Origin of the sequence: Paenibacillus taihuensis (assembly GCF_003386535.1) — a bacterium.
Lineage (GTDB): Bacteria > Bacillota > Bacilli > Paenibacillales > Paenibacillaceae > Paenibacillus_Z > Paenibacillus_Z taihuensis.
Window position 1 is genome coordinate 171573 of the sequence record NZ_QTTN01000001.1, and the last position, 57671, is coordinate 229243.

The 57671-nt window shown below is 49.6% G+C and carries 61 protein-coding genes (2 of these 61 cut by a window edge); 59 read left to right on the forward strand and 2 right to left on the reverse strand.

Going from position 1 to position 57671, the window contains the following annotated elements:
- A protein-coding gene (locus A8990_RS00915) for a sugar phosphate isomerase/epimerase family protein (RefSeq protein WP_220376772.1) crosses the window boundary here: on the forward strand, positions 1 to 506 show its 3' portion. The gene continues 304 nt to the left of window position 1, outside the view; only the last 506 of its 810 coding nucleotides appear in the window; its start codon lies off the left edge, out of view; the stop codon is at positions 504 to 506.
- Positions 503 to 640, forward strand: coding sequence for a hypothetical protein (locus A8990_RS31770; RefSeq protein WP_220376773.1), 138 nt, complete (start codon positions 503 to 505; stop codon positions 638 to 640). Before A8990_RS00915 ends, A8990_RS31770 begins: the two co-directional genes overlap by 4 nt.
- Positions 641 to 684: 44 nt before the next feature.
- On the opposite strand, the gene A8990_RS00920 is transcribed toward A8990_RS31770, so the two are convergent.
- Positions 685 to 1155 carry a DinB family protein gene (locus tag A8990_RS00920; protein WP_181909343.1) on the reverse strand — a complete coding sequence of 157 codons (471 nt, stop codon included), beginning with the start codon at positions 1153 to 1155 and terminating at the stop codon, positions 685 to 687.
- 319 nt (positions 1156 to 1474) lie between these two features.
- On the opposite strand from A8990_RS00920, the gene sucC reads away from it, so the two are divergent.
- The 55 genes from sucC (at position 1475) to A8990_RS01195 (ending at position 56187) form a co-directional block, all read left to right on the forward strand.
- Positions 1475 to 2635 carry an ADP-forming succinate--CoA ligase subunit beta gene (gene sucC / locus A8990_RS00925; RefSeq protein ID WP_116187130.1) on the forward strand — a complete coding sequence of 387 codons (1161 nt, stop codon included), beginning with the start codon at positions 1475 to 1477 and terminating at the stop codon, positions 2633 to 2635.
- 58 nt (positions 2636 to 2693) lie between these two features.
- Positions 2694 to 3623: a succinate--CoA ligase subunit alpha gene (gene sucD / locus A8990_RS00930; RefSeq protein ID WP_116187131.1), complete on the forward strand. Its 930-nt coding sequence runs from the start codon at positions 2694 to 2696 to the stop codon at positions 3621 to 3623.
- A gap of 172 nt (positions 3624 to 3795) precedes the next feature.
- Positions 3796 to 4923 (forward strand): DNA-processing protein DprA, encoded by a 1128-nt coding sequence (gene dprA / locus A8990_RS00935; protein WP_245995788.1) that lies wholly within the window; start codon positions 3796 to 3798, stop codon positions 4921 to 4923.
- Between the two features lie 26 nt (positions 4924 to 4949).
- Positions 4950 to 7055, forward strand: a complete 2106-nt coding sequence (gene topA, locus A8990_RS00940; protein ID WP_116187132.1) for a type I DNA topoisomerase — start codon at positions 4950 to 4952, stop codon at positions 7053 to 7055.
- 78 nt (positions 7056 to 7133) lie between these two features.
- Positions 7134 to 8480 (forward strand): FADH(2)-oxidizing methylenetetrahydrofolate--tRNA-(uracil(54)-C(5))-methyltransferase TrmFO, encoded by a 1347-nt coding sequence (gene trmFO, locus A8990_RS00945; RefSeq protein WP_116187133.1) that lies wholly within the window; start codon positions 7134 to 7136, stop codon positions 8478 to 8480.
- Between the two features lie 161 nt (positions 8481 to 8641).
- A complete protein-coding gene (gene hslV / locus A8990_RS00950; RefSeq protein WP_116187134.1) occupies positions 8642 to 9187 on the forward strand; it encodes an ATP-dependent protease subunit HslV in 546 nt (181 codons plus the stop codon).
- Positions 9188 to 9229: 42 nt separating this feature from the next.
- The gene (hslU, locus tag A8990_RS00955) at positions 9230 to 10636 is read left to right on the forward strand and encodes an ATP-dependent protease ATPase subunit HslU (protein ID WP_116187135.1); all 1407 of its coding nucleotides are present in this window, start codon (positions 9230 to 9232) and stop codon (positions 10634 to 10636) included.
- A 33-nt stretch (positions 10637 to 10669) separates the two neighbouring features.
- Positions 10670 to 11443, forward strand: a complete 774-nt coding sequence (gene codY / locus A8990_RS00960) for a GTP-sensing pleiotropic transcriptional regulator CodY (RefSeq protein WP_116187136.1) — start codon at positions 10670 to 10672, stop codon at positions 11441 to 11443.
- Between the two features lie 249 nt (positions 11444 to 11692).
- A complete protein-coding gene (gene flgB / locus A8990_RS00965) occupies positions 11693 to 12103 on the forward strand; it encodes a flagellar basal body rod protein FlgB (protein ID WP_116187137.1) in 411 nt (136 codons plus the stop codon).
- A gap of 3 nt (positions 12104 to 12106) precedes the next feature.
- Positions 12107 to 12559, forward strand: a complete 453-nt coding sequence (gene flgC / locus A8990_RS00970; RefSeq protein WP_116187138.1) for a flagellar basal body rod protein FlgC — start codon at positions 12107 to 12109, stop codon at positions 12557 to 12559.
- A gap of 24 nt (positions 12560 to 12583) precedes the next feature.
- On the forward strand, positions 12584 to 12898 hold the full coding sequence (gene fliE / locus A8990_RS00975; protein WP_245995789.1) for a flagellar hook-basal body complex protein FliE: 315 nt from the start codon (positions 12584 to 12586) through the stop codon (positions 12896 to 12898).
- Between the two features lie 37 nt (positions 12899 to 12935).
- Entirely contained in the window at positions 12936 to 14504 is a 1569-nt protein-coding gene (gene fliF / locus A8990_RS00980) for a flagellar basal-body MS-ring/collar protein FliF (protein WP_116187139.1), read from the forward strand.
- An 11-nt stretch (positions 14505 to 14515) separates the two neighbouring features.
- A complete protein-coding gene (gene fliG, locus A8990_RS00985) occupies positions 14516 to 15529 on the forward strand; it encodes a flagellar motor switch protein FliG (protein ID WP_116187140.1) in 1014 nt (337 codons plus the stop codon).
- Positions 15522 to 16346 carry a FliH/SctL family protein gene (locus A8990_RS00990; RefSeq protein WP_116187141.1) on the forward strand — a complete coding sequence of 275 codons (825 nt, stop codon included), beginning with the start codon at positions 15522 to 15524 and terminating at the stop codon, positions 16344 to 16346. The genes fliG and A8990_RS00990 overlap by 8 nt, the downstream gene beginning before the upstream one ends.
- On the forward strand, positions 16336 to 17661 hold the full coding sequence (gene fliI, locus A8990_RS00995) for a flagellar protein export ATPase FliI (RefSeq protein WP_116187142.1): 1326 nt from the start codon (positions 16336 to 16338) through the stop codon (positions 17659 to 17661). Before A8990_RS00990 ends, fliI begins: the two co-directional genes overlap by 11 nt.
- Positions 17662 to 17678: 17 nt before the next feature.
- A complete protein-coding gene (gene fliJ, locus A8990_RS01000; RefSeq protein ID WP_116187143.1) occupies positions 17679 to 18125 on the forward strand; it encodes a flagellar export protein FliJ in 447 nt (148 codons plus the stop codon).
- Positions 18126 to 18185: 60 nt separating this feature from the next.
- On the forward strand, positions 18186 to 19082 hold the full coding sequence (locus A8990_RS01005; RefSeq protein ID WP_245995808.1) for a MotE family protein: 897 nt from the start codon (positions 18186 to 18188) through the stop codon (positions 19080 to 19082).
- 49 nt (positions 19083 to 19131) lie between these two features.
- Entirely contained in the window at positions 19132 to 20631 is a 1500-nt protein-coding gene (locus A8990_RS01010; protein ID WP_116187145.1) for a flagellar hook-length control protein FliK, read from the forward strand.
- A 63-nt stretch (positions 20632 to 20694) separates the two neighbouring features.
- Positions 20695 to 21147 carry a flagellar hook capping FlgD N-terminal domain-containing protein gene (locus tag A8990_RS01015; RefSeq protein ID WP_116187146.1) on the forward strand — a complete coding sequence of 151 codons (453 nt, stop codon included), beginning with the start codon at positions 20695 to 20697 and terminating at the stop codon, positions 21145 to 21147.
- Positions 21144 to 21521 (forward strand): TIGR02530 family flagellar biosynthesis protein, encoded by a 378-nt coding sequence (locus A8990_RS01020; RefSeq protein WP_245995790.1) that lies wholly within the window; start codon positions 21144 to 21146, stop codon positions 21519 to 21521. Before A8990_RS01015 ends, A8990_RS01020 begins: the two co-directional genes overlap by 4 nt.
- 94 nt (positions 21522 to 21615) lie before the next feature.
- A complete protein-coding gene (gene flgG / locus A8990_RS01025) occupies positions 21616 to 22443 on the forward strand; it encodes a flagellar basal body rod protein FlgG (protein WP_116187147.1) in 828 nt (275 codons plus the stop codon).
- Between the two features lie 56 nt (positions 22444 to 22499).
- Positions 22500 to 22727, forward strand: a complete 228-nt coding sequence (locus A8990_RS01030; RefSeq protein WP_116187148.1) for a flagellar FlbD family protein — start codon at positions 22500 to 22502, stop codon at positions 22725 to 22727.
- Positions 22724 to 23206, forward strand: coding sequence for a flagellar basal body-associated FliL family protein (locus A8990_RS01035; RefSeq protein WP_116187149.1), 483 nt, complete (start codon positions 22724 to 22726; stop codon positions 23204 to 23206). Before A8990_RS01030 ends, A8990_RS01035 begins: the two co-directional genes overlap by 4 nt.
- A gap of 42 nt (positions 23207 to 23248) precedes the next feature.
- A complete protein-coding gene (gene fliM / locus A8990_RS01040; protein WP_116187150.1) occupies positions 23249 to 24250 on the forward strand; it encodes a flagellar motor switch protein FliM in 1002 nt (333 codons plus the stop codon).
- Positions 24240 to 25502, forward strand: coding sequence for a flagellar motor switch phosphatase FliY (fliY, locus tag A8990_RS01045; protein ID WP_116187151.1), 1263 nt, complete (start codon positions 24240 to 24242; stop codon positions 25500 to 25502). Before fliM ends, fliY begins: the two co-directional genes overlap by 11 nt.
- A 21-nt stretch (positions 25503 to 25523) precedes the next feature.
- Entirely contained in the window at positions 25524 to 25886 is a 363-nt protein-coding gene (locus A8990_RS01050; RefSeq protein WP_116187152.1) for a response regulator, read from the forward strand.
- Between the two features lie 73 nt (positions 25887 to 25959).
- A complete protein-coding gene (locus A8990_RS01055; protein WP_181909344.1) occupies positions 25960 to 26502 on the forward strand; it encodes a FliO/MopB family protein in 543 nt (180 codons plus the stop codon).
- Positions 26499 to 27260, forward strand: coding sequence for a flagellar type III secretion system pore protein FliP (gene fliP / locus A8990_RS01060; RefSeq protein ID WP_116187154.1), 762 nt, complete (start codon positions 26499 to 26501; stop codon positions 27258 to 27260). Before A8990_RS01055 ends, fliP begins: the two co-directional genes overlap by 4 nt.
- Positions 27261 to 27283: 23 nt before the next feature.
- Positions 27284 to 27553 carry a flagellar biosynthesis protein FliQ gene (fliQ, locus tag A8990_RS01065; RefSeq protein WP_116187155.1) on the forward strand — a complete coding sequence of 90 codons (270 nt, stop codon included), beginning with the start codon at positions 27284 to 27286 and terminating at the stop codon, positions 27551 to 27553.
- Positions 27554 to 27564: 11 nt separating this feature from the next.
- A complete protein-coding gene (fliR, locus tag A8990_RS01070; RefSeq protein WP_116187156.1) occupies positions 27565 to 28353 on the forward strand; it encodes a flagellar biosynthetic protein FliR in 789 nt (262 codons plus the stop codon).
- Positions 28354 to 28369: 16 nt separating this feature from the next.
- Positions 28370 to 29461 carry a flagellar biosynthesis protein FlhB gene (gene flhB, locus A8990_RS01075; RefSeq protein ID WP_116187157.1) on the forward strand — a complete coding sequence of 364 codons (1092 nt, stop codon included), beginning with the start codon at positions 28370 to 28372 and terminating at the stop codon, positions 29459 to 29461.
- A 35-nt stretch (positions 29462 to 29496) separates the two neighbouring features.
- Positions 29497 to 31530, forward strand: a complete 2034-nt coding sequence (flhA, locus tag A8990_RS01080; protein WP_116187158.1) for a flagellar biosynthesis protein FlhA — start codon at positions 29497 to 29499, stop codon at positions 31528 to 31530.
- Positions 31527 to 32948, forward strand: coding sequence for a flagellar biosynthesis GTPase FlhF (gene flhF, locus A8990_RS01085; protein WP_116187159.1), 1422 nt, complete (start codon positions 31527 to 31529; stop codon positions 32946 to 32948). Before flhA ends, flhF begins: the two co-directional genes overlap by 4 nt.
- Positions 32938 to 33819: a MinD/ParA family protein gene (locus A8990_RS01090; RefSeq protein WP_116187160.1), complete on the forward strand. Its 882-nt coding sequence runs from the start codon at positions 32938 to 32940 to the stop codon at positions 33817 to 33819. The genes flhF and A8990_RS01090 overlap by 11 nt, the downstream gene beginning before the upstream one ends.
- 25 nt (positions 33820 to 33844) lie before the next feature.
- Positions 33845 to 35176: a protein-glutamate methylesterase/protein-glutamine glutaminase gene (locus tag A8990_RS01095; protein ID WP_116187161.1), complete on the forward strand. Its 1332-nt coding sequence runs from the start codon at positions 33845 to 33847 to the stop codon at positions 35174 to 35176.
- Positions 35177 to 35221: 45 nt separating this feature from the next.
- Complete coding sequence (locus A8990_RS01100; protein WP_116187162.1) at positions 35222 to 37297, forward strand: chemotaxis protein CheA; 2076 nt, start codon at positions 35222 to 35224, stop codon at positions 37295 to 37297.
- Positions 37298 to 37311: 14 nt separating this feature from the next.
- Positions 37312 to 37773, forward strand: coding sequence for a chemotaxis protein CheW (locus tag A8990_RS01105; protein WP_116187163.1), 462 nt, complete (start codon positions 37312 to 37314; stop codon positions 37771 to 37773).
- Between the two features lie 3 nt (positions 37774 to 37776).
- Entirely contained in the window at positions 37777 to 38397 is a 621-nt protein-coding gene (locus tag A8990_RS01110; RefSeq protein ID WP_116187164.1) for a chemotaxis protein CheC, read from the forward strand.
- Positions 38394 to 38888, forward strand: coding sequence for a chemotaxis protein CheD (locus A8990_RS01115; protein WP_116187165.1), 495 nt, complete (start codon positions 38394 to 38396; stop codon positions 38886 to 38888). The genes A8990_RS01110 and A8990_RS01115 overlap by 4 nt, the downstream gene beginning before the upstream one ends.
- Before the next feature lie 4 nt (positions 38889 to 38892).
- Positions 38893 to 39327: a hypothetical protein gene (locus A8990_RS01120; protein ID WP_116187166.1), complete on the forward strand. Its 435-nt coding sequence runs from the start codon at positions 38893 to 38895 to the stop codon at positions 39325 to 39327.
- A gap of 4 nt (positions 39328 to 39331) precedes the next feature.
- A complete protein-coding gene (locus A8990_RS01125) occupies positions 39332 to 40117 on the forward strand; it encodes a FliA/WhiG family RNA polymerase sigma factor (protein ID WP_116187167.1) in 786 nt (261 codons plus the stop codon).
- A gap of 19 nt (positions 40118 to 40136) precedes the next feature.
- Positions 40137 to 41543, forward strand: coding sequence for a flagellar assembly protein A (locus A8990_RS01130; RefSeq protein ID WP_116187168.1), 1407 nt, complete (start codon positions 40137 to 40139; stop codon positions 41541 to 41543).
- A 47-nt stretch (positions 41544 to 41590) separates the two neighbouring features.
- Positions 41591 to 41917, forward strand: a complete 327-nt coding sequence (locus tag A8990_RS01135; RefSeq protein WP_116187169.1) for a hypothetical protein — start codon at positions 41591 to 41593, stop codon at positions 41915 to 41917.
- A 29-nt stretch (positions 41918 to 41946) separates the two neighbouring features.
- Positions 41947 to 42531, forward strand: a complete 585-nt coding sequence (locus A8990_RS01140; protein WP_116187170.1) for a DUF6115 domain-containing protein — start codon at positions 41947 to 41949, stop codon at positions 42529 to 42531.
- Positions 42524 to 43123, forward strand: coding sequence for a hypothetical protein (locus tag A8990_RS01145; protein ID WP_116187171.1), 600 nt, complete (start codon positions 42524 to 42526; stop codon positions 43121 to 43123). Before A8990_RS01140 ends, A8990_RS01145 begins: the two co-directional genes overlap by 8 nt.
- Positions 43124 to 43321: 198 nt before the next feature.
- Positions 43322 to 44020, forward strand: a complete 699-nt coding sequence (gene rpsB / locus A8990_RS01150; RefSeq protein ID WP_090976482.1) for a 30S ribosomal protein S2 — start codon at positions 43322 to 43324, stop codon at positions 44018 to 44020.
- Between the two features lie 105 nt (positions 44021 to 44125).
- The gene (gene tsf / locus A8990_RS01155) at positions 44126 to 44776 is read left to right on the forward strand and encodes a translation elongation factor Ts (protein ID WP_116187172.1); all 651 of its coding nucleotides are present in this window, start codon (positions 44126 to 44128) and stop codon (positions 44774 to 44776) included.
- A 111-nt stretch (positions 44777 to 44887) separates the two neighbouring features.
- The gene (gene pyrH / locus A8990_RS01160; protein ID WP_116187173.1) at positions 44888 to 45619 is read left to right on the forward strand and encodes a UMP kinase; all 732 of its coding nucleotides are present in this window, start codon (positions 44888 to 44890) and stop codon (positions 45617 to 45619) included.
- The gene (frr, locus tag A8990_RS01165) at positions 45619 to 46173 is read left to right on the forward strand and encodes a ribosome recycling factor (protein ID WP_116187174.1); all 555 of its coding nucleotides are present in this window, start codon (positions 45619 to 45621) and stop codon (positions 46171 to 46173) included. The genes pyrH and frr overlap by 1 nt, the downstream gene beginning before the upstream one ends.
- A gap of 128 nt (positions 46174 to 46301) precedes the next feature.
- Entirely contained in the window at positions 46302 to 47012 is a 711-nt protein-coding gene (locus A8990_RS01170) for an undecaprenyl pyrophosphate synthase (protein WP_245995809.1), read from the forward strand.
- Between the two features lie 28 nt (positions 47013 to 47040).
- Positions 47041 to 47835 carry a phosphatidate cytidylyltransferase gene (locus A8990_RS01175; RefSeq protein WP_116187176.1) on the forward strand — a complete coding sequence of 265 codons (795 nt, stop codon included), beginning with the start codon at positions 47041 to 47043 and terminating at the stop codon, positions 47833 to 47835.
- 23 nt (positions 47836 to 47858) lie between these two features.
- Positions 47859 to 48998 (forward strand): 1-deoxy-D-xylulose-5-phosphate reductoisomerase, encoded by a 1140-nt coding sequence (locus tag A8990_RS01180; protein ID WP_116187177.1) that lies wholly within the window; start codon positions 47859 to 47861, stop codon positions 48996 to 48998.
- 82 nt (positions 48999 to 49080) lie between these two features.
- On the forward strand, positions 49081 to 50361 hold the full coding sequence (gene rseP, locus A8990_RS01185; protein WP_116187178.1) for an RIP metalloprotease RseP: 1281 nt from the start codon (positions 49081 to 49083) through the stop codon (positions 50359 to 50361).
- Between the two features lie 7 nt (positions 50362 to 50368).
- The gene (proS, locus tag A8990_RS01190; protein WP_116187179.1) at positions 50369 to 51820 is read left to right on the forward strand and encodes a proline--tRNA ligase; all 1452 of its coding nucleotides are present in this window, start codon (positions 50369 to 50371) and stop codon (positions 51818 to 51820) included.
- A gap of 59 nt (positions 51821 to 51879) precedes the next feature.
- The gene (locus A8990_RS01195; RefSeq protein ID WP_116187180.1) at positions 51880 to 56187 is read left to right on the forward strand and encodes a PolC-type DNA polymerase III; all 4308 of its coding nucleotides are present in this window, start codon (positions 51880 to 51882) and stop codon (positions 56185 to 56187) included.
- A 175-nt stretch (positions 56188 to 56362) separates the two neighbouring features.
- Here A8990_RS01195 and A8990_RS31345 read toward each other — a convergent pair whose 3' ends face one another.
- A complete protein-coding gene (locus tag A8990_RS31345; RefSeq protein ID WP_181909345.1) occupies positions 56363 to 56521 on the reverse strand; it encodes a hypothetical protein in 159 nt (52 codons plus the stop codon).
- A 278-nt stretch (positions 56522 to 56799) separates the two neighbouring features.
- On the opposite strand from A8990_RS31345, the gene rimP reads away from it, so the two are divergent.
- Both rimP and nusA read left to right on the forward strand, forming a co-directional pair.
- Complete coding sequence (gene rimP / locus A8990_RS01200; RefSeq protein ID WP_116187181.1) at positions 56800 to 57264, forward strand: ribosome maturation factor RimP; 465 nt, start codon at positions 56800 to 56802, stop codon at positions 57262 to 57264.
- 62 nt (positions 57265 to 57326) lie between these two features.
- On the forward strand, positions 57327 to 57671 hold the 5' end (the start) of the coding sequence (gene nusA / locus A8990_RS01205) for a transcription termination factor NusA (RefSeq protein WP_116187182.1). It continues 753 nt past the right edge of the window; only the first 345 of its 1098 coding nucleotides appear in the window; its start codon is at positions 57327 to 57329; its stop codon lies beyond the right edge, outside the window.

Genomic DNA, 57671 nt, shown 5'->3' on the forward strand with positions numbered 1-57671 from the left:
ATATGGCCAGCAATCGGGCCGTCCATCGTCAAGCTGCCATCGATTATATGAAGCGTACGACAGAATTTACGGCTGCAGTCGGTGGTTCCTACATGCTTATTGTCCCTGCAGCGGTTGGCAGGCCACAGAAATACGACGATATGGAATTCGATCGCAGCGTCGAGACATTGCGCCTCGTCGCGGATCTGTTCATACAACATAATATTAAAGCGGCTATCGAACCGATTCGCTCAGCTGAAACGACGATCGTCCATTCGGTTGCCGAAGCGAAAGCCTATATTGAAGCAGTAAACCATCCGGGGATTCAGCACATTAACGCGGATGTGTACCATATGCAAGTGGAAGAATCGCATATTGGCGAAGCGCTTCTAGCGTGTGGTGAACAGCTGGTAAATGTGCATATGGCGGATAGCAATCGTTGTGCGCTCGGAGAAGGCTCACTTGATCTGGATACTGTGATCATGTCGCTATACCTGCTCGGATTTACCGTGATGGCAGATATGTGACGCCAGAGCCGCTGGGCCCGGGCGGTGACCCGTATCCTGCCATGTTCGGCAAGCCGAATAAAGCGCAGCTGGATCGACTGGTGCTGCAGACTGCAAAGTACTTCAGAGAGAGGGAAGCAGTACTGCTGGAGTGATAGCAAGATGAGGAGGCGGTGCAGAGTTACTCTGCACCGCCTCTTTATTTGAGACCAAAGAATTGTACTATTTGTCCCCGGTGATGCGCATCATGCTCTACAAAATCCTCCAAGTAAAACAGTATCGTGAACGGATTCCCGTTCCCGTCACGGTATTCTTCTTCCTTCTGCGCATCATTCAACGACTTCAGCAACGTAACTAACTCTTCACGCACAGCGATACATCCGTTAATCAGCTCTTCACGGCTAATGGTCTTGGAATATGCAGCAGCATTACCATTAAACAGATTAAAATCTGATTGTTTGTAGGTGAGCGGTTTGCCTTCTGCAATTGGAGCTATCGCTTCATTCATGAAGTGGCGATCCCACAGCATCATGTGAGCCATTATTTCTCGGGTCGACCACTTGCCAGGTGCGAGCGGAGTAACCCATTCGTCATCTGATAATTGGCGGAGTGACGCCGCGAAAGGAATGTAGGATTCGAAAGCGATCATTAGAGATGGAATCGTATGCATGAGAATGAACAACTCCTTGGAAGAGAATGGTACACTTATCATAAAACGAACTTATGTTCGTGTCAATAATTTGAAAAAGTTCGGCAATACTAGTCGTGAACTGCCAACCGTCATGAGGGCTAAAGAAGGGCTGCAGCGGAGAAATGTTATCAATTTGTTTAATTTCATCGCTTTTCATATCGATTTGAGATGAAACATATATCAAAAAAGATAGCATCTTGTGCTAAAAAAATAGGAAAGCCATGACGAAACGTGTTACAATACTTATGGTTTTGTGTACATACGTAGGAGTTAACTGCGGATAGGAGGATTTTCGTAAATGAATATCCATGAGTATCAAGGAAAACAATTGCTGAAACAATACGGAGTTGCGGTGCCGGAAGGTAAAGTTGCATTCTCCGTTGATGAAGCGGTAGAAGCAGCGAAATCGCTCGGTACGCCGGTCGTCGTTGTTAAAGCGCAGATTCATGCTGGCGGCCGCGGTAAAGCGGGCGGCGTAAAGGTTGCCAAAAATTTGGACGAGGTTCGCGAATACGCTAACCAAATCCTTGGTAAGGTTCTCGTTACGCACCAAACTGGCCCTGAAGGTAAAGAGGTTAAGCGCCTCTTGATCGAACAAGGCTGCGACATTAAGAAAGAATACTACATTGGTCTCGTTGTAGACCGTGTAACTGGACGCATCGTAATGATGGCTTCCGAAGAGGGCGGCACTGAGATTGAAGAAGTTGCTGAGCACACGCCCGAGAAGATCTTCAAAGAAGTAATCGACCCAGCGGTTGGACTTCAAGTGTTCCAAGCGCGTAAGCTCGCTTACTCGATCAACATTCCTAATGAGCTGGTGAACAAAGCGGCTAAATTCATGATGTCGCTGTACACGGCTTTCGTTGATAAGGACTGCTCCATCGCAGAGATCAACCCGCTCGTCGTTACTGGCGACGGCAATGTAATGGCGCTTGACGCGAAGCTGAACTTCGATTCCAACGCGCTGTACCGTCACAAAGACATCCTTGAGCTTCGTGACCTTGACGAAGAAGATGAGAAGGAAATTCAAGCGTCCAAGTTCGACCTCAGCTACATCGCACTCGATGGCAACATCGGTTGTATGGTTAACGGCGCTGGTCTTGCTATGGCGACAATGGATATTATCAAGTACTACGGCGGCGACCCTGCGAACTTCCTGGACGTAGGCGGCGGTGCTACAAAAGAAAAAGTAACGGAAGCGTTCAAGATCATTCTCTCCGATGAGAAGGTTAAAGGCATTTTCGTTAACATTTTCGGCGGCATTATGAAATGCGATATTATCGCAGACGGTGTTATTTCTGCAGCGAAAGAGCTCGGTCTTGACCGTCCGCTCGTCGTTCGTCTGGAAGGCACTAACGTAGAGCTTGGCAAGAAAATGTTGAATGAGTCCGGACTGAACATCGTGGCTGCGGATTCGATGGCCGACGGTGCACAAAAAATCGTTGCGCTTGTGAAGTAAGACATCTGAAGTCGCACTTTCCGCGGCATACGAATTCATTTAGGGGATGTGAGTTTCGATGAGCATTTTGGTAGACAAAAATACAAAAGTCATTACGCAAGGTATTACCGGTGCAACAGGTCTTTTCCATGCGAAAGGCGCTTTGGAATACGGTACTCAAATGGTTGGCGGCGTTACACCTGGCAAAGGCGACACGAACGTTGACATTACGCTTGAGAACGGCACTGTAGTATCCCTTCCAGTATTCAATACAGTAGCTGATGCAGTAGCTAAGACTGGCGCAACTGCTTCGGTTATTTACGTACCGCCGGCATTCGCTGCAGACTCCATCTTGGAAGCTGTTGATGCTGAGCTGGATCTCGTTATCTGTATTACTGAAGGTATTCCGGTCATCGATATGATCAAAGTAAAACGGTACATGGAAGGCCGTAAAACGCGCCTGATCGGACCGAACTGCCCAGGCGTTATTACGCCAGGCGAATGCAAAATCGGCATCATGCCGGGCTACATCCATACAAAAGGCCACGTAGGCGTTGTTTCCCGTAGCGGAACGCTCACTTACGAGGCAGTTCACCAGCTGACTACTCGCGGCATTGGTCAATCCTCTGCTGTAGGTATCGGCGGCGACCCTGTTAAAGGCTCCGAGTTCATCGACATCTTGAACATGTTCAATGAAGATCCGGACACTTACGCAGTTATCATGATCGGTGAGATCGGCGGCTCCGCTGAAGAAGAAGCAGCGGAGTGGGTCAAAGCGAACATGAAGAAGCCGGTTGTCGGCTTCATCGGCGGCGCAACAGCGCCTCCAGGCAAACGTATGGGTCATGCTGGCGCAATCATTTCCGGCGGAAAAGGTACTGCAGCTGAGAAAATTGCAACGCTTGAGAAATGCGGTATCCGCGTAGCTCCAACGCCTTCCGAAATGGGCTCCACACTTGTGGCTGTTCTGGAAGAGCGCGGCATGCTTGACAAGTGCAAAACGCACTAAGCTACGCTTAGCAATTGCATAGAACGAAAAGGTAAGCAACCTTTCGAATGGCCCTTCATGGGCTTTCGGAGGTTGCTTTTTTTCATTATTTACCATAATCGGCTTGCATTCTCGTTCCTTCAAAGGCACAATAAAGAAGAATGCGAGCCTTCTAACGAGAGGGCTGAGCAGAATGAATATGGAATTAATGAAGCGCAGAGAGCTGTTAATCACATTGCACGAAACGCCAGGCATCGGCTGGCAATCGATTCGGAAGGCTGTAGACAGCGGCGAATGGCAATCCTTCGAGCGATTTGCCCCGGAAGCATGGGTGACGTCAGTGGGACTGAAGCTTGATCAGGCGCGGGCATTATCGAATGCGTTTACAAACTTGGATGTTGGGGCAAGAGAAGAACGAATGAAGCAGCTGGGCATTAAAGTCATTACCTGCTTGGACGAGGACTATCCGGAATTGCTCAAGGAATCTCCACAGCCGCCATGGGTTTTATACGCTATCGGCAAGGATACACTGCTGAATAGGCACTCCATTTCAATTGTAGGAACGAGAGGGCCGACGACATATGGGCGAAGAACGGCTTCTGAGCTTGCTAGAAAGCTCTCTGAGCGGGGTTTGACCGTTGTTAGCGGGATGGCGAGGGGAATTGACGCTTTAGCGCATGAGGGCGCTTTACAGGGCGCAGGGAGCACGATTGCCGTACTTGGTACTCCCGTGACGCAGATCTATCCGCCAGACAATCGCCAGCTGTATGCTGATATTGCGAAGAACGGGCTAGTTATATCCGAGGTTCCGATCGGTACACCATTTCATCCTGGATTGTTTCCGCTTCGTAATCGAATAATAGCAGCTTTGTCTCTCGGCACAGTTGTGGTCGAGGCGGCGGAGCGCAGCGGTTCACTTATTACAGCGGATCAGGCGCTCGAGATGTCGCGAGACGTGTTCGCTGTACCTGGGCCGATATCTTCGCCGAAGAGTGCAGGCACGAATGGTTTAATCCGCCAAGGAGCAAAACTGGTGACTTCTTACGAAGATATTTTAGAAGAATACACCGGGTTGCCGATATATGATCAAGCAGTGCGAGATGCAAGAGGACGAGCCGAATCTTGGGCGAGTAATACTGAGGTAGATCTAAGTGAAAATGAAGCGATTATCTATCGTTTCTTGTGCGAAGAGCCTCGTTCTGTAGACCAGCTTCATGAGCTTTCATCGTTCCCTTTTGGACTTTTGCATTCAGTTCTGATAAATTTAACTTTAAAACGTAAGATTGAACAGCATTCAGGTTCCATATATAGTGTAATGTAGCGTGAAGCGGAGAGGAGGGCGCAGCAGTGGCAGATTCCCTTGTCATTGTCGAGTCACCGGCAAAAGCGAAGACAATCGGCAAATACCTCGGCAGCAAATACATCGTAAAAGCATCGATGGGTCATATTCGTGATTTGCCGAAGAGCCAAATCGGTGTTGAAGTCGAAAACGATTTTAACCCCAAATATATAACGATTCGTGGCAAAGGCAGCGTCCTGAAGGAATTGAAGGATGCCAGCAAAAAAGTAAAAAAAGTATATCTCGCAGCTGACCCTGATCGCGAGGGGGAAGCTATCGCATGGCACTTGGCGCATTATCTCGAAATTAACGAGAGTGATTCGTGCCGGGTTGTATTCAACGAGATTACGAAGCAGGCCGTGAAGGATGCGTTCAAAGCGCCGCGTCCGATCAATATGGACCTGGTGAACGCGCAGCAAGCGCGTCGTATTCTTGACCGGCTTGTTGGTTACAAGATTAGTCCGCTTCTATGGAAGAAAGTGAAGAAGGGGCTATCTGCCGGACGTGTTCAATCCGTTGCGGTGAAGCTCATTATCGATCGCGAGAACGAGATTGAAGCTTTCGTACCGGAAGAGTATTGGACGATTACCGCGCAGCTGAAGCAAGGCAACGCAACCTTCGAAGCGAAGTATCATTCGTTGAATGGCGAGAAGCGCGAGCTTGGCAATGAAGCTGACGTTCAAGAAGTAATGAAGGCGATGGGCGCTTCGGCGTTCACGGTTGTCGAAGTGAAAGAGAAGGAACGGCTGCGTAATCCGGCAGCACCGTTCATTACGAGCTCCTTGCAGCAGGAAGCGGCTCGTAAGCTAGGCTACCGCGCGTCCAAGACGATGTCGGTCGCACAGCAGCTTTATGAGGGCGTTGATCTCGGTAAAGAAGGGACAGTCGGTCTCATCACCTATATGAGAACAGACTCGACTCGCATCTCACCTGTCGCGCAAGAAGAAGCGAAGACTTATATTGAAGAGAAATATGGCGCGAATTACTTTCCTGAGCAGCCGCGTGTCAATACGAAGAAGAACAGCAACGCGCAGGACGCGCACGAAGCTGTTCGTCCGACTTCCATATTCCGCGATCCAGAGTCGGTAAAAGAGTTCTTGAGTCGTGATCAGTTCAGGCTGTATAAGCTCGTATGGGACCGTTTCGTCTCGAGCCAGATGTCGTCAGCGATTCTGGATACGATGACGGTAGATTTAACTGTTGGCTCCGGGGCCGTATTTAGAGCTGTTGGCTCGAAAGTAAAGTTCCCAGGCTTTATGAAAATCTACGTTGAAGGCAATGATGACGGCACGACAACGGACGATGAGAAATTCCTGCCGCCGCTTGCAGTCGGTGACGTTGTAGGCACGGAGTCGATCGAGCCGAAGCAGCACTTTACGCAGCCGCCGCCGCGTTACTCCGAAGCCCGTCTCGTACGGATGATGGAGGAAGTCGGCATCGGACGTCCGAGTACTTACGCACCGACGCTGGAGACAATTCAGAAGCGCGGTTATGTCGCGATTGAAGAGAAGAAGTTCATCCCGACAGAACTAGGTGAGCTCGTCATTCAGATGATGGAAGAGTTCTTCCCGGAAATTCTCGACGCTGAATTTACTGCGCATATGGAAGATGATCTCGACCATGTTGAAGATGGTAAGGAAGATTGGGTAAAGGTACTCGCGAACTTCTATACCTCTTTCGAGAAGCGGCTTGAAGTAGCTGAGGAAGAGATGAAGGAAGTTGAGCTTCAAGACGAAATTTCCGATGAAATCTGCGAGAAATGCGGCCGTCATCTAGTCTACAAGATGGGGCGCTTCGGTAAGTTTCTGGCTTGCTCCGGGTTCCCGGATTGCCGGAATACGAAACCGATTGTTAAGGACATTGGCGTCACTTGTCCGAAATGTCATGAAGGCAAGATCATCGAGCGGCGCAGCAAGAAAGGCCGTTTCTTCTATGGCTGTGATCACTACCCGGGCTGCGATTATGTCTCATGGGATAAACCCGTGAGCAAGCCTTGTCCGCAGTGTAACGGTGTTATGGTGGAGAAGCGCAATAAGAGCGGAGCGAAGCTGATCTGCACGCAGTGCGATTATAATGAAGAAGCTATTGAGGATCAGGAGCCGGCGGAGCTATAACGCCGGCTGACCTCATGTCTTGAACTATAGATTTCGATTGAAACGTGATTGGCGTATTTTGAAAGGATGGTAAGTGCATTGACAGAATTACAGCGTGTAACAGTCATAGGAGCGGGGCTTGCAGGCAGCGAAGCTGCTTGGCAGATTGCCTCGCAAGGCGTACCTGTTACGCTTTATGAGATGAGACCGGAGAGACAGACGCCGGCTCACCATACGAAGAACTTCGCGGAGCTCGTGTGCAGCAACAGCTTGCGCGCGAATGGCCTTGCGAATGCGGTAGGCGTATTGAAAGAAGAGATGCGCAGAATGAATTCACTCATACTCGATTGCGCAGACCGGAATGCTGTCCCGGCGGGCGGCGCGCTTGCTGTGGACCGTGACGGCTTCTCAGGCGACGTCACGCGTATTTTGAAAGAACATCCTCTGATTGATGTCCGTACGGAAGAAGTAACAGAGATTCCGAAGGATGGCATCGTGCTTATAGCGACAGGTCCATTGACGGCGCCGAGCCTGTCGGCAAAAATTCAGGAGCTGCTCGGCCAGGAGTATTTCTATTTCTACGATGCGGCTGCGCCGATCGTGGAGAAGGACTCCATCGACATGTCGAAGGTATATCTTGCTTCCCGTTATGATAAAGGCGAAGCGGCTTATCTGAACTGTCCGATGACGGAAGAGGAGTTTGATATTTTCTACGAAGCATTAACGACAGCCGAGAAGGCAGAGCTGAAGGAGTTCGAGAAAGAGCAATACTTCGAAGGCTGTATGCCAATCGAAGTCATGGCTAGCCGCGGCAAGCAGACGGCACTTTACGGGCCGATGAAGCCGGTTGGACTAATCAATCCGCATACGGGCAAGCTTCCGCACGCCGTTGTTCAGCTTCGTCAAGATAACGCAGCAGGCACGCTGTACAACCTGGTAGGGTTCCAGACCCATCTGAAGTGGGGGGAGCAGAAGCGGGTCTTCTCGCTAATTCCTGGTCTTGAGAACGCAGAGTTTGTCCGTTTTGGCGTTATGCATCGTAACACGTTCATTAACTCGCCGAAGCTGCTTCGGCCGACGTATCAAACCATCAACCGCGATTCGCTGTTCTTCGCAGGCCAAATGACTGGCGTTGAAGGTTACGTCGAGTCCGCGGCGTCCGGCTTGATCGCAGGTCTTAACGCTGGACGTTTGGCTCGCGGTTTGGAACCGCTAGTACTCCCAGCGGATACGACGCTCGGCAGTATGGCGCAGTACATTACGACGGCCGATTTCAAGCACTTCCAGCCGATGAATGCGAATTTCGGCTTGTTCCCGCCGCTTGAGAAGCGGATGCGCAGCAAAAAGGACAAGAACGATGCAATCGCTAATCGCGCGTTAGATCAGTTAGCTCGGTTTAAAGCGGAGCAGCTTGGTTACGCGGCGGAAGAAGCGGTTCACGAGTAAAAGTAAACCTATACATCTTGCAGTAGACAGCAGCGGCAGCGAGATTTCTACGCCGCTGTTTACTTTTATAGCAAAATTTTCGCAAAACTCAAGCTATTCTAACGAAGTAGAATTGTTAACGAAATTGTAGAATATATTTTTTCAAAGTGAGGTTGAGGAATATGGAAATGCAATTTCATGCGACTACAATTTGTGCGGTTCGGCACAATGGCAAAGGTGCAATTGCTGGCGATGGCCAAGTCACATTCGGCAACAGCATGGTAATGAAGCATACGGCGAAGAAGGTACGTCGATTATACCGCGGGCAAGTGATTGCGGGGTTCGCTGGCTCTGTAGCGGACGCGATTTCGCTTTTTGAGAAGTTTGAAGGCAAGCTGGAGGAGCATCACGGTAATTTGCAGCGTGCGGCAGTCGAACTGGCTAAGGACTGGCGTTCGGACCGCGTACTGCGCAAGCTGGAAGCGATGATGATCGTAATGGACGCGACAGGGCTTCTTCTCATCTCCGGCGGCGGCGAGATCATTGAACCGGATGACGGCATCCTCGCGATCGGCTCAGGCGGCAGCTTCGCACTTGCAGCAGCGCGCGCAGTGAAACAGCATGCACCTCAGCTTGAGGCGAAAGATATGGTTCGTTCGGCGCTTGAAATTGCTGCAGACATTTGTGTGTTTACGAACCGCAATATTATTGTAGAAGAAATCGGCTGACGCTGAGCGTATAATCATTGGACTCAATTGGAGGGATTATTAATGGCTAATGAAGCAATGACACCGAAGCAGATAGTTGCGGAGCTTGATAAATATATCGTCGGCCAGAAGCCGGCCAAAAGATCAGTTGCGGTAGCATTGCGGAATCGTTACCGTCGAAATCGTCTGGATGAAGCGTTGCGTGATGAGGTCGTACCTAAGAACATCCTGATGATTGGGCCAACAGGCGTAGGTAAAACGGAGATTGCAAGACGTCTCGCGAAGCTGGTTAATGCTCCTTTCGTGAAGGTTGAAGCGACCAAATTTACCGAAGTTGGTTATGTCGGCCGCGATGTAGAGTCGATGGTTCGCGATTTGGTTGAGACGGCTATCCGGATGGTGAAGATGGAGAGAACCGAGAAGGTGAAGGATAAAGCGGAAGCTCTTGCGAATGAACGCCTCGTTATATTGCTTGTCCCATCTTCGGTAAAACCAAAGTCCCAGAAAAATCCGCTTGAGATGCTCTTCGGCAATCAGTCGAATACGAAGGATTCCGATGAAGAGCCGGCCGAGAGCGCGCAGGTGCTGGAACGCCGCAAGCAGGTGAAGGAGCAGCTTGCTGCTGGTAAACTGGAAAATGAGACGATCGAGATCGAGGTAGAGGACAGCTCGCCGAACATGCTCGACATGCTCGCAGGTCAAGGTAACGAAGGCATGGGTATGGGGGCGAACATGCAGGAATTGTTCGGCCAGTTAATGCCCAAGCGCTCGAAGAAGCGGAAGCTTCCGGTGAAAGAAGCGCGCAAAGCCCTCATTCAAGAAGAAGCGAACAAGCTGATTGATATGGACGATGTCATCTCAGAATCGGTATTGCGTGCGGAGCAGTCCGGCATTATTTTTATCGATGAAATTGACAAAATTGCCAGCTCTTCCCGGGGATCGGGCCCTGATGTATCCCGTGAAGGGGTGCAGCGTGATATTCTCCCGATCGTCGAAGGCTCCACCGTTATGACCAAGTACGGCCCAGTGAAGACGGATTATGTACTGTTCATAGCAGCAGGTGCTTTTCATATGGCTAAGCCTTCGGATCTTATTCCGGAGCTGCAAGGCAGGTTCCCAATTCGTGTCGAATTGACAAACTTAAGTGTTGAAGATTTCGTAAAGATTCTAACAGAGCCGAAAAACGCGCTAACGAAACAATACACGGCGCTGCTTGAGACGGAAGGCATTACGATCACATTCTCGGATGAGGCGATTCTGGAGCTCGCTACGATCGCTACAGAAGTGAATAAGAATACGGAAAATATCGGCGCACGCCGGCTTCATACGATTTTGGAGAAACTGCTCGAGGATCTGTCCTTCGAAGCACCGGAGCTGTCGCTGGAAGAGCTTGTCATTACACCTGAATATGTACGTGAGAAGCTTGGCAATATTGCGAAAAATCGCGATCTAAGTCAATATATACTGTAAGGGATCGGATTGGAAAGTAGGAGGCATAGGGTAATGGTTTTATTAGCAAAGACAAGAACGCTGAACCGGCTGCTGCAGCGTGCGGCCGGCGGAGCGCTCAATTTCCGTGAGATGGCAGAGGTACTCTGCACGACGATACAGGCGGACGTGTTCGTTGTCAGCCGCAAAGGTAAGGTGCTCGGCTGTGCCGCCGTGGGGCCGTTTCAGCATGAGCAGCTGCGCGCTTTGCCGGTTGCTGACTTGCGTTTCTCGAATGAGAGCAATGAACGGTTCATGAGTATGCAGGAGACGGTTACGAACGTAACGCCTGATGAAGGCATTCAGGAGTCCTTCTCGATGATGGCCGGTCAAGGCATTATGACCGTTGTGCCTATCGTAGGAGGTCGTGACCGAATCGGGACGCTGATTCTGCTGCGCAGCTCGGATCCATTCGGAGACGACGAGCTCATCCTGGCCGAGTACGGTAGTACTATTGTAGGAATGGAGATTCTGCGGGAGCGTGCGGAGGAGATTGAGCAAGAAGCGCGAAGCCGTGCAGTCGTGGCTGTTGCAGTCGGATCGCTGTCGTTCAGCGAGTTGGAAGCTGTTGAGCATATCTTCGAAGAGTTGGATGGCAAAGAAGGACTTCTCGTTGCTTCCAAGATCGCAGACCGTGTCGGTATTACGCGTTCCGTTATTGTGAATGCGCTGCGCAAGCTGGAGAGTGCCGGAGTCATTGAAACTCGTTCGCTCGGCATGAAAGGGACTTACATTCGTATTCTAAATGCACAGCTTTTGACCGAGCTTGAGAAGAATAAAAATTCATAAAGTCGTAAAATTATTACAAATTCATTCAAAAAACAGTTCAATATCCCTGTTTCAAAGTCCTATCTTCGACAAAGATAGGGCTTTTTTCTTATTGTAATAATTTAGCAAGTTGAGGAATATTAATTTGACGGGTTCCCTTCGACACAAAGCCCTCATATTTTTCATAAATCTTTGTCGAACGAAGAAGGATTGAGAGTGAATCTGTTGAATTATTACACTACACAGTGATAGAAAGTGGGGGTTTTTTCAGTGAATCTGTTGAATGGCCCGGAATTCAGTCGACTACAGGGAGCTATCAATGCGGCGGAGATGCGCCAACGGGTTATTTCCAACAATATTGCCAATGTGGATACGCCGAAATTCAAGCGCTCCGAGGTCGTGTTCGAATCGTTGCTGGAGCAGAGCATGGGGAATGGGAATTCTCAATTTGTTGGCCGGCGCACGAATGCGCGGCATATTCCAATTGGGCAGTCATCCTCAATTCCTGAGGCTAGAGTGATTACGGATGAAACTAGCGTCATGAACAATGACGTAAACAATGTCGATATTGATCGTGAAATGTCGTTACTTGCAAAGAATCAATTGAATTATAACTACTACGTGCAGCAAATTAACCACGACGTTAAAATGATGCGCATCGGAATTGAAGGGAGAGCGTAGTGCATGAGACTTTCAAATGGATTTGATGCCAGCGCATCAGCTCTGACCGCTCAGCGTCTCCGAATGGACGTCATTTCGTCAAACATTGCGAACGCAGAGACAACTAGAGCGCAGCTTGTAAATGGCAAATACGAGCCTTACAAACGGAAGATGGTTGTACTCCAGCCGACTTCGCAATCATTTGCTGATATTTTGAATGGCCAGATTAATGGTTCGGGGAATTCTTCGCCAGGTGTAAAGGCAACTAAGATTATCGAGGATCAGACGCCATCCAAGCTTGTCTACGATCCAAGCCATCCTGATGCGGACGAGAACGGATATGTGAAAATGCCGAACGTCGACATGCTGAAGGAAATGGTAGATATGATCTCGGCATCGCGTTCCTATGAAGCTAACGTTACGGCGCTGAACGCGACCAAAGGCATGTTTGTGAAAGCTCTTGAAATCGGTAAATAACAGAGATAAAGCGGAGGGATTCCATTGATTAACCCAATGTCGTTTAATCCGATCCAAACACAATCGGTTAAACTGACTGACACAAGCAGCATAACGGATAAGACGACACCTTCAGATATGAGAAAGTCGTTTAGCGACTTTCTGAAGAATGCAATTGATGGCGTAAGCTCGCAAGAGCAGAACGCACAAGCGATGAATGATCAATATATTCTAGGCAATGTGGATGTGTCTCAAGTAATGATCGCTTCACAGCAAGCTGAGCTTGGCTTGCAACTCACCTCGCAAATCCGCAACAAAGTAATCGAGGCCTACCAAGAAATAATGCGGATGCAAATCTAATGACACCAGATGGTAGACACATGGGTGAGGTGAAATCGTGAACGAGAAAATAGCCCAATACCGAGCGAAGATTGCTGGGTTTTGGAATGCAATGGAGAAGAAACAGAAGATTTGGTTGGGAGCCTCATTGGGCATTCTGATCCTGGCCATCGTATTACTTACATATCTCTTTTCGAGAGTAAGCTATGAAGTAGCTTTTCAGGATTTAGGTAGTACGGATGCAGCGGCGGTTATGGAATATCTCGATACGAACAAGATTCCATACAAACTGGAAAATGCGGGACAGAACATTCTCGTTCCTGCTGCGGATGCGGCGAAGGTTAAAGTTGAAGCGGGTTCGCAAGGTCTTGTCCAGAACGGATCGATTGGTTTCGAACAATTCAATGACAGCGGTTCTATGTTTGGACCAACAGACCGCGTCATGGATATCCAATACCGCAACGCTTTGAACGGCGAGATTCAGAAGTTGCTGAACGTGATGCAAGGGGTAAAGACCTCTCACGTGCTTGTAAACTTGCCTGAAGAGTCCGTGTTCCTTACGGACCAAGAGAAAGAAGAGGCTTCAGCATCGATTACCATGTCTTTCCGCCCGGGTTATCGCCCGACGCAGAAAGAAATCGACGGTTACTTTAACCTCGTGAAAACATCGATACCGCATATTAAACCAGAGAATATTACAATCTCTAGTCCAGAAGGTGAAATGCTTCCTTCTTCTAATATCGGCACGAATGGCTCAGGAAGTGAGCTTGCTGACGAACATTATCAAATTCAGCGTAAATTTGAGAATGACTTGAAGCAAAAGATACAAAGCCAGCTCGCTCCGATGGTTGGCGCGAATAACCTGGTTGTTATGATTACAAGCTCCTTCAACTTCGATAAGAAGAAGCAAGATCAGCAAGTAGTCGCTCCACTGGAGAATAACAATAATAACGGCATCATTATTAGCGAAGAGAATAACAGCAAGACAGCGACTGGCGCTAGCAGCGGAAGCGGCGGCGTGGCGGGGACTGGCGAGACGGATGTTCCTGGTTATCAGGCAACAGATGGAAGCGGAGGCAGTTCGGAAGAGAATTCCAGTAAGGTCAATTATGAAATTAACAAGAATTTGATCTCGATTGAGTCCGCACCGTATGTCATCAAGGACATGTCCATAAGTGTCGGTGTGGAGAAGAGTGCACTAAGTGCTGAGGCGAAGACGGAAATGAACAATTTCTTGTTAACGACTGTTCGCACCCAACTCGCAGAATCCGGTCAAAATGTCAACGACGATGCATTGATTCAGAAGAAGATTTCAATCATGGCGCAAACGTTCGTGACAAACGATGGTGCAACTTCTTCCGCAATTCTATCTACAGGCTGGCTAACGGCAATCGGCGTTGCAGCACTTGCTATTATTGGCGGACTTGGTTATATGGTCGTTAGACGCCGCAGACAAGCAGCGCTTGTTCAAGAAATGGCTGAAACGCCAGGCAAAGTCGAGTATCCTACGATTGATCTTGAGAATGTTACGAATGAAAATCAAGTACGTAAACAGCTTGAAACATTGGCCAAGCGCAAACCAGAGGAATTTGTCAATTTGCTCCGGACTTGGCTTGTGGATGAATAGAGGTGGCTGGTATGGCAAAATATCAAGGTGGATTTAGTGGTCGTCAGAAAGCAGCCATTTTGTTAATATCGCTTGGTCCTGAAGTTTCTGCTCAAATCTTCAAACATTTAAGAGAAGAAGAGATTGAACAGCTGACGCTCGAAATCGCCAACGTGCGCAAAGTAGACAATATGGACAAAGAGAATATTATGAATGAGTTTCACCAAATTTGCGTTGCACAAGAGTATATCTCTCAAGGCGGCATCACTTACGCTCGCGAGATCTTGGAGAAGGCGCTCGGAGAGTCGAAGGCGATGGAAGTTATCGGCCGTTTGACTGCGACGCTGCAGGTGCGTCCTTTCGATTTTGCCCGCAAGGCAGAAGCGAGCCAAATTCTCAACTTCATTCAGAACGAGAATTCACAAACAATTGCACTCGTCCTTTCTTATTTGCAAGCCGAGCAATCTTCGCAGATTCTATCTTCGCTTCCACAAGAGAAGCAGGCTGAAGTTGCTCGTAGAATTGCGCTTATGGACAGTACGTCTCCTGAGGTTATTTCGCAGGTTGAACGTATTCTCGAACAGAAGCTGTCCGCTACCGTTACTCAAGATTACACAATGGCAGGCGGTATTGAATCAATCGTTCAAATTTTGAACGGCGTCGACCGCGGTACAGAACGTACCATTCTCGATGCGCTCGAGATTCAAGATCCAGAGCTTGCAGAAGAAATCAAGAAGAGAATGTTCGTCTTCGAAGATATCGTCAATATCGACAACCGTTCGATTCAACGCATTATTCGCGACATCGAGAACGCCGATTTGCAGCTTGCGCTTAAAGTGGCGAGCGAAGAGGTTCGCGAAGCGATCTTCCGCAACATGTCCAAGCGTATGGCAGAGACATTCAAGGAAGAAATGGAATACATGGGACCTGTTCGGCTGCGTGACGTCGAAGAAGCTCAAACTCGTATCGTAGCAACGATCCGCAGACTGGAAGAGTCTGGTGAGATCATCATCGCCCGCGGCGGAGGAGATGATATCATTGTCTAGATTGCATAAATCTTCGCATGTCATCTCGGTTGAAGATTTAAAGCGCCTTGAATGGTATAACAAGTACGTTCCGGCACCATCCCCGGATGAACTGCATGTTCCGGTTGGCCCGTCTGCGGAGACGACCTCGCTTCGAGATCAAATTCTGGAAGACGCTGAGGAGTTTGCCAAGCAGCGCATTCAAGAAACAGGCGAGCAGATCGAGGCGATGTACACAGATGCGACTGCACAAATCGACCAATGGTGGTTGGAGCGTCGTCTGCAAGATGAAGAACTGCAGGAACAAATTCGTCAGGATGGATACAGCTATGGCTACCAGGAAGGCAAAGATGCTGCCACTGCAGAGGTTTACGACCAATGGGAAGTGATGCTGACGGAAGCCAGAGCGATATTGGACTCTGCCTACGAAACGAAGGAACAGATCATTCAAGAAGCTGAGCCTTTCGTTGTAGCGCTGAGTGCTGCAATCGCTGAGAAAATTATTCACAAACAACTGACCGTTGATCCGAACTGGTCGCTGGATATTATCCGCAAGTCGTTAGAACGGCGGCGCGAGCAAGGTGTCATTACATTATGCGTCTCTCCGCAGCAGCTCACATTCGTTCAAGCTGCAAGAGAAGAATTATCGCTTGTTATCGACTCGCAAGCCGAACTTCAAATTGTACCGGATGTATCGGTGAAAGAATTCGGCTGCGTCATTCGCTCCTCATTCGGCAGCATCGATGCTCGTATCGATACACAGCTTGCTGAAATTAAACGAGAATTGGTGGCACTTGCCCTGCAAGCCGTTGAGCGAGGGATAGCCGATGAAAGCTAGTGGACTTGACGTTGATCGCTACATCGAACATCTTCGCCCGATTGACCCGGTTCGCGTGAATGGCAAGGTGACGCAAGTCATTGGTCTGACTGTTGAATCTGAAGGCCCGGATGCCAGCATCGGCGATGTTTGCCTGATCTATCCGGCGAAAGCTTCCAAACCGCTCAAAGCGGAAGTGGTCGGTTTCCGTGATAACAAAGTCATACTGATGCCGCTTGGTGAACTTACTTCCATTGGACCGGGATGTGACGTTGTCGGAACTGGTAAACCATTGACCGTTCAAGTCGGTTCTGAGTTGTTAGGCAAAGTGCTTGATGGTCTTGGTCAACCGCTTGACGGTTCTCTTCTCCCGAGCCGCTTGCTGCATCATTCGACGCATAACCAACCAAGTAATCCGCTAGCGAAACCAAGAGTGAAAAATCCACTCAGCACTGGTGTACGCGCGATTGACGGTTTGTTGACAGTAGGACAAGGACAGCGGGTTGGTATCTTCGCCGGTTCCGGCGTAGGTAAGAGTACCTTGCTCGGCATGGTTGCCAGGAACACTTCTGCTGATGTTAATGTCATCGCCCTAATCGGTGAACGCGGACGAGAAGTACTCGAGTTTGTCGAGAAAGATCTTGGCCCGGAAGGACTTGCACGATCGGTCGTTATAGTAGCGACTTCAGATCAGCCAGCACTTATTCGGATTAAAGGCGCGCTGATAGCGACAACGATAGCGGAATATTTCCGGGATCGCGGACTTAACGTCATGCTTATGATGGATTCGGTGACGCGTTACGCAATGGCGTTGCGTGAAGTCGGACTAGCCATTGGCGAGCCGCCCGCAACGCGTGGTTACACACCGTCGGTATTCGCGAATCTTCCGAAGCTGCTTGAGCGTGCAGGGACAGGCCTGCGTGGTTCGATTACAGCATTCTACACCGTTCTCGTTGACGGCGATGACATGAACGAACCGATCGCCGATGCCGTTCGGGGCATACTTGACGGGCATATCGTCCTCAGCCGTACGCTCGCGAACAAGGGACATTTTCCAGCAATCGACGTACTTGCTTCTATTAGCCGGGTTATGAAGGAAATTGTCCCGGAAGAGCAGCAGGATGCGGCGAACGAACTGAAACGACTCATGTCTATTTATAAAGATTCGGAGGACCTCATAAATATTGGGGCGTACCAGCGGGGGTCAAATGAAAAAATTGACCAATCTATCGAATTTTTCGACATTATACAATCTTTTACCAAACAAAAAACGACAGAAAAGGCTGGTTACGAGGAATCAAAAGAACGGTTAATCCGGGATTTCTACACCAACTAGGGAGATGACTCAGTTAAATGGCTCGATTTCAGTACACCTACCAGAAGATTGTCGACTTGAAGACGAGTGAGAAATCACAAGCCGAATGGCAGCTGTCCGTTGTCATCGGCAAGCTTAACAATGAAGAGCGGTCGCTGCAGCAGCTGCGCGAGGAACGAGCTACTTGGGCCAATAGGCTTGGGGCCGCATCTAATGAAGCGGTGAGCTTGTCTGAGCTAGTTGCGATGCAGCAATACATTGAGCATCTGGACATCAGAATTGTACATAAGCTTGCAGATGTCAAGAAAGCGGAAGTCGCCGTTGAGACAGGTCGTCTTGTATTGTCTGACAAGATGATGGACGAGAAGGTATGGCAGAAATCGAAGTCGAATGCACTTGAGCGCTTCCGTGCCGACATGATGGTAAGCGAACAAAATGAACTTGATGAGCTTGCAACCGTAAGGTTCATGTACGCCGCACAATAAGCGTTTTATGGCTTTACGCATCGGGAGCGACGCCCGAGGGAGGTAATATTTTTGGCAGACATGGAAATGGAAAAGCAAGGATACAGCGGATTTGAGCGGTTTATGTTCTTTGTGACGCCCATCCTTTTCACTCTTATTCTACTAGGCGTTCTCGTAACGCTGTTTAACTTCGATCTTCGCAATAGGGCGCTCGAAATCGGGAATTCGATTCCGTTCCTGAGCAAGGTGCTGCCTGACCCTGCTGCTGAAGAAGGCGCGGTTGTAGATGAAGGGAAGATCAAAGCAGAGAACACAACTGCCAAGATCGCTGAGCTGCAAGCGATGGTTCAGACCAAAGGGGCGGCGCTTACGAAAGCGACAGACGAGAAGACGCAGCTTGCTCAGCAGGTGAAATCCTTGCAGGCAGAAATCGCACAGCTGAAGCAGGCTGGGGAAGAGAAAAAGCTGGAAGATGCCGAATATCAGAGCAAGGTTAGTGAGCTCGCTCAGATGTACGGTAAAATCTCGCCAAGCAAAGCGGCTCCAATTCTGGAGAGTATGGAAATGGCAGAAACGGTACTCGTTCTTGATGCAATGAAGCCGGATGACCGTGTTCGTATTCTGGAGAAGATGACACCGTCCAAAGCAGCTGAAGCTACTGTGATGTTGAAAGACGTGAAGACAGCAAAGGATCGTGAGATCGCCGCTCTGCAGGCGAGAGTGAAGAAGCAGGAAGCAACGGCGACTCAGCCGAGCAGCGTCCTAAGCAACACTCAGCTGAACACAACATTCTCGACAATGGACCCTAAACGCGCTGCCGAGCTGCTGCTCAAAATGGCGGACGTAAGCCCAAGCAAGGTGCTTCGGATCTTGAATGCCGTAACTGACGCATCACGTGCTTCTATTATCGCAGAGATGTCCAATGCGAACAAAGATGTTACCGCACAGCTCGTCTCGAAGCTGATGGTCGGCAAATAATAGTTTCTATTCTCGCAATCTACTTTCACTATGAAAGGAGGTGAGATATATGCAAATGTCCGTTTCTAATGCACCAGCTAACGCAGCGCCAGCCGGATCATCAGCTGCATCAGCGCCTGCAAAAGGCGGGGATAACGCTGGTTTCGTCCAAACTCTCGCTCAAACGATTGCAGGTACTCCGGCAGCGAATACTGGCGGCGAGGCGAATGGCGATGCTATTGCTTTGCCGAAGACTGCAAATCTGCTAGCTTCATTGCTAGTATCCAAAGATGATTTGCTAGCCGCAATCGATGGACTGCTTAAGCAGCTCTCCGATACGGACGACAATCAGCTTGCAGCTGCAACGACCAAAGACAACTTGTCTGATGCACTTGCTCAATTGGATGACCTGATGAGCTTGCTCGCAGGCATGCCAACGATCGCTCCGCAGCTTCCGGATACACAGGGCGAATTGTCCAATGTACTTCCAGCAGATTGGGATACAGATCAAACTGGCACCGAAAGTGCAATGCTTGACTTGGTCACAGCGCTTAGCGCAACGGGGACTCAAGCAGCTGCCGCTCAAACAACTGCGGGTCAGGCAGCGACTGACGCGGACGTCAAGAGCGTGAACATCGAAGAGATCGCAGCATTGAAGTCCGGATTGCAAGATGCTCTATCGGATCTGCGCACATTGCTTCAGCAAACGAAGAACGGCGGGTCAGCTGGACGTAATCAGAACGCGCTGATTAGCAAACAACTGATTGCAACCGAGCAGCTCATTAATGGCTCGAAGCCTGATCTGCAAGAAGCGATTCAAGCTCTTAAGGAGTCGTCAGGAAGCGAACAAGTAGATTCGATTCGTTCGGTTCAAACGGCAACGGTAACGACAAGCTCGCATCTTCAACGAATGGCACATCAGCTTCTTCATGTAGGCTTGATGAAAGTGGTTCCGAAGAATGAAGAGCAGACGGCACGAACGGCTCAAACCGATTCCGAGGAGCAGCTGAACGTACTGTCCGCACCTATCGCAGGAGCGATGAATCAAGACTTGCAGCGTGCTCAGCAGGTAACACAGAAGCAAGTCATCGCACAACCGGTTCCAGTGAATCAGTTTGCTTCAACGATTCAAGGCTTGGTCGTTAAGCAATTCCAAGTTCATTCGGGCAACGGTCTCTCTCAAGCACAGCTGACCTTGTATCCGGAGCATCTGGGACAAGTGAACGTGAACATTTCGGTTCATGGCGGTATCGTAACTGCGCAGTTCTTGGCAGATACCGTAACCGCGAAGGATATGCTCGAGAACCAGATGGCACAGCTTCGTTCTACACTTCAATCCCAAGGTCTTCAAGTTGACAAGCTTGAAGTTTCGCAGACGGCAGCTCAAACGAGCCTCTTCCAAGAGCATGAACGTCAAGGTCACAGCGGCCGAGAGCAAGGCGGTTCTGGACGCGGCGGTTCAAGCAAGAAAACAGATCTTGACTTCAATGCGGACCTGGAAGAAATCGAGCTTGAACAGGCGGTCGATCGCGATTTAGGATTAGGTCGGGGAATTCATACAACTGCATAGCATTCTCGCAGTTCTCGCGGTTGCTTTGGGGTGAATAACCGGATAGAACGGAGGTGACAGTAAGTGTCCGCTGATAGTATTTCTACCCGCAACGTATGGCCATATTACAGCTCTGAGAATGTGCAGGCTGCAACGAATAAAAAGGCTGATACTTCACTTGGTAAAGATGATTTTCTGCGCATTCTTGTAACGCAGCTGCAGAATCAGGATCCGATGCAGCCGCTGCAGGATAAGGATTTTATCGCTCAAATGGCGCAGTTCTCCTCTGTCGAGCAGCTAGTCAATATGTCAGATCAATTGGCCGGCCTTCGCCAGAGCCTCGGGATCGTATCCAGCATGATCGGTAAAAACGTACAGTGGTACGATTACGCCGACAGCGGTGAGATGGTTGCACAATCAGGTACCGTGGATTCCATCATCATTAAGGACAAGGTTCAATATGCAAGAATTGGTGATCAGGATGTCAAGCTAGATGACATCGTCTCGATCTCTGACAAGGGCGGTGAAGCGCAGTGAGTGATGTCATGAAAATTGGCCATTTACGATTAACCGCTAACGCTCAAATTCACAAAGCAGCACAGAAAGAGCAAGCAGCTGGACGCACGGAATCTTTTCAAGAGGTGCTGGACCGTAATGTTCTAAAGTTCAGTCATCATGCTGAAACGAGGATGGCACAGCGCGGAATTACGTTCAAACCGGAAACATTATCGAAGATCAATAATGCGATTGATCAAGCGGCTGCTAAAGGAGCCAAAGACTCCTTGGTCGTTTATCAAGACATTGCGATGATCGTCAATGTACCGTCACGAACGGTCGTCACTGCTCTCGACGGCAATAAGCTGCAAGGCAATGTGTTCACACAGATCGATAGTGCGGTCATTGTGAATTAATCGGCTGGACCTGATGAGGAAGCCGAAGAGCCGTGGAACGACGGAAGCGGCTCAGTTCAACTGCTACATACACCATTAGGAGGTTGACCACTCGATGTTAAGATCTATGTACTCTGGCGTTTCAGGTATGCGTGGCTTCCAAACAAAGCTTGACGTCATTGGTAACAATATTGCAAACGTAAATACTGTAGGCTTCAAAGCAGGTCGTGTAATGTTTAAAGATATATTGAGCCAAACGGTTTCCGGCGTTACTCGTCCGGAAGAAGGCACAACAGGCGGCGTGAATGCGAAGCAGGTTGGTCTTGGAGTAGCGATTGCATCGATCGATACGGTTCATACACCGGGCAGTGCGATGACAACAAACGTGCCAACAGATGTGCGTCTTGATGGCGACGGATTCTTCGCGGTTTCCCCGTCTGGCGATGGCGCGGAAGCTCCATACCTGACTCGCGCAGGTAACTTCACACTAGACGCTGCAGGCCAGCTCGTGAATAGCGACGGCATGTTCGTACTGGATTCCAACGGCGGCCCTATTACACTTGATCCGGCTGAGGTGAAATCGTTCACGATTTCCCAAGACGGTTCGATCGTCGCAGTAGGCGCTGATGGTCAAGCGCAAGCAACAGGCATTCAGCTTGGCGTAGTAAAAGTTACTAACCCGAACGGTCTCGAGAAGATCGGCGGCAATCTGTACCGTATGACACCGAATGCAAACATTGACGGTGAAGTCACGATGACAACTGCGAATGACGCAGAAGCAGGAACTGGAGCAATTATCTCTGGCCAGCTCGAAATGTCGAACGTAGACCTCACTTCCGAATTTACAGAGATGATCGTGGCTCAGCGCGGCTTCCAAGCGAATTCCCGGATCATTACGACTTCCGATGAAATTTTGCAAGAGGTCGTAAACCTGAAGCACTAGGTAAATAACCGCGGGGGAGGCATTCTACGCCTCCCTACCAGGTTAGGAGGAAACTCATGATCGCTGTAACGCGACTGAATGGCAGGACCTTACATATTAATGCGCTGCTCATCGAGATCGTAGAAGAAACGCCTGACACCTTGATTACATTGACGACAGGCAAAAAGATACTGGTGTTGGAAAAAGCAACCGAAGTCATTTCCTCCATACAGTCATATCTTCGCTCCATCGGCGTCTATGCGGCGACCTTAAAGAGTGATCTAACGGAGGGACAATCACAATGAAAAAATTGCTGCCCTGGCTAATCTCGATTCTGCTAGCTATCACGCTTATCGCTATCGTGGCCGTTATCCTTCTTAACTCGATTATGGGGGATGATAAGTCGAAGGACCCAGCCGGACAAGCTGCTCATAATGCAGCAACTGTTGAAACGAAGAAACTTTCCGCAGATGACCGCGTTGAACTAACGAGCGTGATTGCGGATATCAAAACAAATCTTTCGGACCCTGACTATATCGCGGTTCTTGGGCTTGCTTTTCAATTAGATAAGAAATCGACCAAAGAAGATTTCGAGAAAATTAAAGACATTCAGATTAAACCGATCATCATTCGCACGCTGTCGGATATGAAGGAGCAAGAGATTACAGGCTCGGCCGGAAAAGATTTGCTTTGCGCGAAGCTTCTTAATCTTATAAACCCTGAGCTTCCTGACGGCAAGCTGATCAAGGTTGAAGTCACTAACTTTATCGTAACGAAGCTGTAATCATCTTAAGAATGACTGATTCCTTTGAAGGGGGTGAGAAAATTGGTTGATGTTCTGTCGCAGAACGAGATTGACGCGTTGCTTGCTGCTTTATCATCCGGAGAGATGGATGCAGAAGAACTGAAAAAGGAAGAGACGCAGAAGAAAATTCGGGTATACGAATTTAAGCGTGCGGTCCGTTTCTCGAAGGATCATATCCGTAGCTTGACTCGGATACACGAAAACTTCGCGCGATACTTGACCACCTATTTCTCAGCGCAGCTTCGCACATTTGTTCAAATCAGCGTAGTACAAGTTGAGCAATTGCCTTATGACGAATTTATCCGCTCCATTCCGAAGATGACGATCCTCAATATATTTGAGGCTGAACCGCTCGAGGGGCGAATGGTGCTGGAAGTTCATCCGAACGTCGCCTATGCGATGCTCGATCGTTTGTTGGGCGGTCAGGGACTGGCGCCTTCGAAGATCAGTGCACTGACTGAAATCGAAACCAACATTATGGAACGCATTTTCAGTCGCGCATTTGAGAGCTTGCAAGAAGCTTGGAAGACCGTGCTTGATATCTCGCCTAGACTCGAAGCGCTCGAGACGAATCCGCAGTTTATGCAGATTGTGTCGCCGAACGAAACGATTGCACTGATCTCGCTCAGTACCAAAATCGGTGATACAACGGGGATGATCAATTTATGTATCCCGCACGTTGTCATAGAACCTATCATGTCGCGCTTGTCTGTACATCATTGGTTCGTTTCACAGAAGAAGACAAGGGCGCCTGAAGAGGTGGAAATCCTGAAGCAGCGGGTGAGCAAGGCGAAGTTGCCTATCGTTGCTGAGCTTGGCCATTCCAGCATTTCGATTCGCGAATTTCTGGGGCTTTCGGTTGGAGACGTTATCTCGTTAACGAAACCAATCGATCAAGGGCTTGATATTAAAGTAGGGGATAAGCTGAAATTTATCGGCAGCCCAGGTTCGGTTAAGGATCGTATGGCCGTTCAAATCGATGAAGTTCTCACCGAAGGAGTGGAAGAAGAGTATGACGAGTAAAGATTACTTATCCCAGGAGGAAATTGATGCCTTGCTGCGTCAATCTTCCGATGAGCCGGATATGCCAGAGCCGTTCGACCGCGAGAAGGAACTAAACAGTTACCTTAGCTCAATCGAACAGGATGCTCTAGGCGAAATTGGCAACATCACGTTCGGCAGCGCAGCGACGGCACTTTCGACCCTTCTTGGTAGAAAAGTAGACATCACTACGCCTCAAGTATCGCTGATCAAGCGCAGCGAGCTGGACGATGAGTTCCCGAAGCCGCATGTTGCAGTATCGGTGAGCTATGTGGATGGTTTCCAAGGCATCAACTCCCTTGTCATTAAGACAAAGGATGCTCAAACGATTGCGGACCTGATGCTCGGCGGCGAAGGTAAACTGCTAGGTTCCGAGCTGAACGAGATTCACATCAGTGCCGTTCAGGAAGCAATGAATCAGATGATGGGTTCGTCCGCAACTTCGATGTCGACGATCTTCAACCGGTTCGTGAATATCTCACCACCAGGAATCGATATTCTTGATGTCAATAGCGGTGAAGGAATCGAGCGATTACCACAGGATGACTCGTTTATCAAAATATCGTTCCGACTGACGATCGGTGACTTGATCGATTCGACGATCATGCAGCTTCTTCCGATCTCGTTCGCGAAGGAAATGGTAGACACACTGATGGGAGGCACTTCGGAGCCTGCTCCAGCACCTACACCAGCACCGGTGAGTACACCGGCACCAGCGGCCGTTGCTCAAGCACCAGTGCATACGCCTCCGCCAGCAGCACCGCCTGCGCCGGCCTACATGCCGCCGCCAGCACCTATGGAGCATCCCGCCGCGTATATGCAGCCTGAAGCGTACATGCAGCCTCCGATGCCGCAGTATGCAGCAGCGCAGCCGCAAATGCCTCAAACATATGGCGCACCAGCTGGCCGGAACGTGAATGTACAGCCAGTACAATTCGCGAATTTTGGGGGCGCACCTTATGTGCAAGCTGATGACTCGAATTTAAATTTATTGCTCGACATACCGCTTAAGGTCACAGTAGAATTAGGTAGAACTCAGAAGCAAATCAAAGATATTCTTGAATTGTCTCAAGGTTCAATCATTGAGCTGGACAAGCTGGCAGGTGAACCGGTCGACATTCTAGTAAATAACAAGCTGATCGCGAAAGGCGAAGTAGTCGTTATTGATGAGAATTTCGGTGTGCGTGTAACCGATATTGTTAGCCAATGGGATCGTATCCAAAAATTACAATAATCCTTAGGGGGACACACAACGATGGCAAATCGCATTTTGGTTGTAGACGACGCAGCATTCATGAGAATGATGATTCGCGACATACTGACGAAAAACGGATACGAAGTAGTAGGGGAAGCGCAAGACGGCGCACAAGCAGTAGAGAAATACAAAGAGTTCAAACCTGACCTGATCACAATGGATATTACAATGCCTGAAATGGACGGCATCGCAGCTTTGAAGGAAATCAAGAAGCTGGATAGCAATGCAAAAGTAATTATGTGTTCCGCTATGGGTCAACAAGCGATGGTTATCGATGCGATTCAAGCAGGCGCTAAAGACTTCATCGTGAAACCGTTCCAAGCTGACCGCGTTATTGAAGCGATCAAGAAAACACTAGGTTAATAGTATGAAAGTTTTAAAGAGATACCGACTTGCTGGCTTAACCATCTTAGGCTGGTTGATGGCAGCAAGTCTTGTGTCAGCAGATACACCAGCAGAAGATGACAAACCCGTCATAGGAACCAACATTGGTTACTATGTCTGGGTTATCGTCGCGCTGATGATAGTCATTGGTCTCATTCTACTTGTTATCAAGTTTCTCGCGAGCCGCAATCGCGGATGGGGCACGAGCAGGGCACTCCGCTCACTAGGCGGAATTCCGCTCGGCCAGAACAAGTCGCTGCAAGTTGTCGAACTGGCAGGAAGAGTCTATGTTGTCGGCGTCGGCGAGGATATTACGCTGCTGGACAAGATTGATGATCCAGAGTTGGCTCAAAGTGTATTGGCTGCAATCGAACAGCAAAATGGACGCTCCTTCAGTTCTCCAGCGATTACTGACTTTCTGAGCAAATTCCGCAAAAACGTAAAGGCTGATGAGCCGACGAGTGAACCGTGGCAAGAAGCAGTCTCATTCAAGGAATTGCTCAATAACGGCATGATGCGGCAGTCAGGTCAGAAACAGAAGGTCGAAGAGCTGCTGAACGAGCAAAAACAAAACGATCGGTTGTTGGATGAATGAACAGAAAAATCGTATGGACAGTTCTTGCATTTCAGTTATTAGGTCTCCTTTTTCATGCACATGCTTTCGCCGCTGATCCACTGCCTAACGTAAGTGTCAGCATCGGCGACAGCGGCAGCACCGAATCGCCGGGAACGAGCGCTTTGTCCTTGCTTCTCATCATTACCGTACTCAGCGTTGCGCCAGGCATCCTCGTTCTGATGACGAGCTTCACGCGAATTGTTATCGTACTCGGTTTCGTACGAACATCGCTTGGAACACAGCAAATGCCTCCGAACCAAGTGCTTGTCGGCTTAGCATTATTTTTGACCTTTTTTATTATGTCACCAACTTTGGGCACGATGAATCAGGTTGCGCTTCAGCCGTACTTGAAAGGCGAACTGACACAAACGCAGGCGCTGAGTAAAGCATCGGTTCCGCTCAAGAAATTTATGATGAATCAGACGCGTGAGAAAGATTTGATGCTCTTCCTGAAGTACACGAAGACAGAGAAACCAAAGTCATACGAGGATACGCCGATTACGGTATTAGTTCCGGCCTATGCGCTGAGTGAACTACGAACGTCATTCCAGATGGGCTTCATGATCTTCATACCATTCCTAATCATAGATATGGTCGTCGCCAGTACGCTAATGGCAATGGGGATGATGATGCTGCCGCCGGTAATGATATCGCTTCCGTTCAAAATCTTGCTGTTCGTCCTCGTAGATGGATGGTATCTAATCGTCAAGTCGTTATTGCTTAGTTTCAATACCTAGCAATCTTAGGGGAGTGCACAAGAATGAGTACGGAATTCATCATCGCTATTGCAGGGCAGGCAGTTTACACAGTGCTTAAGGCTAGTGCGCCGATGCTCCTGGTTGGCCTTATCGTCGGTTTGGCTGTCAGTATTTTTCAAGCGACAACACAGATCCAAGAGCAAACATTAGCTTTTATTCCAAAAGTAGCGGCAGTTCTTCTGTCCATCCTGCTTTTTGGTCCATGGATACTGAACACGCTGGTCGATTTCACATACAATCTGCTGAATAACTTGTATAAATACATCGGATAGGCTGTGGATCGATGGAGATGTTTCTTCAAGGATTCCCTATTTTTTTGCTTGTTTTTTGTCGAATAACAGCCTTTTTCGTCGTGGCTCCTGTCTTTTCGACTCGAAATGTGCCAAATATGTTTAAATTGGGATTCTGTTTTTTTATTTCATTGCTCGTATTTCTGACTTATGGATTGAAGCAGATGATTGTGCCAGATGCCGAATATATCCTTGCGATTATTCGCGAAATTCTCGCAGGCGTCTTGCTTGGATTCACCGCTTACTTGTTTTTCACAATTATCAACACTGCTGGTAGTTTCATTGATATGCAAATCGGCTTCAGTATGGCGAACGTCCTGGATCCGATGACAGGTGTTTCGGCACCACTGCTAGGTAACTTTAAAGGCATGATTGCAACATTGGTGTTCTTATCGATTAACGGACATCATTATTTGCTCTCAGCGTTGCTTCAAAGCTATGAATGGATACCAATATCGAATTCACTATTTGCACATGTGCATTCGGGAAGCGTTTCAACGTTTCTGACGACAAAGCTCGTCCAAGCGTTCATGCTTGCACTTCAGATGTCAGCGCCTCTCGTCGTTGCGATGTTCCTGACAGATGTAGGGCTAGGCTTCCTGGCTCGAACGGCACCACAATACAATGTTTTTGTTATCGGGATACCGATCAAGCTTCTTGTCGGCTTCCTTATGCTTAGCGTACTAATGCCGGGACTGGTTGTGCTCTACGAGCATATCTTCGATCAGATGTTTAGCGCGATGCAGAAGCTTTTCTCCATACTACAAGGTCCTGCATCTTAAGGAGGATGGCTGAATTATGTTGAAGTACCGTTTCACGCTCGATCTACAACTGTTCTCTCAAGAAAAGACGGAGCGTGCGACACCTAAGAAACGGAATGATGCCCGTAAGAAGGGTCAGATTGCAAAAAGTCAGGAAATACCTGGAGCACTTATTCTCTTATTTGTATTTATTAGTTTCTTCCCTCTTGGTGGCTATTACAAATCTCGTCTTCTATCACTTTTCGGCATATTATTTGAACAGAAATTATTGATGGAAGTGACAACAAGCAACGTAATTTCCTTATTTTCCGACCTTATGATGCAGGGGTTTATGCTTCTCGTACCGATCTTCGGCATTGCGGTAGTCGTTGCGCTCATCGCAAATTATGCACAAGTCGGCATCCTATTCACAGGTGAGCCGATTAAGATGAAGCTGGAAAAATTGAATCCGATCAGCGGATTTAAGAATCTGTTATCACTTCAATCTTTAGTCGAGTTAGTCAAAAATGTTTTAAAACTGCTCTTGATTGGACTCATTGTCTATCAGACACTTTGGAGCGAACGAGGTCAAATTATGAATCTCGCACGTGTTCCAATCGGAAGCATATTTAGTTTCGTAGCGGGAGTCACGATTAAGCTTGGAATTGAAATCGGAGCTATTCTCGCCGTACTAGCTTTCTTTGACTACATGTACAAGCGTTATAAGCACGAGAAGAGCTTGCGGATGTCCAAACAAGATATCAAAGATGAGCATAAGAATTCAGAGGGCGATCCGCTCATTAAAGGTAAAATAAAAGAGCGTCAGCGGCGATTAGCATTGCAGCGTATGATGCAAGAAGTGCCCAAAGCTGACGTAGTTATCACGAACCCAACTCACTTCGCAATTGCACTCAAGTATGACGGAGCGACGATGGAAGCGCCGACCGTTATTGCGAAAGGGATGGACTTCGTAGCATTGCGGATTAAGGACATCGCGAAGGAGCACGGGGTCATAATGATGGAAAACAGGCCGCTAGCCAGAGCATTGTATGACAGGGCTGAGATCGGTGATACGATTCCAGCTGATCTATTCCAAGCTGTGGCAGAAGTACTGGCATATGTATATAAATTGAAGCAAAAAGTGAAGTAACGTAATTCGAAGTCATCTGTGGAGGAGGGTACGTCATGAAGGCTAGAGATCTAACCATACTTATTGGGATCATCGGCATCGTTCTTATGATGGTCATTCCGATTCCAACCGCTTTAATGGACGTGCTCTTGATCATCAACATTTCAATCGCTTTGATGGTATTGCTTATTTCCATGAACACGCAGGATGCCTTGCAGTTCTCGATCTTTCCGACTTTGCTCCTTATTACGACATTATTCCGTCTCGCGCTTAACATCTCAACCACACGGAATATTTTGTCCAAAGCGGAAGCAGGGAAAGTTGTACATACGTTTGGAAGTTGGGTTGCCGGCGGACAGGTCGCCATCGGTTTCGTCGTATTCCTAATCCTTGTAGTCGTGCAGTTTATCGTCATTACCAAAGGCTCCGAGCGAGTTGCTGAGGTAGCAGCTCGGTTCACACTCGATGCAATGCCTGGTAAACAGATGAGTATCGATGCGGATTTGAACGCAGGTCTTATCAACGAGCAGGGTGCGAAAGATCGTCGCCAAAAGATTGAAAAAGAAGCCGATTTCTACGGTTCTATGGATGGTGCCAGCAAATTCGTTAAAGGGGATGCCGTCGCCTCCATTATTATCCTATTCATCAACCTCATTGGCGGATTTATTATTGGGATGGCTGTGCACGGGTTTTCTTTCTCAGAATCGCTTAACACATTCTCGATTCTTACCATCGGTGATGGACTTGTCAGCCAAATTCCTGCGCTGCTGATCTCCACAGCGACAGGCTTTATCGTTACACGCGCTGCTTCTGAAGGTAACCTGGCGCATGATTTGACAGCGCAGCTATTCCGTTACCCAAAGCTGCTTTACATTGTGGCGGGAACGATTACGTTGCTAGGACTTGGCACACCGATTGGCCCGTTTGCGACGCTTCCTTTTGCAGCTATTATCGTTTTCGCAGCTTACCGGATGCAATCTTCGCTCGCGAGGGAGCAGCAAGCGCAGGATATGCTCGTGGAAGAACAAGAGATCGAAGAGGTTCGTAGTCCGGAGAGCGTCATCAGCCTCCTGCAGGTCGACCCAATCGAATTCGAGTTTGGCTACGGACTTATACCACTTGCAGATACGCAACAGGGCGGCGACTTGCTTGACCGAATCATTATGATTCGCAGGCAGTGCGCGCTTGAAATGGGTCTCGTCGTTCCGGTCATCCGGATTCGTGACAATATTCAGCTTAAACCGAATGAGTACGTCATTAAAATCAAAGGTAATACCGTCGCTCGTGGTGAGCTGCTGTTGAATCACTACTTGGCGATGAGTCCAGGCTTTGATGATGAATCGATCGTCGGTATTGAAACGATGGAGCCGGCGTTCGGCTTGCCAGCGATCTGGATTGATGAAGTAACGAAAGAGCGTGCAGAAATGCTCGGTTATACAGTGGTTGATCCGCCTTCAGTTGTTGCAACTCATCTGACTGAGCTAATCAAGCGTCATGCGCATGAACTGATCGGCCGTCAAGAAACGAAGGCTCTTATCGAGAATGTTCGCGAGTCGTACCCAGCGCTTGTGGACGAACTTATTCCATCGATTCTGAATGTCGGCGACGTTCAGAAGGTGCTCGCGAAGCTGCTTCGTGAGAAAGTGTCGATCCGTGATATGGTCACCATTTTCGAATCACTTGCTGATCATGGTGTTTACACGAAGGATCCGGACATTCTCACTGAGTATGTACGACAAGCGTTATCTAGACAAATTACGCAGCAATTCTCCCATAACGGAGATACGCTGCGCGTCATTACAGTCGGTCCATTGTTAGAGAAGAAGATTGCGGAATCCGTTCAGTCCTCTGATCAAGGTACATACCTGGCCATGGACCCGATGTCTACCCAGTCCATTTATCAGAAGTTGAATGAACAAGTGAATAAACAGATTCAATCCGGTCATCAACCGATTGTACTCGCTTCGCCGACGATTCGGATGTACTTACGCCAAATCGTTGAGCGTACGATGCAGGACGTTCCGGTTCTCTCTTATAGCGAGCTTGAGCCAAGTATTGAAGTACAAAGTATTGGGGTGGTGAATCTATGAAGGTAAAGCGCTATGTCGTTAATGCCTTACCTGAGGCACTTCCCATGATTCGAAGTGAACTCGGCGTAGATGCCGTAATCTTAAACACCAAAGAAATTCGCGTCGGCGGATTTCTTGGCATGTTCGGCAAGAAGAAGACAGAAGTAATCGCCGCTGTGGAGTCTGGCAATAACGGCGGCGGAGGCGGGGGCTCGAATATGAAGCCGTCGGCTCGCACGCACACAACTGCTGTTGCGAGACCATCTGCACCGCCTGCACCGCCTGCGGCTCCTATCAAACCAGCAGCTCCTGCTGCATCGGCAGCTGCGTCTATTTTTCAAGAAGTGCTTAGCCAAGCGGCAGAGTTGGCGCAAGCGAGAGCGGCGGCTAATACAGCGACTCCATTACATGAGCAGCCGGAGCAATCGAAGATTTCGCCGGCTGCAGCATACGCAGCGAGAACGGCAGCTCCTTCAGAGGCGTTAGCTGCGGCAGCACCTGCTGTGTCTACTGTGGCCGCGCAAGAATCTCGCAAGCAGATGTTGACCGATAATGAACTGCTCGCTGAGATTCGTGATATGAAGCAGTGGATTGTGCGGATGTCCCGCCAACAGCAGCAAGAAGCCCGTCCAGCAGCGATTCAAGCTTTGCAAGAGCGGCTTGAGGATCAAGAAGTTGATCAGCAGTGGATCAACCAATTGATTGAGCAAATCGAAGCGGAGATCGAACAAGCGAAGCAGAGCGGGCAAGAAGTTGCCGATGATGCGGCAGCCGTCTGGGCGAGCGCCAGCCGGATTCTGCTGGGCTGGCTTCGCCAATTCGAAGCGAATCAAATTAGCCGCGATACGCAGGTCATTCATTTTGTTGGTCCGACTGGCGTAGGTAAAACAACATCGATCGCGAAGCTTGCTGCAGAGCAAACACTGAAAGCCGGACGTAAAGTCGGTTTCATTACTTCCGACACGTACCGGATTGCAGCAGTTGACCAGCTGCGCACGTATGCCACGATTTTGAATGTGCCGCTTGAAGTTGTATTCTCGCCTGCCGAAGTAACACGGGCCTTTAAGCAGCTTGAAGGACGCGAGCTCATCTTCATGGATACGGCCGGACGTAATTTCCGCAATGAGCTGTATGTGTCTGAAGTAAACAGCTTGCTGCAGTCTGGCAGTCACTCCATGACGTATCTGGTGCTCAGCTTGACCGGCAAGTTTAGTGATATATCGACGGTTGCCGGCAATTTTGCCAAATACGGAATCGATCATGTGTTATTCACGAAGCAGGATGAGACGCACGCTTGCGGTGCGATTCTGAACTTAGCGCTTGAGCACGGCCTCAAACCGACGTATATCGCATACGGCCAAACGGTTCCTGATGACATTGCGCCATTCCAAGCGGCCAGCTACGTCGAACAGCTGCTGGGGGCTTCCAATGATAAATAATGATCAAGCGGAAGCGCTCAGAAACTTAGTTCGCAACAATGCAATGATGCAAAACGAAGGCCTTGCAACACGAATCGTAACTGTAACAAGCGGCAAAGGCGGCGTCGGGAAGTCCAACTTCAGCTTGAACTTCTCGCTGGCGCTGCAGCAGCTTGGCAAGAAAGTGCTCATTTTCGATGCGGACATCGGCATGGCTAACATTGATGTGCTCATGGGCGTCTCGTCTCCCTATAATCTCTATCATCTGCTTAAGCAGGAGAAGACGATTTGGGACATTATCCAGGAAGGGCCGCATGGGGTTCATTTTATCGCCGGGGGTTCGGGCTTCAAGGATTTGGTCGATTTGTCTCAAGCGCAGCTGGATTACTTCGGGGATCAGATCGGACGATTGCACGGTCAATACGACGTCATCATCTTCGATACCGGTGCCGGGCTTTCGAAGGAAACGATCAAATTCATCACTGCAGCCCAAGAAACGATCATCGTCACGACGCCTGAGCCGACATCGATTACGGATGCATACGCGCTGATCAAGATGGTGACCGCGATGGAGCATGATGTAAATTTCAAGCTTATCGTGAACCGCGCTACAGACGTGAAGGAGGGGAAGGCGACAGCGGACAAGATGGCGCTCGTCGCCCAGCGCTTTCTAGATCTTGAGCTGCCGGTGCTTGGATATTTGCTGGATGATCCGAATGTTCCGAAGGCGGTAAAGAGACAGGTCCCATTCTCAATTGCATTCCCAGGCTCAGTCGCATCGAGGTCTATCATGGACATCGCCAAGCAGTTTGCCGATGTGCCAGATGCTTCTCAGGCCGCTAGCAGTGGAGTCAAAGGGTTTCTACATAAAATGTTCAGACTTTCAAAATAATCCTTTGAAATGGGAGGCTGCAGCCATGACTACAACATCACGAGTTCTTGTTGTAGATGATTCCGCGTTTATGCGGAAAATTCTTTGCGATCTGATCGCGCTCGATCCGCAGTTTGAAATTATTGGCACAGCCAACAATGGCAGAGAAGCGATCGAGGCTGTTCGTGTACATAAACCAGACGTCATTACGATGGACCTCGAAATGCCGGAGATGAACGGTCTGGAGGCGCTTGAGCGGATTATGCGTATCCACGCGACGCCGATTATTATGCTATCGAGCATTAGCGATGACGGAACGAGAGAGACGATCAGAGCGCTGCAGAATGGTGCATTTGACTTTATCCGTAAGCCTTCTGGACCGAACTCGCCTGACATTCAAATGGTTGGCGATCAGCTGCTCGAGAAACTGCGGATAGCGGTGCTGACGAAGCGTCACTCATCTCTATACCAGCAAGCATCAGCACCTGCACCGCGAAAGCCAGCGCCGTCGAAACAGAAAGAGTCGTTCACGTTCGATTCGACGACTCTTCCGAAGACGGAGCGCCGTCAGGATACTTCGAAGACGAAGCCGGATATCTACGATCAGACTGCAATGAACGAAACGGCGGCTGCTTCATCGAAACCGGCGGAGCCAAATAAGCCGTCAGCGGCGGCACCTAGCGAAAACAAGCCAGCAGCGAAGAAGGAGAAGCAACAGCCTGCTCCTACCACAGCACAAGCAGGTCAAGTCGAAGCGGATGTACCTGCGAAGCATGCAAACAAACCGACGCCAAGCCGAAGCTTCAAGCATCTGGTGGCGATCGGTACCTCGACAGGCGGGCCACGCGCGCTGCATGAAGTGATTACGGCGCTGCCGGCTGATTTTCCGGCACCGGTTCTCGTCGTTCAGCATATGCCGCCGAAGTTTACCCACTCGCTTGCGCAGCGGCTTGACACCTTTAGTGCGCTGCATGTGACCGAGGCGGCACACGGCGAGCGTGTGTATGCAGGCGTTGTGTACATCGCGCCAGGCGGCTACCATATGGAGCTTGCCAAAGACCGGGAAGGCTACTGCATCAAATTATCGGATGATGCGCCAAGAGGCGGCCATCGTCCGTCGGTAGACACGATGTTTGAATCGTGTGCGGCTTTCACCGAGCTGCGACGCCACTCGATTATTATGACGGGAATGGGCAGCGACGGGATGAAAGGAATGAAAGTGCTGAACGAAAGCGGCGCGGAGAGCGCGATTGCAGAAGCGGAAGAATCATGTGTCGTTTATGGCATGCCGCGCTCTGCGATTGAAGCCGGCGTTGCGAAGTCAGTCGTCAACCTGCGGCAGATTGCAGCAGCGATTACGCAAGCGGTTCGCAAGTAATCGTGCCTGATCGCATGACGACCATTTAATAGGAGGTGCATGGGAATGGATATGAACGATTATCTTTCAATGTTTATTGACGAGTCGAATGATCACTTGCAGTCATTAAACGAAAACTTACTCAAACTAGAGAGTGCACCAGAAGATATAAGCATCGTACAAATTATTTTCCGTTCTGCCCACACACTTAAAGGCATGTCTGCGACGATGGGCTTTGAAGATCTTGCATCACTCACCCACGAGATGGAGAACGTGCTCGATCTCGTGCGAAACAACAAGCTGAAGATGGACAACTTTATCTTCGATACGTTGTTCAAAGGGCTGGACGCACTGGAGTCGATGGTGCAGGACATCATCGGCGGAGGTACGGGTAAAGCCGACGTAACGGCGATCGTTGCGAATCTCCAGGCGATTGTAAAAGGCGACCACAAGAAAGATCAAGCAGCTGGAAGCGCCGACGCATCCGCAACCGGCAATGCCGGCGGCGGAGCGCTGCTGGATCAGTTCCAAAGCTCGATTCTATTGCAATCCATTGCAGCTGGACTTTCGGTTTTCCACATTACAGTTACGGTTCGCGAAGATTGTGTGCTGAAGGCAGCACGTGCCTATATGGTGTTCGACTTCCTCGAGCATAACGGGGAGATTGTCAAATCCGTTCCGAGCGTACAAGAGATTGAACAAGAGAAGTTTGACCGATCATTTACGGTATTTACAATCGCCAGTATCTCCGAGCAGGAACTTCGCAAAGGGATCGAATCCGTGTCTGAGATCGAAGGCGCAACGATCACCCAGCTTGACCGCGAATCGCTCGAGCAGCTTGCAGGAGCAGCTGCCGTGCAAGCTGCAGCAGCTCCAATCGCAAACGCTTCGGCCGCGCAATCGGAAGTCAGCTCAGCGAAAGCGCAGACTGCGGCGGCATCGGCTACCGCGACAGCGCCGGCAGCACAAGCATCCGGCGGCGCAGCGGTCGCTTCCCGCACGATCCGCGTCGACATCGAGCGGCTCGATGCTTTGATGAATCTGTTCAGTGAATTGCTGATCGATCGCGTGCGGCTCGAGCAGCTTGCAAGTGAAATTCGCCGAGGCGAGCTGACGGAAACGGTAGAGCATATGAGCCGCGTCAGCAGCGATTTGCAAAATATCGTACTGAAGCTGCGCATGGTGCCGGTGGAATCGGTATTCAACCGGTTCCCTCGGATGATCCGCGATTTGGCGAAGACGCTCGACAAGAAAGTGGATCTCATCATCACAGGGGCAGATACGGAGCTTGATCGTACCGTTATCGATGAGATCGGTGATCCGCTAGTTCACTTGCTGCGCAACTCGCTCGACCACGGAATTGAACCGATTGCAGATCGGATCGCAGCTGGCAAATCCGAGACTGGTACTGTTCATCTTCGCGCATTCCACAGCGGTAACCACGTGTTTATCGAAGTGGAAGAGGATGGCCGCGGTATCAATCGCGAGAAAGTAAAGCAGATCGCCATCAAGAATGGTGTCGTTACTGCGGATGAAGCGAAGCGTCTGACTGAAGCGGAAATCAACATGCTCATCTTCGCGCCTGGGTTCAGTACCGCAGATAAAATTTCCGATATCTCTGGCCGAGGCGTCGGACTGGACGTCGTAAAGTCGAAGATCACATCGCTCGGCGGCAACGTTTCCGTCGAATCCGTACAAGGCAAAGGAACGAGGTTCTCGATTCAGCTGCCGCTGACGCTGTCGATCATCTCTGCGATGCTCGTAAAGCTAGGCACGGAGAAGTACGCGATTCCATTATCTTCAATCGTAGAGACGGGCATCGTGCTGCGCGAACAAATTCGCAAAATCCACGGCAATCGCATGATCGATTACCGCGGCTCTGTGATTCCGCTAATCTCGCTTGCGCAAGTGCTAGATTCTACGACTTTCCGCGAGGAAGAGGAGCATGAGACTGAGATCGTGGTCATTCGCAAAGGTGATAAGATTGGTGCCATTACAGTGGATGAATTTATCGGCCAAAGCGAAATCGTTCTGAAATCGCTCGGTAAGTATTTGACGAATATCGAAGCGATCTCTGGAGCGACAATTCTTGGTGATGGCCAGGTTGCGTTAATTGTAGATCCAAATGCACTGATTAAATAAGGGAGGGTTCCGCTATGAGTGAAGAAATCAAAGTAATCGTATTTGGTCTAGCACATGAAGAATACGGCGTTGAAGTCGATAAAGTTCGTACAATCGAACGTATGATGCCGATTACCCGAGTTCCGAAGACGCCTGCTTTTATTAAAGGGGTCATTAATCTGCGCGGTGTCGTTCTTCCGGTTATTGATTTGCGCGGCCGCTTCGGCTTGCCGGAAACGGTAGAAACGGAAAGCTCCCGCATTATTATCGTTGCTGTAAACGATCTTGAAGTCGGCTTTATCGTTGACGCGGCTAACGATGTAATCGATATCGACGAGAACAGCATCGATACGCCGCCAGAAGTAGTCGGCGGTATTAAAGCGAAGTATCTTCGCGGCGTAGCCAAGATCGGCGACAACCGTTTGCTGATCATGCTGAATCTTTCGGAAGTTCTTAATAAGAGCGAGATTATTCAGCTAGAACAAGTAGAGGCCTAAACCGTGAACCCACTACATAAATTAGAAGCTTTCAAACTTGATGTACTGAAAGAAGTAGGGAATATTGGTGCTGGCAACGCGGCGACCGCACTCTCGCGGCTGCTGGACAAGCCAGTCGATATGAATGTTCCTACCGTCAGTTTGATTCCGTTCGAGCAGGTTGCCGATCGAGTCGGCGGCTTCGAACAGGTCGTCATCGCTGTCTTCCTTCGTGTTGAGGGCGATGCGCCAGGGAATATGTTCTTTCTAATCGAAGAGGATTCCGCCCGCAAATTGCTGCGCGGACTTCTCTCGATGGAAACGACGAGCGAAGACGGATACTCGGAAATGGAATTTTCCGCATTAGCTGAAATTGGTAACATACTAGCAGGATCTTATCTATCATCATTGGCCGATTTCACTCAATTGTATTTGTCACCAACCGTCCCCGCCATTTCCGTTGATATGGCAGGCGCCATCCTAAGTTATGGTCTTGTCCAGTATGGCGAGATGGGGGATTCCGCGTTGCTGATCGATACTACGTTTCTGGAAGGGAAGGAAGAGCTCGCAGGACATTTCTTCCTGATCCCGGATCCGGAATCGTTTGGGAAGATTTTTAGCGCCTTAGGAGTGCCTAACGAATGATGCATGAAAATGTAGTGAAAGTAGGCATGGCTGACCTGAATATTGCGTCAAATGGCGCAATTCTCAAAACGACAGGTTTAGGCTCCTGTGTCGGCTTGACATTGTTTGATGAGCGTACCAAGGTTGCCGGAATGGTGCATGTGATGCTGCCATCCTCCGACATCGCTAGAGAAGCTTCCATCAATATTGCCAAGTACGCCGACACATCCATCCCGCATCTCATTAATCTGATGAAGCAGGCAGGGGCTGAACCTAGACGTTTCGTGGCGAAAATGGCCGGCGGTGCTCAAATGTTCGCATTCAACTCAAATCATGATTCTATGCGCATTGGACCTCGAAATGTGGAATCGTGTAAGGAGATGCTGAAGAAGTATGCAATTCCGCTCCTTGCAGAAGATACTGGCGCTAACTATGGTAGAACGATAGAGTTCGACAGCGTTAGCGGCATGTTGACGATTCGGAGTGTTCAGCAGGGAGTAAAGGAGATTTAACAACATGTTAGGGTCGTGGCGCTGGAACGTTTCGCTGGGTATAGGCGGCAGTTTACTTACGTTACTTTTCTCGCTGGGCAGTAATGGACTTGCGATAACTAGTATGAGATGTCTATATGCATTTCTCGCATTTTTTGTATTTACTTATTTATTTCGTGCATTGCTCGCATTCGTATTGCAGTCAGGATCGCCTGCTTCAGGGCCGGATGACATAGAACCGGAGCAGGCTTCTGCAAAAGGTCAGTCTGTAGATTATTCCACACCGGAATCAAGTGAAGATTTGAACGAATTGCTAAAACATCAATTAGACGGAAGCGTAGAGCTGGAGTCAGGCCAGAAGCCAATATTTCAACCGCTAACACCTCCAAAGCTTATATCGACGCAGAATAAAGAGCCTGAAGAATTGGCAAAAGCAATACGTCACCTAACAGGAGGGTGAGACGATGATTGAGCCGAAAGCGCCTCATTTGTCTAACATGGAGATTTGGCAGAAGTGGAAAGAAGACGGAGACATTGATGCAAAGAAACGGCTGATCGAGCAATACCTCACTTTGGTTGATTACGTAACCAACCGAATGGCCATCGGCTTGCCGAAGAACGTCTCCAAGGACGATCTCGCAAGCAATGGCGTTATGGGACTCATCGATGCCATCGAAAAATTTGATTATAGACGCGGCCTTCAATTCGAAACGTACGCTTCATGGCGTATTCGCGGTGCGATCATCGACGGTCTCCGTCAGGGGGACTGGGTGCCACGCTCCGTTCGCGAGAAAGCGAAGAAGATCGAAGAAGCGTATCAGCTGTTAGAGCAGCAATATATGCGTTCCGTTTCAGACACAGAAATAAGCCAATATCTCTCCGTTTCGGAGAAAGAGTTCGGCGTCATGCTGCAAGAGATTGCAGTGACGACAGTGTGCTCGCTAGAGGACCCGATTCGAGAGGAAGAATCCGAGACTAGATTATCGCTTCTCGTAGATGAGAAGGCGAAGAATCCGGATTATAAAGTGCATGAGTTTTTCTTGAAAGAATCGCTCGTTCGCGGCATCGACCGTTTGACAGAGAAAGAGAGAACCGTAATCTCACTCTTCTATTACGAAGAGCTGTCACTTAGCGAAATTGCGGAAGTGATGTCGTTGTCACCTTCGAGAATCTCTCAATTGCATTCGAAAGCGATATTGCGATTACGGGGGGCGCTAGAGAAACAGAAAGATCAATTGATGCAGCACTGATCGTAAAGGGGGGGCAGGATTGTCTACTATTGAAATACTCCAACAACACCTTGTTATTCAGCTATCGCAAGATAAGCTGACAGCAACGCTTCAATTTAATGTCAAGGACGAGCGATTCTCTTGCACGTTCTCGCAGCTTGAAGAGTTTTTGAAGAGTCATGGTGTTAATTTCGGCCTACAGCGGGAAGTGTTGAACCGACTTGTTCAGCAGCCAAGTGCCTTTTTCTACAGTCAAACTGTAGTTGCTCAAGGTCTGCCGCCTGTTAATGGGCATGACGGCTATATCCAATTCTCATACGATATGACCGAAGGTGAATATCGTCCTGTGGAGCTTGAAGGCGGCAAAATCGATTTCAAGGAAGTTACACAGCTGAAGAACGTAAAGCGCGGCCAGTTGATCGCAGAGAAGATCGGCGCAACGCCTGGTACAGACGGCAAAGCAGTAACTGGCGACATTCTTACAGCGAGAAACGGTAAGGAAGCGTACTTCAAGATGGGCAAGAATGTTGTCCTTAATCCGGAACAAACTGCGCTTTATTCTACAATTGACGGTTTGATTACGATGACGGACAAGAACAAGATCAACGTCTTCCCGGTCTATGAAGTAAACGGAGATGTCGATTACAAGATCGGCAATATTGATTTTGTCGGCACCGTCGTAGTACGCGGTAATGTTCTAACCGGCTTCCGTATTAAAGCATCGGGCGATATCCGCATCATCGGCGGCGTTGAAGGGGCTATCCTTGAATCGGAAGGATCGATCGAAATTACCGGCGGTGTTCTGGCAAGTAACAAAGGCCATATCAACGCAATTAAGAATGTGAAGAGCTCGTTCATTCAAGACAGCAATGTAACAGCTGGGGAAGATATTATCGTATCGCAGAGCATCATGCACTCCCACGTACGGGCGGGCAAGAATGTGATCTGCAGTGGGGCGAAAGGTCTCGTCGTCGGTGGTATCATTCAAGCAGGTGAGCGTGTAGTTGCAAGAACTATCGGCAATACGATGTCGACTGCGACCACAATCGAGGTTGGCGTAAGACCAGAGCTTCGTTCTCAGCTGCTCGAGCTGCGCGCACAAATCAGGCAAACCAACGAGAACCTGGACAAGACGGAGAAGGCGCTCACGTTGCTCGACCAGCTTGCGGCGACTGGCCAATTGTCTCCGGACAAGATGACGCTTCGTGTCAAATTGAACTCGACGAAACGTGTAGCGGTTGAAGAGATTGGAAATGCCAAAGAAGCGGTGCTCGAAATCGAGAAGTCACTGGAAGACACGGATCGTGCCCGCGTTGATGCTGTGAACGTCATCTACGGCGGCACGAAGATTGTTATTGGCAGATATACGCGCTTCATTAAAGATGCGACAGAGCGTGTTTCGTTTCGGTATTCTGAAGGCGATATCAACATGATTCCATACAGGTAAGCCTAACACGTTAACAAGCTTCCTACTTGAAGCAAGGGGCGATCAGAATGCCGTACAAACCGATCGACTTTCAGATGTCCATTCCTCGCACACCGGAAACCAGCACGCAGCAGAACCAGCTGAATCACCGTCCAACCGTGGATCAAGCCCGGCTTGAACACGATACGGCTAAGCAGACGGAGCTGCTGCGTTCGCGTAATACTGGGGTAGAGCAGAGCAGCGAGCCGCAGATTAAGAACAATCGTCAGCGCGATTCTCGCTCGCCTTCGGAGCGGAAGCGGAAGAAGCAGCAAGCGGACGAAGCGGGAACGGATCAAGGACACGACGAATCGCAGCATCCGTATAAAGGCAAACATATTGATATTTCGCTCTAAGCAAATATCGAAATCAGCAGGTGATAACGATGGAAGCATGGCAAACGATAATGCTGGTCGGCGGAGTTGCGGTCGTATGTGCGGCTGTTCTACCACGAAGGTCAAGCGTTAAGCAGCAGCAAGGTGATCAATCACAGACGGTTCGAAACATGGAAACTGCACTAGAGCAGTTTATGGAAAACATGGAAGCTGACAATAAGGAAATGATGCAGCTTGTCACGAAGTCCAGCCAAGATGCGCAGGTTCAAGCGTCGAAGCGTGATGAGCGCATCGGGCAGTTGGAGCAGCGTTGCGCAGAGCTGGAGAAGCTGCTCAGCGAGCAGTCGAAGCAGTTAGAAGCAGCAATCGTACAAGTGAAGGATCAGGCGGCACTTGCAGCAGCTCAAGCTTTACAGCAAGTCAGGGTAGAGAGCAGTGCAGCAGAAGAGGTAGTAGAACCACCGATGCGTGTCGAACGGACACCTTCTATCCGCGAACGTTATGCCGAGTTATTCGAATTGTATCAGAATGCTAAATCCATCGATGCGATTGCGAAGAATCTCGGTTTGAATAAAGGCGAAGTGCAGCTTATTCTTCAGCTCTCCAAGCAGGAGGAGGCAGCGCGCCATGAGTAAACGTACATTTCTATTCGGCATCGGCGTCGGTATTATCATCGGCGCTGCTTTGCTGCAGCTAATGCTTATTGGCGAGAAGCAAGTGGAGGGGCTCGATCCGCTGAGCGAGCCGGACGAGATCAGCAGCGATGCGAAGCTGTATACGCAGGCGGAGCTGGATAAAGCGGTAGCAGACGAACGTAAGCGTGTAGAGACAGAGGCGCAGCAAGCTGAAGCAGCTAAGACGAACGATAACGCTGCGAAAGATGCTGAGGTTTCCAAAACGAAGGATGACAAGGTACCGACGAAGAACGCAGGCAACAAGTCCAGCGCTTCTACCGAAACGGCTAAGGCGCCGGAGGCGAAGCGCATCGTTCTTCGCGTCCCGCCGAACACCAGCCTTTCGGATACGGCAGTTATTCTAAAGTCGCACGGCGTGATCGAAAATAAGCAGGCGTTTATTAACCTGATGCGTACTAAGAAAATACGTGCAGGCTATTTTGCTTTCAAGGGCAAGCTTTCGCTGCACCAAGTAGGTACGATTTTGACGAGCAAACCGCTTGATCCTGCTGTTGGAAAGCGTGAAATGGAAGCCGAATCAGGCAGCAATTAAGTTTAATGGAACTTGGCCACGAAATCTGTCAAACGCAGTTGCATGCGTGCATAGAGTTGTGATATAGTAATTGACGGTGTTAAAAACACACGCCGATTAATTTCGCCATTGGTGCTCGAGCAAATGCCTGAGTGATGACGAAAGATGCGATTGGCGGAGGTAACCACTAAAAACCATTTAACAGGAGGTGTTGAAGAGATGGCGGTAATTTCCATGAAACAGCTTCTAGAAGCTGGGGTACACTTCGGTCACCAAACTCGTCGTTGGAACCCTAAGATGGATCGTTATATCTTCACAGAACGTAACGGGATTTACATTATTGACTTGCAGAAGACAGTTAAGAAAGTAGAAGAGGCTTATAACTTCGTTCGTTCGATCGGCGAAGAAGGCGGCACAATTCTCTTCGTAGGTACTAAGAAACAAGCTCAGGATTCGGTTAAAGAAGAAGCAGAGCGCTGCGGCAACTTCTACATCAACCAACGTTGGCTTGGCGGTACGCTGACTAACTTCCAAACTATCCAAAAGCGTATTGATCGTCTGAAAACTCTTGAGAAGTGGGAAGAGGACGGCACGTTCGAAGTTCTTCCTAAGAAAGAAGTTATCATTCTCCGTAAAGAGAAAGATCGTCTTGAGAAGTTCCTCGGCGGTATCAAAGGCATGAGAGGCCTGCCAAGCGCATTGTTCATCATCGACCCGCGCAAAGAGCGTATCGCGGTTGCTGAAGCACGCAAACTTGGTATCCCAATTGTCGGTATCGTAGATACTAACTGTGATCCGGACGAAATCGACTACGTTATCCCTGGTAACGACGATGCAATCCGTGCAGTTAAATTGCTTACTGCAAAAATGGCTGATGCAATTGTTGAATCGCGTCAAGGCGAAGTAACAACTGCTTAATTAGCTGATAGCATAGAAAACGAAAGGGTGGTCAGACGGTGCAAACACCTCTCACCGCCCTTTTTTTAGAATACTTAACCTTTAATATTTCAGGAGGTCTCCACAATGGCAGTTAGTGCAAGTGCAGTTAAAGAATTGCGTGAAAGAACAGGCGCGGGTATGCTCGATTGCAAAAAAGCGCTAGACGAAACAAACGGTGATATCGCGAAAGCAATCGACTTGCTTCGTGAAAAAGGTCTTTCCGCAGCGGCAAACAAAGCAGGTCGCGCAGCTACTGAAGGTACGGTAGAGTCCTACATCCACGCAGGCGGACGTATCGGCGTTCTTGTTGAGATCAACTGCGAAACTGACTTCGTTGGTAAAACAGACCAGTTCAAAGAGTTCGCTCGCGATATCGCAATGCAAATCGCAGCTGCAAACCCTAAGTTTGTTAGCCGTGAAGAAGTATCCGCAGAAGAGCTGGATAAAGAGCGTGAAATTTTGAAAGCCCAAGCGCTGAACGAAGGCAAACCAGAGAAAATCGTTGAAAAAATGGTTGAAGGCCGTATCAGCAAATACTACGAAGAATATTGCTTGCTTGAGCAACCGTTCATCAAAGATCCAGACAAAACAATCCATACGCTGCTGAAAGAGAAAATCAGCACAATTGGTGAGAACATCTCCATCCGTCGTTTCGCTCGTTTCGAGCTTGGCGAAGGCCTTGAGAAAAAAGAAGACAACTTCGTTCAAGAAGTTATGGCGCAAGCTAAATTGTAATCCGAACGCACAAGCGGGGCGGGGCGTTCGCCCCGCCTATTTCCTATAATAGGGAAGTTTTATAAGTATGCGGCCTTAAACAAGATCGGTCCAAGATGGAGGTAAACCACGTTGCAAAGTCCCGTGTACAAACGTGTAGTATTGAAAGTTAGCGGTGAATCGCTTTCGGGTAATAATGGATTTGGTATCGACTCCGCAATGATTTCGTCGATCGCCGAGCAAGTTAAAGAAGTTGTAGAAATGAATGTTGAAGTCGCAATCGTATGCGGTGGCGGCAACATTTGGCGCGGTATTGCAGGTTCCGAGAAAGGGATCGACCGTGCAACTGCCGACTACATGGGGATGCTAGCTACTGTAATGAATTCCTTGGCGCTGCAAGACGCACTGGAGCAAATCGAAGTGCCGACTCGCGTTCAAACATCGATCGCGATGCAGCAAATTGCTGAGCCTTACATACGCCGCCGGGCAATCCGCCATCTAGAGAAAGGCCGTGTCGTTATCTTTGCTGCAGGCACAGGTAACCCGTTCTTCTCGACAGATACAACTGCGGCGCTTCGTGCAGCTGAAATCGAAGCTGAAGTAATTCTAATGGCGAAAAATAAAGTGGATGGCGTATACTCGGCAGATCCATTTAAAGATGCGTCAGCAGAGAAGTTCGAAACGCTGACTTATATGGAAGTACTGAACCGTAACCTTGGCGTTATGGATTCGACTGCATCATCCCTCTGTATGGACAACAACATTCCGCTCGTTGTGTTCAACATTACAGAGAAAGGCAACATCAAGCGCGTCGTGCTGGGCGAGAAAATCGGTACAATTGTGATGAAGGAGAGTGCCAACTAATGCCACAGTCAATCAAGAAAAATGCGGAAGAGCGCATGGACAAAGCAATTGGCGCATTAAAACGCGATCTCGCTACTTTGCGTGCTGGCCGCGCTACTCCAGCGCTGCTGGATCGTGTTCAAGTGGAATACTATGGAGCAATGACGCCAGTTAATCAATTGGCGAACATTAATACACCGGATACCCGGACGATTCTTATTCAACCTTGGGATAAGTCTTCGCTAGGCGCGATTGAGAAAGCGATCATGAAATCGGATCTTGGTATGACACCGTCGAATGACGGTTCAACAATCCGGCTTGGAATTCCGATGCTGACTGAAGAGCGTCGTGCTGAGCTTGTGAAGCTGACGAAGAAGTTCGGCGAGGAAGCGAAAGTCGCAATCCGCAACATTCGCCGTGATGCGAATGATGATATCAAGAAGCTGGAGAAAAGCGAGATCTCCGAAGATGAATCACGCCGTCATCAGGATGACATCCAGAAGACGACAGATAAATTCATCGCTGAAGTCGAACGCGTACTGTTCGCTAAAGAGAAAGATATCATGGAAGTTTAATGCATATAAACCGACCCCTCCAATAGGTGGGGTCTGCCTGCATAAATCGACATTAGCGGCGGGAGGACGAACATGTGTTGCAGCGATTGAAAGCTTTATTCGGTAATGCCTCCGCGAAACCGTCGCAGATGCTTGATTCTGATAACATCCCGCAGCATATTGCAATCATCATGGATGGCAATGGCAGATGGGCAAAGAGCCGCGGGCTGCCGCGGATGGCCGGGCATCACTCCGGCATGAAGACGGTGAAACGGATTACGATGGCTGCAAATCGGCTTGGGGTAAAGTATTTGACGCTTTACGCGTTCTCGACAGAGAACTGGAAGCGTCCAAAAGCGGAAGTAGAGTTCTTAATGAAGCTGCCGCAAGAGTTTCTGTCGATTGAGCTGAAGGATTTGATGGAAAACAACGTACAAGTACGTATGATGGGATATCGCGGCGATTTGCCTTCGCACACGCTGCAGGCGGTGGAAGAAGCAGTGGCACGTACTGCGAATAATACCGGACTTGTGCTGAACTTCGCTCTAAACTACGGCAGTCGCAAAGAAATGATTGAAGCAGTGCGCAGCATCAGCCAGGATGTGGCAGAAGGCAATCTGGATCCAAGCGATATCGATGAATCGCACATGGAAGCTCATTTGCTCTCTGCTGGTATGCCTGACCCCGATCTGCTCATTCGTACGAGCGGTGAGCTTCGTCTGAGCAACTTTATGCTCTGGCAGCTGGCTTACAGTGAAATGTGGTTTACAGATGTCTATTGGCCTGAGTTTACCGAAGCGCATTTTCACGAAGCCGTTCGTGAATATCAACAGCGTGCTCGCCGTTACGGCGGGGTATAACTGGCCCAACTGGAGAGTGTCTTCTAAAGTGAAACAACGGATTATTACAGGCCTCATTGGCGGTGCAGCATTTATCGCGCTTACCGTACTTGGTGGATGGTTTTATTTTGCACTCCTCCTCTTGCTTGCTATTATCGGATTTGTGGAATACAGGCGCATGAACGGAGTAGCTGCGGGCCATCCGTTATCGCTGCTTGGGTTTGCAGGAACACTCGTGCTGTTCATCCCTTGGGATGAATTCGGTCTTGATAGTCCTGCAGCGATACATACGATTTGGTTATTGTTATTTTTATTGTTGACGGTGACTGTTGTGACGAAGAACGTCATCACGATTGACGGTGCAGCCCTAATGCTGCTCGGCGCGATCTATGTCGGTTATGGGTTCCATGCGATGTTCGAGGTTCGAAATGCAGACAACCATGGACTTCTAACGACATGTATGGCGTTCGGGGCGATCTGGGCTTCGGATATCGGTGCTTATTTTACGGGACGCGCATTCGGCAAGAATAAGCTTTGGCCGTCCATCAGCCCGAACAAAACGATTGAAGGCTCAATAGGCGGCGTTGTCCTTTCGCTGGCAATCGCGGTCATTTTTGCATTGGCGTATCCGGACATCATTAGCGTGGGACGTGCGCTGCTCATCGGACTTGTAGCGGCAGTTGCAGGGCAGCTTGGCGACCTGATTCAATCCGCTTACAAACGGGTGCGCGGAATCAAGGATACAGGCTCGATTCTGCCTGGTCATGGCGGCGTTCTGGATCGCTGCGACAGCTGGCTCGTTGTTTTCCCGCTGCTCGTTATGACGGGATTATTGCCGCTGTAGAACATCCTCAGGAGGCTTGAAGGTTGAAGAAAATTACGATTCTTGGCTCCACAGGTTCGATTGGTACACAAACATTAGATATATTAAGCCGAGAGCCTGAGCGGTATCAGGTCGAAGGACTTGCGGCAGGCAGCAATCTCGAGCTCGTCATTGAGCAAGCGAAGCAGTTCAAGCCGAAGACCGTCTGTTTATCCACGCGTGAGTTGGCTGAAGAAGCTAAGCTGCATCTCCCGCCGGGGACGAAGGTGCTCTATGGCAATGAAGGCTTGATTGAAACGGCGGCTTCAACGGATGCCGATACGGTCGTTACGGCGATCGTCGGCAGCAGAGGCTTGGAAGCGACGCTTGCAGCTATCGATGCCGGCAAGCATATCGGTCTTGCGAACAAAGAGACGCTTGTGACAGCAGGTCATATCGTCATGCGTAGAGCTGCTGAGAAAGGCGTATCGATTCTGCCGATTGACAGTGAGCACTCTGCAATCTTTCAATGCTTGAACGGTGAAAGACGTACGGATGTGAAACGTATTACGCTGACTGCTTCAGGCGGTTCATTCCGCGATCGTACTCGTGCAGAGCTGGAAGGTGTAACTGTAGCTGAGGCATTGAACCATCCGAACTGGTCGATGGGTGCGAAGATTACGATCGATTCCGCGACGATGGCGAATAAAGGACTCGAGGTTATCGAGGCGCATTGGTTGTTCGATCTGTCCTACGATCAGATCGATGTCATTATCCACCCGGAGAGCATCATTCACTCCTATGTTGAATTCGTCGATCACAGCATCATCGCACAGATCGGTCTGCCTGACATGCGTGTGCCGATTCAATATGCGCTTACCTATCCGGAGCGCAGGCCGACACCAACAGAGTCGCTTAATTTGGCGAAGCTGTCTGCCCTTCATTTCCGCGAGATGGACTTCGATCGCTATCCTTGTTTGCGCTTCGCTTATGAGAGCGGCAGAGCAGGCCAGTCTGTTCCGACGGTATTCAACGCAGCGAATGAGACGGCAGTTGCGCGTTTCCTGGATGGCGCGATTACGTTCTTAGAAATTGAAACCGTCATCGCAAAAGTACTTGAGCAGCATCAAGCTATAGACGTTCCAGACGTGCAGTCCATTGCAGAAGTGGATGCTTGGGCGCGTGCAGCTGCTTCAAACATCTGAGCCCTTGGGGTTCTCTTGAATCGTACGGGAGAATAATGATAATCTAAGTACAGGCCGTTACGAACAGGAGGCTCGAATAACGATGCATATGATACAAGTCGTCTTTATGACGGTAATGGTCTTCTTCGTCATTGTGACCATCCACGAATGGGGTCACTTTTATTTTGCGAAGCGTGCCGGGATATTGGTTAGAGAGTTTGCAATCGGGTTTGGTCCGAAGCTGTTCTCCATTAAGCGCGGCGAGACGCGCTACACGCTGCGGCTCGTTCCAGCGGGTGGCTTCGTACGAATGGCAGGGGAAGATCCGGAGCTCGTAGAGGTCCAGCCCGGCCAAACTGTCGCAGTACGATTGAAAGACGACGTTGTAACGCGTATCTACCTTGATCGTCTTGATGATCGCAGCAATGTGGTGCGCGGTGAAGTGGAAGCAATCGATATTGAACGCAAAATGAAGCTGTCCCTTACGGCAGACGGCGTAACGGAGTCTTACAAGGTACATCCGCAAGCGCTGATGATTACGAAAGGGAAAGAGACGCAGGTTGCGCCGCTGGATCGCCAGTTCGGCAGCAAGACGGTCGGGCAGCGTGCACTGGCCATCGTTGCAGGCCCTGTGATGAACTTTATACTTGCGTTCGTGCTGTTCGGTGTTTATTTCCAGATGGCCGGCGTGCCGATGGAGAATCCGGACAAACTCCTTATTGGAGACGTTGTAGAAGGAATGCCTGCCTCCAAGGTGGACATCCGAGTCGGTGACGTCATCGATTCCGTCAACGGCGTTAAGATCGGCGGCGATTCCGCGAAGATGATTGACATGATCGGCAAGTCAGTCGATGTGCCGTTAACGTTCAACGTCATTCGCGACGGTAAGCTGCATTCGATCAAAGTCACTCCGAAGCTTGATAAAGCTTCTGGTGTTGGGAAGCTCGGGATATCGGCAGCTGCACCATCCCGCTCCGTCACGTTCACCGAAACATTCACGTTCGCTGGCAAAGCGATGAAGAATATGACGATCATGATCTTCGATGGCTTTAAGAAGCTCGTGCTCGGTGATTTCAAGATGGAAGACCTTGGCGGTCCAGTGAGGACTGCACAGGTTACAAGCCAGATTGCCGCACAAGGCTTGACGCAGCTTGTTTCATGGGTAGCTGTGCTCAGCTTGTACTTAGGTATATTCAATTTGCTGCCAATCCCGGCGCTGGATGGAAGCAGACTCGTCTTCCTCGGCCTGGAAGCGGTTCGCGGACGTCCCATTGATCCGAACCGGGAGAGCATGGTGCACTTCATCGGCTTTGCTATGCTGATGCTGCTCATGCTGGCGGTAACTTATAATGATATTTTGCGATTGGTTAGAGGGGAGCACTGAGTCGGTCATGTCGAAAGATAAGCAGTTCGTTTCAGCAGAAATCACGCCGCAGAGCGAAGATTTTTCTCGCTGGTACATCGATGTCATTAAGAAAGCGGAACTGATGGATTATTCCCCAGTGCGCGGCTGTATCGTTTTCCGCCCGGAAGGGTTTGAAATTTGGGAGCATATGCGTGATGAGCTGGACCGCAGATTCAAGGAAACCGGTCATCGCAATGCATACTTCCCGATGTTTATTCCAGAGAGCTTCTTCATGAAAGAGAAGGAGCACGTGGAAGGCTTCAATCCGGAGCTGCCGTGGGTAACTGAGGCGGGCGGCGAGAAGCTGGAAGAGCGTCTGGCGATTCGCCCGACGTCGGAGACGATTATCGGTCATATGTATGCGAAGTGGATTCAATCGTACCGCGATTTGCCGGTGCTGATTAACCAGTGGGCGAACGTTGTGCGCTGGGAGAAGCGTACACTGCCTTTCCTCCGCACGACGGAGTTCCTGTGGCAGGAAGGCCATACCGCTCATGAGAATGAGACGGAAGCGCGTGAAGAAACGAATAAGATGCTCGAGATTTACCGCGATTTCTGCGAAAACTACTTGGCGATTCCGGTTATTATGGGTCAGAAAACGCCTTCTGAACGTTTTGCAGGTGCAGTGGATACGTATTCGATTGAAGCGATGATGAAGGACGGCCGCGCAGTTCAAGCGGGGACTTCCCATTATCTCGGCACTAAATTTGCTGTCGCGTTCGATATCAAATATTTGGACCGCGAGAATACGCTTCAATTCTGCCATACCACATCATGGGGCGTATCGACTCGTCTGATGGGCGCCATGATTATGGTGCACGGTGACGACCGCGGTCTTGTACTTCCTCCGAAGGTTGCACCGACACAAGTGATCATGATTCCAATCGGACCTCCGAAGACGCGCGAGCAAGTCGTCGGCCGTGTGGACGAGCTGTTCGCTGAGCTGAAGAAAGCCGGCATTCGCGTCAAAGTGGATGACCGCAGCGACGTTAGCCCAGGCTGGAAGTTCAACGAGTACGAAATGCGCGGTGTACCGATCCGTCTTGAGCTTGGACCTCGTGATATGGAGAAGGGACAAGTTGTTCTCGTATCCCGGATTACAGGGGAGAAACGCATCGTACAGCAAAGCAATTTGAAGGAAGAAATTGATAGTATGCTGACTGAGATTCATAATGATATGCTGGAGCGAGCGAAACAGTTCCGTGTCGATCATTCGTACTCGGTTGAAACGTTGGATGAAATGAAATCGTTGTTTGAAGAGCAGCGCGGCTTTGCACTTGCGGGCTGGTGCGGCTCGGATGCATGCGAGAGTCAGGTGAAGGAAGAAACGGGCGCAACGAGCCGGAATATTCCTTTTGAGCCTGCTGAGGAGAAATCAACTTGCTTGGTGTGCGGAGAGAAAGCAGCGCATTCCGTTGTGTTTGCTCGCGCGTACTAATGAAATACGAGAATGGACGGCCTTCGGGCCGTTTGTTCTGTTCTGTGGGGGAGAATTGAATGAACCAAACCGGGGACAAGCGGCAGCGGTTCGAACTGCTGATGAAGCAGGCGGACTTGCCGCAGCAATTGACAGATGAACATTTTGGGGACGGATATATAGACAAAGTGGTCGTAAGCCGGAGTAACCGGGAGTGGACGTTTTGCATTCGCAAAGCGTCTTTGGTTCCTTTACCGGCTTTTACTGTTTTTTGCCGCAGCATTCAAGCGAAGTTTACACATATTGCGCAAATTTCGTTCCAATTTCAGTTTGGGGAAGATGTGCAGAAGGAAGAGATCGTCGAAACCTACTGGCCGGCATTCTTGGAATGGCTGCAGCATACGAACGCTTCCGTCAATGGCTGGATCAGCAAGTCGAAGATGGATGTATCCGGTGATATGATCACGATGCATCTGATGGACGAGATGGGACTTGAGCTCGCGCGGAAGAAGAAGATTGACGAGCTCGCGGTAGATTTTTATCAGCAGCAATTCTCTATCGCGTGTCGTGTGAAGCTGGTTGTCGCAGAGTCGAACCAGGAAGTGTTTGAGGAGTTCAATCAGAAGCGGGTCATGGAAGAGCGAGAAGTGCTCGAAGCGATGATGACCGCGAGCATCCCTGAAGAGCCGCCGCTTGAAGAAGGGGATGTACGCCTCGTAGTCGGCTACGACATTCGCGATGAAGCCGTTCCGATTATGAACATCGTCGAGGAAGAGAAGAAAGTTACCGTTCAGGGTACGGTCTTCGGCCTCGAGGAGAAAGAGCTTCGAAACGGCAGCACCCTGTTTACATTCAACTTGACGGACTTTACGGATTCCATTGCTATGAAGATGTTTGCAAAGACGAAGGATGACGTCAAAGTTCTGAAGCAGCTGGCAAACGGCAAATGGGTAAAAGCTCGTGGACGCGTTGAATACGACCGTTTCATGATGGAGCCTGAACTTGTGATGATGCCTTCCGATCTGCATGAGGTAGTAGCGCCGAAAGAGTCGAAGGACGATGCGGAAGAGAAACGCGTCGAGTTCCATCTCCATACGACGATGAGTACGATGGACGCGGTAACGTCGGTCGACACATACATTAAACAAGCGGCAAAATGGGGCCACAAAGCAATTGCGATTACCGACCACGGCAACGTTCAATGTTACCCGGAAGCAGCGAAAGCAGCGAAGAAGCATGGCGTCAAGGTGCTCTTCGGACTTGAAGCGAACGTCGTCAACGATGCTGTTCCGATGGTAATGAACGCGCGTGAAGAAGTGATGCAAACGGCGACCTATGTTGTATTCGACGTCGAGACAACGGGGCTATCGGTCGTCAACAACAAGATTATCGAGCTTGCAGGCGTGAAAATGCATGAGGGCAAGGAAATTGACCGATTCTCCACCTTCATCAATCCGCATGAGAATATTCCGTACAATATTCAACAGCTGACGAATATCACGAATGATATGGTTGCCGATGCACCTGATCTTAGTGAGAAAATTGGCGATTTCATTGATTTTGTCGGCGATTCCGTTCTGGTCGCTCATAATGCGCGCTTCGATATGGGCTTCCTGCAGGCAGCCTGCAAAGCGAATGGCTTGCCTGAAGTGAAGAATCCGGTGCTCGATACACTCGAGCTAGCCCGCTTCTTGCATCCTTCAATGAAGAATCACAGGCTGAATACGCTCGCAGATAAATATAAAATCAGCCTCGAGAACCATCACCGTGCGATCGATGACTCCATCGCGCTCGGCGGCGTATTGTTCGGACTTATTGGCGATTGCGTCGCCCGCAATATTACAAGTCTGCATATGCTCAACGACTATGTCGGTCTCGACTTGTCCAATATGCGACCGTTCCACTGCTGTATCTATGCGCTTAATGGTGAAGGCAAGAAGAACTTATTCAAACTTATTTCGATGTCGCATACGCAGCATTTTAAACGGGTCGCAACGATTCCGAAGAGCAAGCTGACAGAGCTTCGCGACGGTCTTCTTATTATATCGGGCTGTGAGAAAGGCGAGTTCTTCGAAGCGGTTATGAATAAATCGGTCGAGGAAGCAGAAGAAGTAGCTCTCTATTACGACGTGCTGGAGATTCAGCCAGTCACCTTCTATATGCATCTCGTGGAAAAAGGGTTCGTCGCCAGCCGCGCGGAGATCGAGCAAGCGATTCGTCGTGTCTGTGAGATTGGAGATAAGCTGGGCAAACCGGTTATCGCGACAGGTAATGTACACTATCTGCATCAGCGGGACAAACTGTTCAGGGACATCACGATTCACGGTATTACAGGGTTCAGCCCGCTCAAGGATATCCAGAAGCCGGATGCGCATTTCCGCACGACGAAAGAAATGCTTGAGGAATTTGCTTTCCTTGGCGAAGCTCGCGCATACGAAGTTGTTATCAAGAACACGTCTGAACTTGCTGATCGCTTCGAGGAGTACAGTATGTTCCCGCCGAAGCTGTTCGTTCCGATTCTCGAAGGTGCGGACGATGAGATGCGCAACACATGTTACGACACGGCACGCAAGCTTTATGGAGAACCAATTCCTGAAGTCGTCGTAGAGCGGCTGGAGCGGGAGCTTGTGCCGATCACGAAAGCGGGCTTCGCAGCCAACTATCTCATCTCGGCACGGCTTGTGAAGAAGTCGAATGCAGACGGCTACTTGGTTGGTTCCCGGGGCTCCGTAGGTTCATCTGTCGTAGCGACATTCCTCGGCATCTCCGAGGTTAACCCGCTTCCGGCGCATTACACCTGTCTCGATGAAGCCTGCAAGTACAGTGAGTTCTTCCTGGACGGCAGCTACCCAAGCGGATTCGACCTGCCTAATAAGGTTTGCCCGAACTGCGGCAAGCCGCTCAAGGGAGAAGGGCAGGATATTCCGTTCGAGACGTTCCTTGGTTTCAAAGGCGACAAGGTTCCGGATATCGATCTTAACTTCTCCGGCGAATACCAACCGGTTGCGCATAACTTTACCAAAGAAATGTTCGGTCCGGAGAACGTGTTCCGTGCAGGAACAATCGGTACGGTCGCGGAGAAGACAGCATATGGATTTGCGAAGAAATACGAAGAATCATACGGCAAAAAGTGGCGCGGGGCTGAGCTTGCTCGTCTTGCGAACGGCTGTACGGGCGTTAAGCGAAGCACCGGCCAGCATCCAGGCGGTATCGTCGTAGTGCCGGATTACATCGAGGTCGAGGATGTTACTCCGGTCCAGTTCCCGGCGGATGATGTAAATGCCGAGTGGAAAACGACGCATTTTGACTATCACGCCTTCGAGGATAATCTGCTGAAGCTCGATATTCTCGGACACGATGATCCGACCATGATGCGGATGCTGCAGGATCTCACAGGTATCGATCCAACGACGATTCCGATGAACGATCCGAAGGTCATGAGCATGTTCAGCTCGACGGATGCATTGGGCGTCATGCCGGACCAGATTCGTTCCACGGTCGCGACATATGGCGTACCGGAGATGGGTACGAAATTCGTTCGTCAGATGCTTGAAGAGACGAAGCCGCAGACGTTTGCCGATTTGCTGCAAATATCAGGCTTGTCTCACGGAACAGGCGTATGGCTAGGCAATGCGCAGGAACTGATTAAGAACCGTACTTGCACGATTAAGACCGTTATCGGTTGTCGTGACGATATTATGCTTTTCTTAATTTATAAAGCAGGCATGGATGCGGGACTCGCGTTCAAAATTACCGAGAGCGTTCGTAAAGGCCGGGGTCTTACGCCGGAGTGGATTGAAGAGATGAAGCGCTGTAAGGTGCCGCAGTGGTACATTGATTCGTGTCTGAAGATCGAGTACATGTTCCCGAAAGCGCACGCCGCGGCTTATGTCATCTCGGCTGTGCGTACTGCATACTTCAAGCTGTATCATCCGATCCATTATTACGCGACGTACTTCTCGATTCGTGCGGAAGACTTTGACCTTGAGCTACTGTGCCAAGGCTACGAAGCAATCGGCCGCCGATTAGCGGAAATTGAGGCAAAAGGCTTCAACGCTACGCCGAAAGAGAAGAACAGCGTCTCGCTTCTTGAGATGTCGCTCGAAATGACGGCTCGTGGCTTCACGTTTAAGCCGGTCGATCTGTATCGTTCCGAAGCGACGCGGTTTATCGTCGACGGCACGTCGTTAATCCCGCCGTTCGGCGCAATCAGCGGTATAGGCGAGAACGCGGCGAAGAATATCGCCGCCGCTCGCGATTTCGGCGAGTTCTTGTCGATCGAAGACTTCCAACAGAAGTCGAAGGCGTCGAAGACGATCGTTGAGGTGTTGACGGGGATGGGCTGCTTCCGCGGCCTGCCGGAGTCGAACCAATTGTCGTTGTTCTAATAGGTTGAGTGGAAACCCGGTGCTGTGGTGGCATCGGGTTTTGTGTTGTTGGGTTGTTTGTTTTTGTTCCGTGTGGTTCAGGTTCGGCGCAGGCGAACGAGTCCCGTAGGGACGATAGGTATTTGTTTTGATGGTCGAGGTACGCCGACCAAAGACTTCCCGCGAAGCTGGCAGTCTATGCGTAGTTCAGGGCAGCCGGAGAGTTTACGTGCCGCCATTGAACTTGGAATGCTACCGCGGACAGCGGTTCCAATCGAAGCATTCCAAGTTCAACAGCGGCCGCAGGCGCATCCCCGAACGGAGCGGCAGCCATGCCCAGCATCGATGCCTTCATTCCCCGCTCCTGTCAACCCCAATGCCCGCCAGCGCCCCTTATTGTCACCACATCATGGTTATGGTATAATCTTTCTGGTAATGCTGATGATACGACCTTTTCGCAGAAGAGTGGGGAAACCCACTCTTTACGTTTTGTCTGCACCTTTTTCGCTATACGGAATGTGGAATAACCGCATCTTGCTTGGGGCCTGAGATTCAGCTAAGAAGAATAAAATTGATCTGCCAGTAACGCCGCCTCTTGCGTGGCGACCAGCTGCAGTGGGAGGTACATCGTTTTTGAGCACACCTAAGATCAAAACCGCGGTTGAGGAAATGGTAAAACCGTTCCTCGATGAGAATGGATTTGAACTCGTCGACGTTGAGTACGTGAAGGAAGGCAGCAACTGGTTCCTTCGTGTCTATGTCGACAAACTAGAAGGCCACATCGATATCGATGAATGCGGCCGCATTAGCGAATACTTGAGTGAGAAACTTGACGAGAATGACCCGATTTCGGATGCTTACTTCCTGGAAGTATCCTCGCCTGGTGCGGAACGTCCGCTGAAGAAGCCGGAGGATGTCCACAAATCGGTGGGCAAGCATGTGTTCGTAACGACTTACGAGCAGATTGGCGGCTTGAAGGAGTTTGAAGGTACTTTGCTTTCTTTTGACGGCGAGGAAGTTGTGGTAGAGATCGGCAAGAAGAAGCACACAATTCCTTATGCCAAAGTAGCAAGCGCCCGTTTAGCCATCATTTTCTAATACGAAAATGCAGGCATGATTATAACGTTAGGGAACCAGTTGAAAGGGGGAACTCATTTCCAATGAGCATGGAATTTATTGAAGCACTGTCGGAAATCGAAAGAGAGAAAGGGATTAGCAAAGATATTCTGCTCGAAGCCATCGAAGCAGCCCTCATCTCCAGCTACAAACGCAATTTTAATACCGCCCAAAACGTACGTGTAGATATTAACCGTTTTACAGGTGTTATCAAAGTATACGCACGCAAGCAAGTCGTGGAGGACGTTCTTGACCCGCGCCTTGAAATTTCCGTGGAAGCATCCCGTGAAATCAACCCGCATTACCAGCTTGATGATATCGCAGAGATCGAAGTAACGCCTCGCGATTTCGGTCGTATTGCGGCACAAACTGCGAAGCAGGTAGTTACG

Excerpts from the sequence above, each read along its gene's own strand:
- sucD (WP_116187131.1), top strand. The coding sequence starts at position 2,694 with ATGAGCATTTTGGTAGACAAAAATACAAAAGTCATTACGCAAGGTATT.
- proS (WP_116187179.1), top strand. The coding sequence starts at position 50,369 with ATGTCGAAAGATAAGCAGTTCGTTTCAGCAGAAATCACGCCGCAGAGC.
- A8990_RS01100 (WP_116187162.1), top strand. The coding sequence starts at position 35,222 with ATGGATATGAACGATTATCTTTCAATGTTTATTGACGAGTCGAATGAT.
- rseP (WP_116187178.1), top strand. The coding sequence starts at position 49,081 with ATGCATATGATACAAGTCGTCTTTATGACGGTAATGGTCTTCTTCGTC.
- A8990_RS01090 (WP_116187160.1), top strand. The coding sequence starts at position 32,938 with ATGATAAATAATGATCAAGCGGAAGCGCTCAGAAACTTAGTTCGCAAC.
- sucC (WP_116187130.1), top strand. The coding sequence starts at position 1,475 with ATGAATATCCATGAGTATCAAGGAAAACAATTGCTGAAACAATACGGA.
- frr (WP_116187174.1), top strand. The coding sequence starts at position 45,619 with ATGCCACAGTCAATCAAGAAAAATGCGGAAGAGCGCATGGACAAAGCA.
- A8990_RS31345 (WP_181909345.1), bottom strand. The coding sequence starts at position 56,521 with ATGAAGGCATCGATGCTGGGCATGGCTGCCGCTCCGTTCGGGGATGCG.
- A8990_RS01005 (WP_245995808.1), top strand. The coding sequence starts at position 18,186 with ATGGAAATGGAAAAGCAAGGATACAGCGGATTTGAGCGGTTTATGTTC.
- flgC (WP_116187138.1), top strand. The coding sequence starts at position 12,107 with ATGAGACTTTCAAATGGATTTGATGCCAGCGCATCAGCTCTGACCGCT.
- hslV (WP_116187134.1), top strand. The coding sequence starts at position 8,642 with ATGGAAATGCAATTTCATGCGACTACAATTTGTGCGGTTCGGCACAAT.
- A8990_RS01035 (WP_116187149.1), top strand. The coding sequence starts at position 22,724 with ATGAAAAAATTGCTGCCCTGGCTAATCTCGATTCTGCTAGCTATCACG.
- flhF (WP_116187159.1), top strand. The coding sequence starts at position 31,527 with ATGAAGGTAAAGCGCTATGTCGTTAATGCCTTACCTGAGGCACTTCCC.
- fliQ (WP_116187155.1), top strand. The coding sequence starts at position 27,284 with ATGAGTACGGAATTCATCATCGCTATTGCAGGGCAGGCAGTTTACACA.
- flhA (WP_116187158.1), top strand. The coding sequence starts at position 29,497 with ATGAAGGCTAGAGATCTAACCATACTTATTGGGATCATCGGCATCGTT.
- hslU (WP_116187135.1), top strand. The coding sequence starts at position 9,230 with ATGGCTAATGAAGCAATGACACCGAAGCAGATAGTTGCGGAGCTTGAT.
- A8990_RS01195 (WP_116187180.1), top strand. The coding sequence starts at position 51,880 with ATGAACCAAACCGGGGACAAGCGGCAGCGGTTCGAACTGCTGATGAAG.
- A8990_RS01105 (WP_116187163.1), top strand. The coding sequence starts at position 37,312 with ATGAGTGAAGAAATCAAAGTAATCGTATTTGGTCTAGCACATGAAGAA.
- flgG (WP_116187147.1), top strand. The coding sequence starts at position 21,616 with ATGTTAAGATCTATGTACTCTGGCGTTTCAGGTATGCGTGGCTTCCAA.
- fliR (WP_116187156.1), top strand. The coding sequence starts at position 27,565 with ATGGAGATGTTTCTTCAAGGATTCCCTATTTTTTTGCTTGTTTTTTGT.
- A8990_RS01030 (WP_116187148.1), top strand. The coding sequence starts at position 22,500 with ATGATCGCTGTAACGCGACTGAATGGCAGGACCTTACATATTAATGCG.
- fliP (WP_116187154.1), top strand. The coding sequence starts at position 26,499 with ATGAACAGAAAAATCGTATGGACAGTTCTTGCATTTCAGTTATTAGGT.
- fliI (WP_116187142.1), top strand. The coding sequence starts at position 16,336 with ATGAAAGCTAGTGGACTTGACGTTGATCGCTACATCGAACATCTTCGC.
- fliJ (WP_116187143.1), top strand. The coding sequence starts at position 17,679 with ATGGCTCGATTTCAGTACACCTACCAGAAGATTGTCGACTTGAAGACG.
- A8990_RS01120 (WP_116187166.1), top strand. The coding sequence starts at position 38,893 with ATGTTAGGGTCGTGGCGCTGGAACGTTTCGCTGGGTATAGGCGGCAGT.
- A8990_RS00920 (WP_181909343.1), bottom strand. The coding sequence starts at position 1,155 with ATGCATACGATTCCATCTCTAATGATCGCTTTCGAATCCTACATTCCT.
- A8990_RS01135 (WP_116187169.1), top strand. The coding sequence starts at position 41,591 with ATGCCGTACAAACCGATCGACTTTCAGATGTCCATTCCTCGCACACCG.
- A8990_RS01140 (WP_116187170.1), top strand. The coding sequence starts at position 41,947 with ATGGAAGCATGGCAAACGATAATGCTGGTCGGCGGAGTTGCGGTCGTA.
- A8990_RS01010 (WP_116187145.1), top strand. The coding sequence starts at position 19,132 with ATGCAAATGTCCGTTTCTAATGCACCAGCTAACGCAGCGCCAGCCGGA.
- A8990_RS01050 (WP_116187152.1), top strand. The coding sequence starts at position 25,524 with ATGGCAAATCGCATTTTGGTTGTAGACGACGCAGCATTCATGAGAATG.
- rpsB (WP_090976482.1), top strand. The coding sequence starts at position 43,322 with ATGGCGGTAATTTCCATGAAACAGCTTCTAGAAGCTGGGGTACACTTC.
- dprA (WP_245995788.1), top strand. The coding sequence starts at position 3,796 with ATGAATATGGAATTAATGAAGCGCAGAGAGCTGTTAATCACATTGCAC.
- A8990_RS01115 (WP_116187165.1), top strand. The coding sequence starts at position 38,394 with ATGATGCATGAAAATGTAGTGAAAGTAGGCATGGCTGACCTGAATATT.
- A8990_RS01170 (WP_245995809.1), top strand. The coding sequence starts at position 46,302 with ATGCTTGATTCTGATAACATCCCGCAGCATATTGCAATCATCATGGAT.
- A8990_RS01125 (WP_116187167.1), top strand. The coding sequence starts at position 39,332 with ATGATTGAGCCGAAAGCGCCTCATTTGTCTAACATGGAGATTTGGCAG.
- A8990_RS01145 (WP_116187171.1), top strand. The coding sequence starts at position 42,524 with ATGAGTAAACGTACATTTCTATTCGGCATCGGCGTCGGTATTATCATC.
- fliY (WP_116187151.1), top strand. The coding sequence starts at position 24,240 with ATGACGAGTAAAGATTACTTATCCCAGGAGGAAATTGATGCCTTGCTG.
- codY (WP_116187136.1), top strand. The coding sequence starts at position 10,670 with ATGGTTTTATTAGCAAAGACAAGAACGCTGAACCGGCTGCTGCAGCGT.
- tsf (WP_116187172.1), top strand. The coding sequence starts at position 44,126 with ATGGCAGTTAGTGCAAGTGCAGTTAAAGAATTGCGTGAAAGAACAGGC.
- A8990_RS01095 (WP_116187161.1), top strand. The coding sequence starts at position 33,845 with ATGACTACAACATCACGAGTTCTTGTTGTAGATGATTCCGCGTTTATG.
- flhB (WP_116187157.1), top strand. The coding sequence starts at position 28,370 with ATGTTGAAGTACCGTTTCACGCTCGATCTACAACTGTTCTCTCAAGAA.
- fliG (WP_116187140.1), top strand. The coding sequence starts at position 14,516 with ATGGCAAAATATCAAGGTGGATTTAGTGGTCGTCAGAAAGCAGCCATT.